This is a genomic window from Streptomyces lasiicapitis (genome assembly GCF_014646335.1).
Lineage (GTDB): Bacteria > Actinomycetota > Actinomycetes > Streptomycetales > Streptomycetaceae > Streptomyces > Streptomyces lasiicapitis.
This window is the reverse complement of record NZ_BMNG01000002.1, coordinates 632,333-690,003: the sequence shown is the minus strand read 5'-3', so window position 1 is coordinate 690,003 and position 57,671 is coordinate 632,333. Positions and strand designations below refer to the sequence as shown.

Annotated in this window: 5 protein-coding genes (2 of these 5 running past the window's edge); all 5 read right to left on the bottom strand. The window is 73.6% G+C overall.

Going from position 1 to position 57,671, the window contains the following annotated elements; all coding sequences use genetic code 11:
* Positions 1-10,212 carry the 5' portion of a type I polyketide synthase gene (locus IEY91_RS05890; RefSeq protein WP_189173115.1) on the bottom strand. 5,964 nt of this gene lie to the left of the window's left edge, so the window shows 10,212 of its 16,176 coding nt (coding positions 1-10,212); its start codon is at positions 10,210-10,212; its stop codon lies beyond the left edge, outside the window.
* A gap of 106 nt (positions 10,213-10,318) precedes the next feature.
* Positions 10,319-20,686 carry a type I polyketide synthase gene (locus tag IEY91_RS42475; protein ID WP_189173114.1) on the bottom strand — a complete coding sequence of 3,456 codons (10,368 nt, stop codon included), beginning with the start codon at positions 20,684-20,686 and terminating at the stop codon, positions 10,319-10,321.
* Positions 20,687-36,388: a type I polyketide synthase gene (locus IEY91_RS41610; RefSeq protein WP_229696728.1), complete on the bottom strand. Its 15,702-nt coding sequence runs from the start codon at positions 36,386-36,388 to the stop codon at positions 20,687-20,689.
* Between the two features lie 291 nt (positions 36,389-36,679).
* Positions 36,680-51,229: a type I polyketide synthase gene (locus tag IEY91_RS05845; protein WP_373287895.1), complete on the bottom strand. Its 14,550-nt coding sequence runs from the start codon at positions 51,227-51,229 to the stop codon at positions 36,680-36,682.
* An 88-nt stretch (positions 51,230-51,317) separates the two neighbouring features.
* Positions 51,318-57,671 carry the 3' portion of a type I polyketide synthase gene (locus IEY91_RS05840; RefSeq protein ID WP_506005009.1) on the bottom strand. Its footprint extends 4,914 nt past the window's final position, so the window shows 6,354 of its 11,268 coding nt (coding positions 4,915-11,268); the start codon falls outside the window, past its right edge — the gene reads right to left on this strand; its stop codon occupies positions 51,318-51,320.

The following is a 57,671-nucleotide window of genomic DNA, read 5'->3' as shown; positions in this document are numbered from 1 at the left end:
GGTGACCTGGGCGCCCAACTCCTCGAGTTCGGCGCGGAGTTCGGCGGCGCCCGGGGCGTCCGGGCCGCGACGGCTCGTCAGGACGAGGTGCTCGGCGCCCTCGCGGGCCAGCCAGCGCGCCAGGTGGGGGCCGAGGGCGCCGGTGCCGCCGGTGATCAGGACGGTGCCGCGGGGAGTCCACGGGGTGTTGGGGGTCTTCCCCTTCGCGGGGGCGGCGGGGGTGCCGGACTCCGCCCGGACGAGGCGGCGTACGAAGACTCCGGAGCCGCGCACGGCGAGCTGGTCCTCGTCGCCGACGCCCGCGAGGATCCCGGCGAACCGGGCCGCGGCACGGCTGTCGGGGGTCTGCGGCAGGTCGATGAGGCCGCCCCAGCGCTCGGGGTGCTCGAGGGCCACGACGCGGCCGAGGCCCCAGGTCTGCGCCTGGGCGGGGCTCTGCACCTGGTCGTTGCGTCCGGTGGAGACGGCTCCGGTGGAGACGGCCCACAGCCGTGCCGCGATGCCGGTGTCGCCGAGGGCCTGTACGAGGGCGACGGTGCCCGCGAGGCCTGCCGGGAGGACCGGGTGTGCGGGGTGCGGCTGCTCGGCGAGGGCCAGCAGGGAGACTACTCCGGCGATCCGCTCGCCCTCGCCAGAGGCGTCGGAGGCGTTGGGGGCGTACGCACCCAGACGTTCAGCCAGGGCCTCGCGCGTCAACTCCGCGCTGCTGACGCGGACTTCGGCGAAGGTCGCCCCGGCCTGCGTCAGCGCGTCCGTGACACCCGCCACCCACGCGTGGGCGGCTGCCTCCTCGGGAACGACGACGAGCCAACGCCCCGCCAGAACCGGCCCCGGAAGAGCACCGCTCGCCAGCGGCTTCCAGGTGACCCGGTAACGCCAACTGTCAAGGGTCGACCGCTCACGCCGCTGCCGCCGCCACGACGAAAGGACGGGCAGCACGGCACCCAGTTCGGCGGCCGCGGAACCGTCCGCCACCTCCAGCTCGGCCGCCAGACCCTCCAGGTCCTCGCGCTCCACGGCCTCCCAGAACCGGGCCTCCACCTCGTCCACCGCGAGCGCGGGCTCCGCACCCGGCGCGCCCGCCTCCTGCTCCGGCGAGACAAGCCAGTAGTGCCGGCGCTGGAAGGCGTACGTGGGCAGGTCGACGGTGGCGCGGGCGCCGGGGAAGAGCGCCTGCCAGTCCAGCTCGGCACCGTGCGTGTGGGCCTCGGCGAAGGACGCGGCGAGACGGCTCGGGCCGCCCTCGTCGCGGCGCAGGGAGCCAAGGGCCACGGCCGCGCCCTCGCGGCCCGCGGCCTCGATGGTGGCCTGCACCGGGACGGTGAGCACCGGGTGAGGGCTCATCTCCAGGAACAGCCCGTGCCCCTCGGCGAGCAGCCCGCGCGTGGCGTGCTCGAACAGGACCGTCTGGCGCAGGTTGCGGTACCAATACCCGGCGTCCATCGGGGTGTTGGCGTCCAGCCAGGCGCCGGTGAGGGTCGAGTACAGCGGGATCTCGGCGTTCTGCGGGGCGACTCCGGCCAACGCCTCCGCTATCTGCTCCTCGATCTGCTCCACGTACAGGGAGTGCGAGGCGTAGTCGACGGGGATGGTGCGGGCGCGGATGTCGTTCGCGACGCACTGCGCGACAAGTTCCGCCAGGGCCTCGGCCTCGCCGGACACCACCACCTGGGCGGGACCGTTGACGGCCGCCACCGAGACGCGCTCACCCCACGCCGTGATCAGCTCCCGGACCTCCTGCTCCGGCAGCGGCACGGACACCATGCCGCCCTTGCCGGACAGCTCCCTAATGGCGAGGCTCCGCAGAGCGACGACACGGGCCGCGTCCCGCAGGGACAGCGCCCCCGCCACGCACGCCGCCGCGATCTCACCCTGACTGTGACCCACCACAGCGGCGGGCTTCACACCCGCCGCCTGCCACGTGGCGGCCAGCGACACCATCACGGCGAACAGAACCGGCTGGACCACGTCGACGCGGTCGAACCGCTCGCCGTTGAGCTCCTCCAGCAGATCCCAGTCCACGAACTCGCCGAGCGCGTCCGCGCACTCCCGCATCCGCTCCGCGAACACTGGGCTGGAGTCGAGGAGTTCACGAGCCATGCCCGCCCACTGCGAACCCTGCCCCGGGAACACGAACACCGGGCGGACCGAGCCGCCATGGGTGTGACCCGTGACGACGTTCTGCGCGCTCGCGTCGTCCCGCGCCAGCGAGTCGAGCCCGGCGAGCAGCTCGTCGCGGTCGCGGCCGAGTACGACGCCCCGGTGCTCGAACCGCGACCGCGCCGCAGTCAACGACCAGGCCACATCGGCCAGTTCGACGTCGGCGTGCGCGACGAGGTGTGCGCGCAGGCGTGCGGCCTGGTCGCGCAGCGCGTCCTCGTTCTTCGCCGAGAGCGCCAGCGGGACGACGCCCGCGAGCACCGGCGACGGCACGTCATCGCCCGCGTCGGCGCCCGGCTCCTCGGCCGACAGGCCCTGCTCCAGGATCACGTGCGCGTTCGTCCCGCTCACACCGAACGACGACACACCCGCGCGACGCGGCACGCCACCGTCCCGCTCGGGCCAGGTCCGGGACTCCGCGAGGAGTTCCACGGTGCCCGCCGACCAGTCGACCTCGGGGGTCGGCGCGTCCATGTTCAGCGTGCGCGGCAGCACGCCGTGGCGCATCGCCATGACCATCTTGATGACACCGGCGACACCGGCGGCGGCCTGGGTGTGGCCGATGTTGGACTTCACCGAGCCGAGCAGCAGCGGCCGGTCGGCCGGGCGCTGCTTGCCGTACGTGGCGATGAGGGCCTGGGCCTCGATCGGGTCGCCGAGGGGGGTGCCCGTGCCGTGCGCCTCGACCGCGTCCACGTCCGTGGGCGTGAGGCGGGCGTTGGCGAGGGCCTGGGTGATGACGCGCTGCTGGGAGGGCCCGTTGGGCGCGGTCAGGCCGTTGCTGGCGCCGTCCTGGTTGATCGCGGAGCCGCGTACGACGGCGAGGACCTGGTGGCCGTTGCGGCGGGCGTCGGAGAGCCGCTCAAGGACGAGCATGCCGACGCCCTCGCCCCAGCTCGTGCCGTCGGCGGCGGCCGCGAAGGGCTTGCAGCGGCCGTCGGGGGCGAGGCCGCGCTGGCGGCTGAACTCCAGGAAGGTGCCCGCCGTGGGCATCACGGTCACACCGCCCGCGAGCGCCATCGTGCACTCGCCGTTGCGCAGGGCCTGCGCGGCCAGGTGCAGGGCGACAAGGGACGACGAGCACGCCGTGTCGACGGTGACCGCCGGGCCTTCGAGGCCGAGGGAGTACGAGATGCGGCCCGAGGCGATGGCGCCGGAGCTGCCGGTGCCGAGGTAGCCCCCGAGGCCCTCGGGGACGCTGCTGAGCTGGGAGCCGTACTCGTGGTAGATGAGGCCGGCGAAGACTCCGGTGGGGCTGCCGTGCAGCGTCGCCGGGTCGATCCCGGCGCGCTCGAACGCCTCCCAGGAGGTCTCCAGGAGGAGCCGCTGCTGCGGGTCCATGGCGAGCGCCTCGCGCGGCGAGATGCCGAAGAACGCTGCGTCGAACTCGCCCGCGTCGTGCAGGAAGCCGCCTTCGCGGGCGTAGCTCGTGCCGACGCGGTCGGGGTCGGGGTCGTAGAGGGACGCGGTGTCCCAGCCCCGGCCCTCCGGGAACTCGGTGATGGCCTCTTCGCCGTCGGTGAGCAGCCGCCACAGGTCCTCGGGCGTGTGGACGCCGCCGGGGAAGCGGCAGCTCATCGCGACGATGGCGATGGGCTCGTCCTGGGCGGCGGCCGCGACGACCTGAGGCCTGTTCCCGGCCGCCGTGTCCGGCAGGTCGCCGAGGATCTCGGTGCCCAGGTAGTGGGCGAGGGCCTTCGGCGTGGGGTAGTCGAAGACGAGCCCGGCGGGCAGCCGGGTCTCGGTGGCGGCGTTGAGGCGGTTGCGGAGTTCGACAGAGGTGAGGGAGTCGAAGCCCAGCTCCTTGAACGCCTTCGTGGGGGCCACGTCCTCGCCGGAGGCGTAGCCGAGCACGGCGGCGACCTGGGCGCGGACGAGGTCGAGGAGGGCGCGTTCGCGGTGCTCGGGGGCCAGGGCGGCCAACTGGCCGGCGAAGGAGGTTCCGGCCGCGGCGGGGCCCGATTCGACGACGCGACGGGTGCGTACGCCGCCCCGTATGAGGCCGCGGAAGAGCGGCGGTACGTCGGCGCCGAACTGCTTGCGCAGGGTTTCGGTGTTGAGCTTCATCGGCACGAGGGCGCCGTCGGGCTGGGCGAGGGAGACATCCAGGAGAGCCAGGCCCTCGTCGGCAGACAGAGCCGCCACTCCAGCACGGTTCATGCGGTCGATGTCGCCCTCGTCCAGGGCTCCGGCCATGCCACCCTGGTCCGCCCACAGGCCCCACGCGAGAGAGGTCGCGGACAGGCCCTGGGCGCGGCGGTACTGCGCCAACGCGTCCAGGAAGGCATTCGCTGCCGCGTAGTTGGCCTGGCCCGCACTGCCAAGCACACCGGCCGCGGAGGAGAACAGCACGAACGCCGACAGGTCCAGGTCGGCCGTCAACGCGTGCAGGTTCACCGCCGCGTCCACCTTCGGCCGCAGCACCGTGTCCAGACGCTCGGGCGTCAGCGCGGTGACCACGCCGTCATCGACCACACCTGCGACATGTACGACAGCCGTGAGGTCCGCGCGTACGTCGTCCACAAGCGCGGCCAGCGCGTCACGGTCGGCCACATCGCAGGCGGCGATGGTGACGTTCGCGCCCAACTCCTCCAGTTCCGCACGGACTTCACCCGCACCCGGAGTGTCCTCACCCCGACGCGAGACCAGCAGCAGGTCCCGTACACCGTGCCGGTCGGCCAGGTGCCGGGCAACAACCCGCCCCAGCCCACCCAGCGCACCCGTCACCAGGACAGTCCCCTGCCCGTCGAAGCGCGGCGGCAGCGTCAGCACCACCTTGCCCACATGACGGGCCTGGCTCAGATACCGGAACGCCTCCGGAGCCCGCCGCACATCCCACGCCTTCACCGGCAACGGCTCCAGCACACCCTGATCGAACAGGGACAACACCTCCGCCAGCATGTCGCGGACGCGGTCGGGCGACAGTTCGGCGAGGTCGAAGCTCCGGTAGTCCACGCCCTCGTGGGCGTCGGCCACGGCTGCGGGGTCGCGGAGGTCGGTCTTGCCCATCTCCACGAAGCGCCCGCCACGCGGCAGCAGCCGCAGTGACGCGTCCACGAACTCCCGTGCCAGGGAGTTCAGTACGACGTCGACGCCCCGCCCCTCGCTGGCAGCCAGCACAGACGCCTCGAAGTCCAGGGTCCGGGACGACGCGATGCGCGAGTCCTCAATCCCCAACTCCCGCAGCACACCCCACTTCCCGGCGCTCGCGGTCCCGTACACCTCCGCACCGAAATGCCGCGCCAACTGCACCGCGGCCATGCCCACACCACCAGCGGCGGCATGCACGAGAATCGACTCGCCCGCCTCCAGACCAGCCAGATCCCGCAGCGCGTAGTACGCCGTCAGGAACACCGTCGGCACGGCGGCGGCCTGCGCGAACGACCAGCCCTCCGGCATCCGCGCCACCATCCGCGCGTCCGCCACCGCCAGCGGTCCGAAGCCGCCGTCGATGAGGCCCAGTACGCGGTCGCCGACGGCGAGGTCCGTCACTCCGGGCCCGACCTCGATCACGACACCGGCACCCTCGGTGCCCATCTGGGCCTCGCCGGGGTACATGCCCAACGCGATCAGCGCGTCGCGGAAGTTGACACCGGCGGCGCGCACGGAGACGCGTACCTCGCCGTCGGCGAGCGGCCTGCCGCCGAACGCCTCGGCGTCCTCGGCCACGGGCAGGAGCGCCAGATTCTCCAGCGTGCCCCGGCCGGTGACCCCCAACTGCCAGGAACCGTCCGACGACGGGACATCGAGCACCCCGCCACTCACACCAGCACCGGCAATCGCACTGGCACCAGCACTGGCCCTGGCGCGCATGAGTCGCGGCGCCCACACCACGTCCCCGCGCACCGCCACCTGCGGCTCGTCGAGGCCGAGCGCCCCGGGCAGCAGGGCGAGTGCCTGCTCACCACCGTCGACGTCGACCAGGACGAGACGGCCCGGGTTCTCCGACTGCGCCGACCGCACCAGACCCCACACCGGCGCGTCCACCAGACCCGCGGCCGACACGACATCACCGGAGCCCACGCCCACGGCACCGGACGTCACCACCACCAGACGGGAGGTCTCACCGGCCTCGAAGGCCAGCCACTCCCCCACGATGCCCAAGGTGTCGTACAGAGAGGCACGCACCGACCCGGCCGTGTCCCCGTCACGTGCCTCACCGACGCACGTCACGAACACGGACTCCGGCAGGGCAGCCCCGCCGTCGACCGCCGCGGCCAGCTCAGCCACATCGGCGTACGCCGCGACCGTCGCACCGGCGCTCTCCAGCGCCGCGCGCAGCCCCAACTCGTCCGTACCCAGGACGGCACAGGCACCGGCCGACACGGGGGCGGGCGCGGACACCACGCTCCAGTCCACGCGGAACAGCGAGTCGTCGTCGGACGCGGCGACGTCCAGTTCACCGGCGGCGAGAGCGCGCAGGATGAGGGAATCCACCGTGGCGACCGGCTCGCCGGAGGTGTCGGCGATGCTGAGGGACACCGCGCCGGATGCGGCGGGCGTCAGGCGGACGCGCAGTTCGGACGCGCCGGTCGCGTACAGCGACACACCGCTCCAGGAGAACGGCAACCGTGCCCCGGTCTCGTCCCCGTCCTGGCCGATGGCGGTCAGGGCGATGCCGTGGAGGCTCGCGTCGAGGAGCGCGGGGTGCAGGCCGTACTCCGCGGCGTCACCGTGCTGGTCGTCCGGCAGCGCGACCTCCGCGAAGACCTCGTCGCCGCGGCGCCAGGCCGCGCGTACTCCCTGGAAGGCCGGGCCGTAGCCGAGTCCCGCGGCGGCGAAGCCCGCGTAGAGCTCCTCGGTCTCCACGGCGACGGCGCCGGTGGGCGGCCACTGGGCGAAGTCGGCGTCGGCGCCCGTCGGCCGCGCGGGGCCGGAGGACGCGTCGGCGGTGGCGAGGGCTCCGGACGCGTGGCGGAGCCACGGCTCGTCGGGGACGTCGTTCTGGCGCCGCGAGTGCAGGGTGAAGGTGCGCCGTCCGGTGTCGTCCGGCTCCTCCACCCACAACTGGAGCTGTACGCCGGTGCCGTCGTCGGGCAGTACCAGCGGGGCTTCCAGGATCAGCTCTTCGAGCAGGTCGCAGCCGACCTCGTCACCGGCGCGCACGGCCAGCTCGACGAAGGCCGTGCCGGGCAGCAGCGTCCTGCCCGCGACCACGTGGTCGGCGAGCCAGGGGTGGGCGTCGACCGACAGCAGGCCGGCGAACAGGCGCGCGTCGCTCCCGGCGACCTGGACGGCCGCGCCGAGCAGCGGGTGGTCGGCGGCGGCGAGCCCGGCCGAGGTGACATCACCGGTCAGGGCGGGGGCGTGCAGCCAGTAGCTCTGGTGCTGGAAGGCGTACGTGGGGAGGTCGACACGCGCGCGGGACTCGATCGGGGCGTACAGCGGCTCCCAGTCGACCTCTGCCCCGCGCACATGGAGCTGGGCGAGGGCGGTCAGGAAGGTGTCCGCTTCCGGGCGGTCCTTGCGTGCGGCGGCTATGAGGCCCGCTTGGGCGGTGGGGTCGGTGAGCGTGTCGTGGGCCATCGCCGTGAGTACGGAGTCGGGGCCCAGCTCAAGCAGCGTCGACACACCGAAGCCGGTGAGGGCGCCGAGGCCGTCGTGGAAGCGGACCGCCTCGCGGATGTGGCGGACCCAGTACTCGGGGTCCTTGAGCTGGGCCGACTCGGCCAGTTCACCGGTGACGTTCGAGACCACCGGCAGCTTCGGTTCCTGGTACGTCAGGCCGCGGGCGACCTCGCGGAACTCGTCCAGGATGGGGTCCATCAGCGGTGAGTGGAACGCGTGCGAGACCTTCAGCCAGCGCACCTTGCGGCCCTCGCCGCGGAGCTTCTCCTCCAGGCCGGCCAGGATCGCGCGATCACCGGAAAGCACCACCTGCGAGGGCCCGTTGACCGCGGCCAGGCCGACCCGGTCCGTCACACCCTCCAGCAGCGGCAGCACATCACCTTCCGCTGCCTGGACGGCGAGCATCGCCCCGCCCTCGGGCAGCGACTGCATCAACCGCCCGCGCGCGGCCACCAGTTGAGCCGCGTCCTCCAACGACCACAGCCCGGCCACGTACGCAGCCGTCAGCTCACCGATCGAGTGCCCGCCCACGATCTCCGGCCGTACCCCGAAGGACTCGGCCAGGCGGTACAGGGCCACCTCCACCGCGAACAGCGCGGGCTGCGCGTACCCCGTCTGCTCCAACAGCCCGGCGTCCGTGCCGAACATGACGTCCTTGAGGGGCTGGTCGAGGAGCCCGTCGAGGTGCGCGCACACCTCGTCCAGCGCGGCCGCGAACACGGGGAAGGCCTCGTACAACTCCCGCCCCATGCCGATGCGCTGGCTGCCCTGCCCGGTGAAGACGGCGCCGAGGCGGCCCTCAGCCACCGCGCCCGCGACGGCTCCGGGTCCGTCCGACGCCAGCGCCTCCAGGCCGGTCAGGAAGTCTTCCCGGTCCCGGCCGAAGACGACCGCGCGGTGCTCGTGCAGGGCGCGGGCCGACAGCAGGGTCCAGCCCGTGTCGACGGGGTCGAGGCCGTCGCGTCCGGCCACGTGCTCCCGCAGCTTCCCGGCCTGCGCACGCAGCGCATCGGCGCTGCGGGCCGACACCAACCATGGAAGCGCGCTGGATAGAACGCTCGTTTTAGCGGAGACAGTAGGTTCAGGGTCCGCCACCGGAACCTGCTCCACGATCACATGGGCGTTCGTGCCGCTGACGCCGAACGACGACACACCCGCGCGACGCGGCGTGCCCTCCTCGCGCTCGGACCACGCGCGCGCCTCGGTCAGCAGTTCCACGGCGCCGACGGACCAGTCGACGTGCGTGCTCGGCTCGTCGACGTGCAGTGTCTGCGGCAGGACGCCTTCGCGCATCGCCATGACCATCTTCATGACGCCCGCGACACCGGCCGCGGCCTGCGTGTGGCCGAGGTTGGACTTGATGGAACCCAGCCACAGCGGCCGGTCCTCGGGGCGGTCCTGGCCGTAGGTGGCGATGAGGGCCTGTGCCTCGATGGGGTCGCCGAGGGTGGTGCCGGTGCCGTGGCCCTCCACGGCGTCGATCTGCTCGGGGGCCAGGTGGGCGTTGGCGAGGGCCTGGAGGATGACGCGCTGTTGGGAGGGGCCGTTGGGGGCGGTCAGGCCGTTGCTGGCGCCGTCCTGGTTGACGGCCGAGCCGCGTACGACCGCGAGGACCTCGTGGCCGTTGCGGCGCGCGTCCGACAGGCGCTCCAGGAGCAGCAGGCCCGCGCCCTCGCCCCAGCCGGTGCCGTCGGCCGCGTCCGCGTACGGCTTGCAGCGGCCGTCGGAGGCGAGGCCGCGCTGCTTGCTGAAGTCGACGAAGGTGCCCGGCGTGAACATCACGGTCACGCCGCCCGCGAGCGCGAGCGAGCACTCGCCCTGGCGCAGTGCCTGCACGGCCAGGTGCAGGGCGACCAGCGAGGAGGAGCAGGCCGTGTCGATGGTGACGGCGGGGCCTTCGAGGCCGAAGGTGTAGGCGACGCGGCCGGAGACGATGCTGCTGGAGGCGCCGGTGCCGAGGTAGCCCTCGACGTCCTCCGGCACCGAGTGCAGCCGGGAGGCGTAGTCGTGGTACATGACGCCCGCGAAGACGCCGGTGGCGCTGCCGCGCAGCGAGGCCGGGTCGATGCCCGCGCGCTCGAACAGCTCCCAGGAGGTCTCCAGGAGCAGCCGCTGCTGCGGGTCGGTGGCCAGCGCCTCGCGGGGCGAGATGCCGAAGAAGGGGGCGTCGAACCGGTCGGCCTCGTGCAGGAATCCGCCCACGCGGGCGTACGCGGTGTCGTCGGCGCCGGGGTCCGGGTCGGCGAGCGCGTCCGCGTCCCAGCCGCGGTCGGTGGGGAACGGGGTGAGGGCGTCGGTGCCGTCGGCGACGAGCCGCCACAGCTCCTCCGGGGTGCGGACGCCGCCGGGGTAGCGGCAGCTCATCGACACGATGGCGATGGGCTCCTGGTCGCGCTCCTCCACCTCGCGCAGACGGCGACGAGCTTGACGCAAGTCGGATGTCGTCCGCTTGAGGTAGTCCCGAAGCTTCTCCTCGTTCGACATCTGTCGTCAGCTCCTCGTGGTGTTGATAAAGGCCGCGCTGGTGGCGCTGGTCGTGCGGTTCACTTCGGGTACTCCGGGCACTTCGGGCAGTTCGGCGAGCGTCACGTCAGTCGAGTCCGAGTTCGTCGTCGAGCGCGTTGAAGAGGTCCTCGTCCGAGACCGAGTCCAGGTCCAGGTCGTCGTCGTCCGCCGGGCCGGCGCCGACCGCTCCCTGGCCCTGCGGTGCGCTCCAGCGCGACAGCAGGGTCTGGAGCCGGATGGTGATCTTCGAGTGGGCGATGCTGTCGGTCTCCATCGCCAGCAACGACGACTCCAGGCGGTCGAGTTCGTCGAGCGCCGAGAACCCGTCTCCGCCCGGTCCGTCACCCAGGGGCAGGGCCGTGGCCAGATGTGCGGCGAGGGCGGCCGGGTTCGGGTAGTCGAAGATCAGGGTGGCGGGCAGCCGCAGACCGGTGGCGCCGTTCACGGCGTTGCGCAGTTCGACGGCGGTGAGCGAGTCGAAGCCGAGCTCCCTGAAGGCACGGTGGGCCTCCACGGCCGCCGCCGACTCGTAGCCGAGTACGGCCGCCACATGGGTGCAGACCAGTTCGGTGAGCACCTTGTCGCGCTCCGCCGCGTCGAGGCCCGCGAGCTGTGTGAGCAGGGCCGCCTCGGACGACACCGCGGATGCCGCCGTGGCAGCACCGGCGGCGGACCGCCGCAGCGGTGTGCGCACCAGGCCGCGCAGCAGCGCCGGGACCGCCTCGGCGTCCGTGCCCCCGGCGCCCGCGCCGGCCCGCAGGGTCGCCGTGTCCAGGTGTACGGGGACGAGGGCCGCGGGCGCGTCGGGCGCCGTCAGGTGCGCGGCGGTGACCGCGGCGTCCAGGAGGGCCAGGCCCTCCTCCGTGGACAGGGCCGCGACGCCACCGCGCGCCATGCGGTCGAGGTCGGCACCGCCGAGGGCGCCAGTCATGTCGCTGTCCTGCGCGGCCCACAGGCCCCAGGCCAGCGAGGTCGCCGGGAGACCCTGGGTGCGACGGTGCACGGCGAGTGCGTCCAAGTAGGCATTAGCCGCCGCGTAGTTCGCCTGGCCCGCGCCACCGAAGACTCCGGAGGCCGAGGAGAACAGGACGAACGCGGACAGGTCCAGGCCGGCGGTCAGCTCGTGCAGGTTCAGTGCCGCGTCCACCTTCGGACGCAGCACCGTCGCCAAACGCTCGGGGGTGAGGGACGTGACCACACCGTCGTCCAGAACACCCGCCACATGCACCACGGCGGACAGCTCCGCGCCCTTCTCGTCGAGGAGCCCGGCCAGCGCCTCACGGTCGGCCACATCGCACGCGGCGACGGTGGCCTTGGTGCCCACCTGTGCGAGTTCTGCCTGCAGTTCGGCCGCACCGTCGGCCTCAAGGCCACGGCGCGACACCAGCAGCAGATCCCGTACGCCATGCCGCTCGGCCAGATGCCGGACCACCACGCGGCCCAGACCGCCGAACGCGCCCGTCACCAGCACCGTGCCCGAGCCCCACGGCACCTCGGGCTCGCTCTCCGCAGCGGCGGCAGCCACTCGCGACAGACGCGGCACCCACACCGCCCCGTCCCGCAGCGCCACCTCGGGCTCACCCGACGCCAGCGCCCGAGCGAACTCCGACTCGGCGAGCGGGCCTTCGCCTGCTTCGGCATCCACCAGCACGAACCGGCCCGGGTGCTCCGTCCGCGCCGACCGCACCAGACCCCACACCGCCGCGCCCAGTGGATCGGCCGCCGCGGCCCCGGTCGCCACCGCGCCCCGCGTCACCACGGCAAGCCGCGCGTCCGCGAACCGCTCGTCGGCCAGCCAGCCCTGCGCCACGGCGAGCGTCTCGGCAAGCGCCGCGTGAACGGATTCGGGGCGGGCCAGGCCTGCGACGTCGTAAGCCTGCGCGCGTTCGGCCGACCACACGACCGTCGCCGGAGCCTCCTCCCCCGCCTCGACAGCCGCACCCAGCGCCGCGAGATCCGCGAACGTCCGCGCCCCCGGCACCGGCCCGGCATCCCCGAGCACCGCCAACGGCACCTGCTCGGCGGCCGTGTGTGAAGGGGACTGCCGCCGCCACTCGACGTGGAACATCGAGTCGCCGAGGCCGCCGCTCCTGAGCTGCTCCACCTCGACGGGCCGGAAGACCAGCGAGTCCACGGTGGCCACGGGTTCGCCGAGACCGTCCGCGACGGTGAGCGACACGGCGTCGTTGCCCGCCGGGGCAAGGCGGACCCGCAGGGCGGAGGCGCCGGTCGCGTGCAGCGAGACACCGCTCCAGGCGAACGGCAGCCGCGCGCCGTCGGCCGCGCCGCCCTCGGCCGCCGCGTCGCCACGGAGTACGCCGAGGCCGAGCACGTGCAGGGCCGCGTCGAGGAGCGCGGGGTGCAGCCGGAACGACTCCGCGTTCTCGTGCTGCTCCTCGGGCAGGGCGACCTCGGCGAACACCTCGTCGCCACGCCGCCAGGCGCCGCGCAGCCCCTGGAACGCCTCGCCGTACGCGAAGCCCAGCTCCGTCAAGTGCCGGTACAGGCCCTCGACATCGACCTCGGCGGCGGCGCGCGGCGGCCATTCGGCGAGCCGGAAGTCCGCCGCCGACGCCGCGTCGGAGAGCACACCGCTCGCGTGGGCGGTCCAGCCTCCGTCGCCCGCGTGGTCGCCTCGCTCCCCGCGCTCTTCGCGGGAGTGCAGGGCGAGGCTCCGCCGCCCGTCCTCGTCCGCCGCTCCGACGCTGAGCTGCAGTTGTACGCCGCCGCGCTCGGGCAGCACCAGCGGGGCGGCCAGCGTCAGTTCCTCAAGCACTCCGCAGCCGACCTCGTCACCGGCCCGTATCGCCAGCTCCACGAACGCCGTGCCCGGCAGCAGCACCCGCCCCGCCACCGCGTGATCCGCAAGCCACGGATGCGTCGCCACCGACAGACGGCCCGTGAACAGGTACCCGTCCGCGTCCGCCAGCGGCACGGCCGCCCCCAGCAAGGGGTGTTCGGCGGAGGCGAGCCCCGTGGCCGACATGTCGCCGACCGCACCGGCCGCGCCGGACGCCGCACGGGGCCAGTAGCGGCTCCGCTGGAAGGCGTACGTGGGCAGGTCGACGCGGCGGCGCGCCTCGGCCGGGGCGTACAGCGGCGCCCAGTCGACCTCGACGCCGCGCACGTGGGCGTGGGCGAGGGCGGTCAGGAACGTGTCGGGCTCGGAGCGGTCCTTGCGCAGGGCCGCGATGAGGCCCGCCTGTGCGGCCGGGTCGGTGACGGTGTCGTGGGTCATCGCCGTCAGGACGGAGTCTGGGCCCAGCTCAAGGAGCGTCGACACACCCTGGGTGGTGAGCGTGGTCAGACCGTCGTGGAAGCGCACGGCCTCCCGCACATGCCGCACCCAGTAGTCGGGGTCCTTCAACTCGTCGGCGGTGGCGAGCTTCCCGGTGAGGTTCGAGACGACCGGCAGCACCGGCTCCCCGTACGTCAGGCTCTCCGCCACACGCCGGAAGTCGTCGAGCACCGGGTCCATCAACGGCGAGTGGAAGGCGTGGGACACCTTCAGCCAGCGGACCTTGCGTCCCTGGCCGCGAAGGATCTCCTCCAGGCCCTCCAGGACTGCGCGGTCGCCGGAGAGGACCACCTGCGCGGGGCCGTTCACCGCCGCCACACCGGCACGGTCCTCCATGCCCACCAGCAGCGGGAGGACGTCGGCCTCCGCCGCCTGGACGGCCAGCATCGCGCCACCCTCGGGCAACGCCTGCATCAACTGCCCGCGCGCGGCTACCAGTTGGGCCGCATCCTCCAAGGACCACACCCCGGCCACGTACGCAGCCGTCAGCTCACCGATCGAATGACCGCCGACGATCTCGGGACGCACGCCGAAGGACTCGGCAAGGCGATACAGCGCGACCTCCACCGCGAACAGCGCGGGCTGCGCGTACCCCGTCTGCTCCAACACGCCGGCGTCCGTACCGAACATCACGTCCTTGAGCGGACGATCCAGCAATCCGTCCAGGTGAGCGCAGACCTCGTCCAGCGCGTCCGCGAACACGGGGAACGTCTCGTACAACTCACGGCCCATACCGAGCCGTTGACTCCCCTGACCGGTGAAGACCACCCCGAGACGTCCCTCGACCACCGACCCCGACACCACACCCGAACCACTACCGGAAGCCAAGGCCTCCAACCCGGACAGGAACTGTCCTTGTCCCCGGCCCAGGACCACGGCACGGTGGTCGAGCGGTGAGCGGCCCGACAGCAGCGACCAGCCGACGTTCACCGGGTCGGTGTCGGTGTGCGTCACCAGGTGCTCGCGCAGGCGGTCGGCCTGTGCGCGCAGGGCTTCCGCGCTCCGGCCCGACACCAACCATGGCATCGCGCTGGATAGAACGTCCGTTTTAGCTTTCTGAGCAGGTTCCGGCACCGGAGCCTGCTCGACGATCACGTGGGCGTTCGTGCCGCTGACGCCGAACGACGACACGCCAGCGCGACGCGGGCGCGTGGCCTCGGGCCAGTCGCGTGCCTCCGCGAGGAGTTCGACGGCGCCGGCGGACCAGTCGACGTGCGTGCTCGGCTCGTCCACGTGCAGGGACCGCGGCAGGACACCCTCCCGCATGGCCATCACCATCTTGATGACGCCCGCGACGCCGGCGGCGGACTGCGTGTGACCGATGTTGGACTTGATGGAGCCCAGCCACAGAGGGCGGTCCTCGGACCGTTCCTGTCCGTACGTGGCGAGCAGCGCCTGCGCCTCGATGGGGTCACCGAGCGTGGTGCCCGTGCCGTGCGCCTCGACCGCGTCGACGTCACCGGCCGTCAGGCCCGCGCTCGCCAACGCGGCGCGGATCACGCGCTGTTGGGACGGACCGTTCGGGGCGGTGAGGCCGTTGCTCGCGCCGTCCTGGTTGACCGCGGAGCCGCTGACGACCGCGAGGACCTCGTGGCCGTTGCGGCGCGCGTCCGACAACCGCTCCAGGAGGAGCAGGCCGACGCCCTCGCCCCAGCCGGTGCCGTCGGCGGCCTCCGCGAACGGCTTGCAGCGGCCGTCGGCGGCGAGGCCGCGCTGGCGGCTGAATTCGAGGAAGGCCGCGGGGCTGACCATCACGGTCACACCGCCCGCGAGGGCCATGTCGCACTCGCCCTGGCGCAGCGCCTGCGCGGCCAGGTGCAGGGCCACGAGGGACGACGAGCAGGCCGTGTCGACGGTCACCGCCGGACCTTCGAGGCCGAAGCTGTACGAGAGGCGGCCGGAGATGACGCTGGTGGCGTCGCCGGTCATGAGGTAGCCCTCGACGCCTTCCGGCGCGTGCGCCAGGCCCGCAGCCCAGCCCTGGGAGCATGCTCCGACGAAGACGCCGGTGCTGCTGCCGTGCAGGCTCGACGGCGCGATGCCCGCGCGTTCGAAGAGTTCCCAGGAGGTCTCCAGGAGGAGCCGCTGCTGCGGGTCCATGGCGAGGGCCTCGCGCGGCGAGATGCCGAACAGGGCGGCGTCGAACTCGGAGACGTCGTAGAGGAATCCGCCCTGCGCGGCGAAGCTCGTGTCGTCGTCGGCGGAGCCGGTGTCGGGGCCCCAGCCGCGGTCGTCGGGGAAGCCGGAGATGGCGTCGGTGCCGTCGGCGACGAGGCGCCACAGGGCGTCGGGGCTGGTGGCGCCGCCGGGGTAGCGGCAGCTCATGGACACGATGACGATCGGGTCGTCGGCCTCGGCGCCCGCCGTCCGTCCGGCCGGGACCAAGGCCGCGCCCGGCGTCGCCGTCGGCTTCTCGTCGCCGACCAGCTGCGCCCGCAGGTAGCTGGCGAGGGCGGCCGAGGTCGGGTAGTCGAAGACGAGGGTGGTGGGCAGCTTCAGGCCGGTCGCGGCGGCGAGCCGGTTGCGCACCTCGACCGCCGTGAGCGAGTCGAAGCCCAGCTCGCGGAAGGCACGCCCGGGTTCGACGGCCTCCGCACCCGCGTAGCCGAGCACCGAGGCCGCCTGGCCGCGCACCAGGTCGAGCAGCAGCCGCTCCTGCTCCCGCTCGGCCAGGCCCGCGAGGCGCCCGGCCCACTCCGAGCCCGTACCGGAGCCGCGCACGTCCGAGTCGGCCGTCGCCTCCGGCTCCGCGAGCGCGCGCCGCACCTCCGGCAGGTCACCCATGAAGGGGCTCGGCCGCACCGACGTGAAGGAGGGTGCGAACCGCTCCCAGTCCACGTTGGCGACGGCCAGGAACGTCTCGTCGTACGCGACCGCCTGCGCCAGCGCCGCCACCGCCCGCTCCGGCGCCATCGCCGTCACGCCACGGCGCCGCAGGTGCTCCTCGGCCTCCTCGGCCGCCGCCATGCCGCTGCCGCCCCAGGCGCCCCAGGCGACCGAGGTCGCGGTCAGGCCGCGAGCCCTGCGCCGCTGCGCGAGGGCGTCGAGGTAGGCGTTGGCAGCCGCGTACGCGCCCTGGCCGCCGCCACCCCACACACCGGAGTTGGACGAGAAGAGGACGAACGCGTCGAGGTCCTCGTTGGCCACCAGCTCGTCGAGGTGCGCGGCGCCCGCCGTCTTCGCGCCGAACACCTCCGCGATGTCGGCCGCGGTCATGTCCGCGACCGTGTGCGCCGGGCTCACACCGGCGGCGTGGAAGACGGAGCGGATCCGGTGCCCGTCGGCGGCCAGTTCCCGCAGGAGCCCCGTGACCGCCTCACGGTCGGCGACGTCGCACGCCGCGACGGTGACCTCGGCGCCCAACTCCTCCAGTTCTGCCTTCAGTTCACCGGCGCCGGGCGCATCGAGGCCGCGACGGCTGGTGAGGACGAGGTGCTCGGCGCCCTCGCGGGCCAGCCAGCGCGCCACGTGCCCGCCGATGGCGCCCGTGCCGCCGGTGACCAGCGCGGTTCCGCGCGGCGTCCACTTCGGCTCGGCGCCGTTGCCGGCCGCAGCCACCGGGGCGTGCGCGAACCGGCGTACGAAGACACCCGTGTCCCGTACCGCGAGCTGGTCCTCGTCGCCGACGCCGGTCAGGATCGCGGCGAGGCGGGCGCCCGTACGGGTGTCGTACGACGCGGGCAGGTCGATGAGACCGCCCCAGCGGTCCGGGTGCTCCAGGGCCACGACCCGGCCCAGACCCCACACCTGCGCCTGGAACGCGGACTCCAGCGCGTCACTGCGGCCCGTCGACACCGCGCCGGAGGTCACCGCCCACAGCCGCGCGCCGATCCCGGCATCCCCCAAGGCCTGCACCAGCGCGACGGTGCCGGTCAGACCGGCGGGCACGCCGTCATGCTCCGCGTGCGCCGACTCCTCCAAGCCGAGCAGCGAGACGACACCGGCGAGTCCCGAGTCGGCGACGAGGGCGCGCAGTCGCACGGCCAGTGTCTCGCGCGTCAACTCCGCTACAGGCAGGCTCAGTTCGACGATCTCCGCACCGGCCTGCGTCAGCGCTTCGACGGCACCCGTGGCCCACGCGTGGTCCCCGGCGCTCTCCGGCGCCACGACCAGCCAGCGGCCCGACAGGGCGGGAGTCGGGAGGCCGCCCGCGAGCGGCTTCCAGGTGACCCGGTAGCGCCAGCCGTCGAGCGTCGAGCGCTCGCGCCGCTGCCGTCGCCACGACGCGAGTCCCGGAAGTACCGCGCCCAGCGAACTCTCGTCCACGTCGACGAGCGTGGACGTCAACTGCTCCAGGTCCTCGCGCTCCACGGCCTCCCAGAAGCGCGCCTCGACCTCGTCCACGGTCCGCGCGGCATCGCCGCCGTCCGTGTCGTCGTCGGGGGCGACCATCCAGTAGTGGTCGCGCTGGAAGGCGTACGTGGGGAGGTCGACGGGGGTGCGGGCGCCGGGGAAGAGGGCGTTCCAGTCGAGTTCGGCGCCGTGGGCGTGGGCTTCGGCCAGCGAGGCGGCCAGGCGGTCGGCGCCACCTTCGTCGCGGCGGAGGGAGCCGAGGGTGGCGGCCGGGGTGGCGGTCGCGTCGATCGTCGCCTGGACCGGGACAGTGAGGACCGGGTGCGGGCTCATCTCCAGGAACAGGCCGTGCCCTTCGGCCAGGAGGCCGCGCGTGGCGTGCTCGAAGAGGACCGTCTGGCGCAGGTTGCGGTACCAATAGCCCGCGTCCATGGGCGTGTTGGCGTCCAGCCAGGCGCCGGTGAGGGTCGAGTACAGCGGGATGTCGGCGTTGCGCGGGGTGACCCCGGACAGCGCCTCGCCGATCCGCTGCTCGATCTGCTCCACGTACGAAGAGTGCGAGGCGTAGTCGACCGGGATGGTCCGGGCGCGGATGTCCCGGGCGACGCACTGGGCGACCAGGTCTTCCAGCGCCTCGGGCTCGCCGGAGACCACCACCTGGGCGGGGCCGTTGACGGCGGCGAGCTCGATGCGGCCGTCCCATGCGGTGATCAGCTCGCGTACGTCCTGCTCGGGCAGCGGAACGGACACCATCCCGCCCTTGCCCGACAGCTCACGGATGGCCTGGCTCCGCAGGGCCACGACGCGAGCGGCGTCGCGCAGGGTCAGGGCCCCGGCCACGCACGCGGCGGCGATCTCGCCCTGGCTGTGCCCGACCACGGCCGCGGGCTCGACACCCGCCGCGCGCCACGCCGCCGCCAGCGACACCATGACCGCGAAGAGGACGGGCTGGACAACGTCCACCTCGTCGAACCGGTCGCCGCTCAACTCCTGGAGCAGGTCCCAGTCCACGTACTCGGACAGGGCGTCCGCGCACTCGCGCATGCGGTCCGCGAACACCGGCGACTCGGCGAGCAGTTCACGAGCCATCCCGGCCCACTGCGAACCCTGTCCCGGGAACACGAACACCGGGCGCGCCGTGCCGCCCTGCGCCCGCCCCGTGACGACGTGCCGGGCGGTCGCGTCCCCCTGAGCCAACTGTTCAAGGCCTGCGAGGAGTTCGTCCCGGTCCCGGCCGAGGACGGCGCCCCGATGCTCGAACCGCGACCGCGATGCCGCCAACGACCAGGCCAGGTCGCCCAGTTCGAGGTCGGTGTGCGTCAGGACGTGGTTCCGCAGCCGGTCCGCCTGGGCCCGCAGGGCCTCCGGCGTGCGGCCCGAGAGGACCACGGGCACCACACCCGGCACGACGGACGACGACTGCGACGGCGTGGCGGTCTCGTCCGGGGTGCCGGAGACCGGCGTGTCACCCGCCGTCGCCTGTTCCACGATCACGTGGGCGTTCGTCCCGCTCACGCCGAACGACGACACACCCGCGCGACGCGGCGCGCCACCGTCCCGCTCGGCCCACTCCCGGGCCTCCGTCAGCAGCTCGACAGACCCCGCCGACCAGTCCACCTGAGGCGTCGGCTCGTCGACGTGCAGGGTCTTCGGCAGGACACCGGCCCGCATCGCCATGACCATCTTGATGACACCGGCGACACCGGCGGCGGCCTGCGTGTGCCCGATGTTCGACTTCAACGAGCCCAGCCACAGGGGCTGTTCGCCGGTGTGCTCCTTGCCGTACGTGGCGATGACGGCCTGCGCCTCGATGGGGTCGCCGAGCGTGGTGCCCGTGCCGTGCGCCTCGACCGCGTCGACGTCGCCCGGCTTCAGGCCCGCGCTGGCCAGCGCGTCCCGGATGACGCGCTGCTGGGAGGGGCCGTTCGGTGCGGTGAGACCGCTGCTCGCGCCGTCCTGGTTGACGGCGGAGCCTCGTACGACCGCGAGGATCTTGTGGCCGTTGCGGCGGGCGTCCGAAAGGCGCTCAAGGAGCAGCAGGCCGGCGCCCTCGCCCCAGCCCGTGCCGTCGGCGGACGCGGCGAAGGACTTGCAGCGGCCGTCCGTGGACAGGCCGCGCTGGCGGCTGAAGTCGATGAAGGTGCCCGCCGTGGGCATCACGGTCACGCCGCCCGCGAGCGCGAGCGAGCACTCGCCCTGACGGAGGGCCTGCGCGGCCAGGTGCAGGGCGACGAGCGACGACGAGCAGGCGGTGTCGACGGTGACGGCGGGGCCTTCGAGGCCGAGGGTGTAGGCGACGCGGCCGGAGACGACGGAGCCCGCGTTGCCGGTGCCGATGTAGCCCTCGACGCCTTCGGGCAGGGCGTGCAGGCGGGTCGCGTAGTCGTAGTACATGACGCCCGCGAAGACGCCGGTGCGGCTGCGGCGCAGCGACACCGGGTCGATGCCCGCGCGCTCGATGGCCTCCCACGCGGTCTCCAGGAGGAGGCGCTGCTGCGGGTCCATGGCGAGGGCCTCGCGCGGGGAGACGCCGAAGAAGGAGGCGTCGAACCGGGGGGCGTCGTAGAGGAAGCCGCCCTCGGCGGTGGTGCTGGTGCCCTGGTTGTCGGGGTCCGGGTCGAACAGTTCGTCGGTGTCCCAGCCGCGGTCGGTGGGGAACGCGGAGATCGCGTCCACGCCCTCGTCGACGAGCCGCCACAGGTCTTCCGGCGTGTTCACGCCGCCCGGGTAGCGGCAGCTCATGCCGACGATCGCGACGGGCTCCTGCCGGGCGTCCTCCAGTTCGCGCACCCGGCGGCGGGCGTCGCGCAGATCGGCCGTCGCCCGCTTCAGGTAATCGAGGTACTTCTCCTCGTCCGCCATTTACAGCGCCTCCTCGAAGCGGTCGGGGCGGTCCGTGTCCGACCCTGTGTCTGAGCTGTGTCCGGGTGTTTCCGATGGGGTCTGGAGCTCGCTGTCGAGCAGGTCGAAGAGTTCGTCGGCGGTGGCGCCTTCGAGCTCCTCGCGCTCCCGGTCGGGATCCGTCGCCGTGGCCGCGTCGCGCGCGGTGGTGCGGGTGGTGTCCCAGGCGGTGAGCAGGGAGCGCAGGCGGCCGGCGACGCGGTCGCGCTCGCCGCCGTCGACGCCGTCGGTGCCGTTGCCCACGGCCTTCAGGATGCTTTCCAGGCGGTCGAGCTCGGTGTCCAGGTCACCGGGGTCGACCGGACCGCCGCCCGGGGGTGCGGCGGCGGTCGTGGGGATCTCCTCCGACAGGTGCTCGGCGAGTGCCGCCGGGTTCGGGTAGTCGAAGATCAGTGTGGTGGGCAGCCTCAGCTCGGTCTCCGCGGTGAGGCGGTTGCGCAGCTCGACGGCCGTGAGGGAGTCGAAGCCGAGCTCCAGGAAACCCCGGCTCAGCTCGACGGCGTTCGGCGACGCGTAGCCGAGCACGTCCGCCACGTGGGTGCGGACGAGATCGAGCAGCATCCGGTCGCGCTCGGCGCCCGTGCGGCCAGCGAGCCGCTGGGCCAGCGACTCGGTGGGTGCGGCCGGGGTGTCCGTACCGCTCCGCGCGCGCCGGACCGCGGGCCGCACGAGGCCGCCGAGCAGGGCAGGCAGCGACTCCGGCGGCTGGTTGCGCAGCGCCGCGGTGTCGATGCGGATCGGTACGAGGACGGGGTGCTCGCTCGCCGGGGCGAGGTCGAGCAGGGACAGCGCCCGGTCGGTGTCGAGGGCGAGGACGCCGCCGCGTGCCATGCGCTGGAGGTCGGCGTCGGCGAGGGCGCCGGTCATGTCGCTGTCCTGCGCGGCCCACAGGCCCCAGGCCAGCGAGGTCGCCGGGAGACCCTGAGCACGACGGTGTACGGCAAGTGCGTCCAAGTACGCGTTCGCCGCCGCGTAGTTCGCCTGACCCGGACCACCGAAGACACCGGAGGCAGAGGAGAACAGGACGAACGCGGACAGGTCCAGGCCGGCGGTCAGCTCATGCAGGTTCAGCGCCGCGTCCACCTTCGGACGCAGGACCGTCGCCAGACGCTGCGGATTCAACGACGTGACCACACCGTCATCCAGAACACCCGCCACATGCACCACGGCGGACAGCTCCGCGCCCTTCTCGTCGAGGAGCCCGGCCAGCGCCTCACGGTCGGCCACATCGCACGCGGCGACGGTCACCTTGGCACCCAACTCGGCGAGTTCCTCGCGCAGTTCGGCCGCCCCGGACGCCTCCGGACCGCGACGTGAGACCAGCAGCAGGTCACGTACACCGTGACGCTCGGCCAAGTGCCGCACCACGACGCGCCCCAGACCACCGAACGCACCCGTCACCAGCACGGAGCCCTCGCCCCACGGAGCGGCTTCGTCGGCGGCCTCGGTCGCGGTCGTGGCATTGGCCGCGGCTCGGGACAGGCGCGGCACGAACAGCGAACCGCCCCGCACCGCCACCTCGGGCTCACCCGACGCCAGCACGGCGCCGAGCACCGCCCCGTCGCTCTCCACATCGACGTCTTCGTCTACGTCTCCGTCTACGAGGACGAAGCGCCCCGGGTGCTCGGAGCGGGCCGACCGCACCAGACCCCACACCGCCGCGCCCACCGGATCGACGTCCACCTCACCGGCGGCCGCAGCACCCCGCGTCACCACCACCAGCGGCAGCGACTCGAACCGCGCATCGGCCAGCCAGTCCTGCACCACGCCGAGCGCCTCGGTCAGACGCGCCGACACAGCCTCCGGGCTCGCCGCGCCGTCAGCACCACCGCACCGCCACACCACGGCGGCCGGAAGCTCCGCGCTCTCGCCCCGCGTCTCGTACGACGCCAACGCCACCGCACCACCGGAGGTCGGCGACTGCTGCCTCCATTCGACGTGGAAGAGGGAGTCCGTATGCGGGTTGGCGCCGCTCATCTGCTCGATGAGCTCCTTCGACATGGGCCGGAAGACGAGTGCTTCCACCGAGGCCACCGGCGCGCCGGTGGTGTCCGCGACCTCAAGCGATACGCCGTCCGTCCCGCTGGGCGTCAGCCGGACACGGACGGTGGCGGCACCCGCGGCGTGCAGGGTGACTCCGGTCCAGGTGAAGGGCAGTCCGCCTGCGGCGGGCGGAGTGTCCGCCGCCGCCTCGGTTCGCGCACCGGCGGCGCGGGCGTGCAGGGCGGCGTCGAGGATCGCCGGGTGCAGGCCGAAGGCTCCGGCCCGCGTGTTGTCGTCGTCGGGCAGGGCGACTTCGGCGAACACCTCGTCGCCGCGCCGCCAGGCACCGCGCAGGCCCTGGAACACCGGGCCGTAGGCGAAGCCCGCGGAGGCCAGATCGTCGTAGAGCCCGTCGACCGTCAGCGGTTCCGCGTCGCGCGGCGGCCAGGACGTCAGGTCGCCGGACGCCGTCGAGGCGGCGGCCGCGTCCGACTGGGACTCAGTCAGGGTTCCGGTGGCGTTCTTGGTCCAGGCGTCGGCCGAGAGGCTCTCGGCCCCTGCGCCCGGCTCGGGGCGCGAGTGCAGGCTGATGGGCCTGCGTCCGGACGCGTCGGGTGCCTCGACGCGCAACTGGACCTGGATGCTTCCGTGTTCGGGCAGGACCAGCGGTGTGCCGAGCGTCAGCTCGTCGAGCGTGCCGCAGCCGATCTGGCCGCCCGCGTGCACGGCCAGTTCCACGAAGGCGGTCCCCGGAAGCAGGACCCGTCCGGCCACGGCGTGGTCGGCGAGCCACGGGTGCGTGGCGAGGGACAGGCGCCCGGTGAACAGGTACCCGTCCGTGTCCGCCAGCGGCATCCCGGCGCCAAGCAGCGGGTGCCCCGCGGGGGCGAGGCCCGCGGATTCGACGTCGGCGGTGTCGGCGGTCTGCCGGAGCCAGAATCCCTGGTGCTGGAAGGCGTACGTGGGCAGGTCCACGCGGCGGCGCGTCTCGACGGGCGCGTGCAGCGGGGTGAAGTCGACCTCGACGCCGCGCACATGGGCCTTGGCGAGGGCGGTCAGGAAGCTGTCCGCTTCCGGTCGGTCCTTGCGGAGCGCGCCGATCAGGCCCGCCTGCGCGGCCGGGTCGGTGAGGGTGTCGTGCGCCATCGCCGTGAGTACGGAGTCGGGGCCGAGCTCAAGAAGCGTCGTCGCGCCGAAGCCGGTCAGGGCGCCGAGGCCGTCGTGGAAACGGACCGCCTCGCGGACGTGGCGGACCCAGTACTCCGGGTCCTTGAGCTGGGCCGACTCGGCGAGCTCACCAGTGACGTTGGAGACCACCGCCAGGGCCGTGTCCTGGTACGTCAAGCTCTCCGCGACCTTGCGGAAGTCGTCCAGGACCGGGTCCATGAGCGGCGAGTGGAAGGCGTGGGACACCTTCAGCCAGCGCACCTTGCGGCCCTCGCCCCGGAGGGTCTCCTCCAGGCCTTCCAGGACTGCGCGGTCGCCGGAGAGGACCACCTGCGAGGGGCCGTTCACCGCCGCCACACCGGCACGGTCCTCCATGCCCACCAGCAGCGGCAGCACGTCGGCCTCCGCCGCCTGCACGGCCAGCATCGCGCCGCCTTCGGGCAGCGACTGCATCAACTGCCCGCGTGCGGCGATCAGTTGGGCCGCGTCCTCCAAGGACCACAACCCGGCTACGTACGCAGCTGTCAGCTCGCCGATCGAATGACCGCCGACGATCTCGGGACGTACGCCGAAGGATTCGGCAAGGCGATACAGCGCGACCTCCACCGCGAACAGCGCGGGCTGCGCGTACCCCGTCTGCTCCAGCAACCCGGCGTCCGTGCCGAACATGACCTCCTTCAGAGGCCGGTCAAGCAACCCGTCCAGGTGCGCGCACACCTCATCCAGCGCATCCGCGAACACCGGGAAGGCCTCGTACAACTCACGGCCCATACCGAGCCGCTGGCTGCCCTGGCCGGTGAAGACAACACCGAGGCGCCCCTCGGCCACCGACCCCGACACCACACCCGAACCGCCTGCGACGACGGCCTCAAGCCCGGCCAGGAACTCCTCCCGCTCCCGGCCGAACACCACAGCCCGGTGCTCGTGCACGGCACGGCCCGACAACAACGACCAGCCCACGTCCACGGGCTCAAGCTCAGCGCGCCCGCTCACGTGCTCGCGCAACCGCCCGGCCTGCGCCCGCAGTGCGTCCGCGCTCCGGCCCGACACCAACCATGGTGTCGCAGTAGATAGAACGCTCGTTTTAGCAGCGACAGTAGGTGCCGCCACCGACGCCTGCTCCACGATCACATGGGCGTTCGTGCCGCTCACGCCGAACGACGACACACCGGCACGTCGCGGCGCCCCCGCCTCCCGCTCCGCCCACTCGCGGGCCTCGGTCAGCAGCTCAACACCGCCTGCCGTCCAGTCGACATGGGTGCTCGGCCGGTCCACGTGCAAGGTCTGCGGCAGGACTCCGGCCCGCATGGCCATGACCATCTTGATGACACCGGCGACACCGGCGGCGGACTGGGTGTGCCCGATGTTCGACTTCACCGATCCCAGCCACAGGGGCCGGTCGGCCGCCCGCTCCTCGCCGTACGTGGCGAGGAGGGCCTGGGCCTCGATGGGGTCGCCGAGCGTGGTGCCCGTGCCGTGCGCCTCCACGGCGTCGACGTCACCGGTCGTGAGGCGGGCGTTGGCGAGGGCGGCGCGGATGACGCGCTGCTGGGACGGGCCGTTGGGGGCGGTGAGGCCGTTGCTGGCGCCGTCCTGGTTGACGGCGGAGCCTCGTACGACGGCCAGGATTTCGTGGCCGTTGCGGCGGGCGTCCGACTGTCGTTCGAGGAGGAGCAGGCCGACGCCCTCGCCCCAGCCGGTGCCGTCGGCGGCCTCGGCGAACGCCTTGCAGCGGCCGTCGGCGGCGAGGCCGCGCTGGCGGCTGAACTCGATGAAGGCGCCGGGGTTGGACATGACCGTGACGCCGCCCGCGAGGGCCAGTGAGCACTCGCCGTTGCGCAGGGCCTGCGCGGCCAGGTGCAGGGCGACAAGGGACGACGAGCACGCCGTGTCGACGGTCACCGCCGGGCCTTCGAGGCCGAAGGAGTAGGCGAGGCGGCCGGAGATGACGCTGGTCGCGCCGCCCGCGAGCAGATAGCCCTCGACGCCTTCGGGGGCCTGCCGCATCCCGGAGCCGTAGCCCTGGGACGACGCGCCGACGAACACTCCGGCCTGGCTGCCGTGGAGCGTCGCCGGGTTGATGCCGGCACGCTCGAAGAGTTCCCAGGAGGTCTCCAGGAGGAGGCGCTGCTGAGGGTCCATGGCGAGGGCTTCGCGGGGTGAGATGCCGAAGAAGACGGGGTCGAACTGGTCGGCGTCGTAGAGGAATCCGCCCTGGCGGGCGTAGCTGGTGCCGCGCTGTTCGGGGTCGGCGTCGTAGAGGGCTTCGAGGTCCCAGCCACGGCCGCCGGGGAAGTCGGACATCGCGTCCTCGCCCTCGGCGAGCAGCCGCCACAGGGCGTCGGGGCTGGTGACGCCGCCGGGGTAGCGGCAGCTCATGGACACGATGACGATCGGGTCGTCGGCGGCGTCCGCCGATCCGGCCGCCGCCACGGCTCCGCCCGCGGCGAGAGGCCCGGCCGCCGCCCCCTCGTCCCCGGTCAACTGCGCCCGCAGGTAGCTGGCGAGGACGGCCGAGGTCGGGTAGTCGAAGACGAGGGTGGTGGGCAGCTTCAGGCCGGTCGTGGTGGCCAGTCGGTTGCGTACCTCGACCGCGGTGAGCGAGTCGAAGCCCAGCTCGCGGAAGGCCCGGCCGGGTTCGATCGCTTCCGCGCCGGCGTAGCCGAGGACGGCGGCCGCCTGGCCGCGCACCAGGTCCAGCAGCAGCCGCTCCTGCTCCGCCTGCGACAGACCGGCGAGCCGCTCTGCCCACTCGGAGCCGGGAGCACCCGTCTTCGCCGCCGCACCCTGCGCCGACTCGGGCTCGGCGAGCGCGCGCCGCACCGCGGGCAGGTCCCCGATGAGCGGGCTCGGCCGCAGCGAGGTGAAGGAGGGCGCGAAGCGCTCCCAGTCCACGTCCGCGACGGCAAGGAACGTCTCGTCGTACGCCACCGCCTGCGCCAGCGCCGCCACCGCCCGCTCCGGCGCCATCGCCGCCAGGCCGCGGCGTCGGAGCTGCTCCGCGTCCTCGTCGCCCGCCATGCCGCCGCCGGCCCACAGGCCCCACGCGACGCAGGTGGCGGTCAGACCGCGGGCCCTGCGCCGCTGCGCGAGGGCGTCGAGGTAGGCGTTGGCAGCCGCGTACGCGCCCTGGCCGCCGCCGCCCCACACACCGGAGTTGGAGGAGAAGAGGACGAACGCGTCCAGGTCCTCGTCGGTCACCAGCTCGTCGAGGTGCGCGGCGCCCGCCGTCTTCGCGCCGAACACCTCCGCGATGTCGGCCGCGGTCATCCCGTCCAGCGGCTGCGTCTGCCCGACGCCCGCGGCGTGGAAGACGGAGCGCAGGGTACGTCCGTCGGCAGCGAGTGCTTCGAGGAGTCGCGTGACGGCGTCCCGGTCGGCGATGTCGCAGGCCGCGACCGTGACTTCGGCGCCCAACTCCTCCAGTTCCGCCTTCAGTTCGGCGGCGTCCGGTGCGTCGAGGCCGCGACGGCTGGTCAGTACGAGGTGCTCGGCACCCTCGCGGGCCAGCCAGCGCGCCACGTGCCCGCCGATGGCGCCCGTGCCGCCGGTGACCAGTGCCGTGCCGCGCGGCGTCCACGGCTTCGCGGACTCGACGGGCTCGGCGGGTACCAGGCGGCGTACGAGGACACCGGAGCCGCGCACGGCGAGCTGGTCCTCGTCCTCGACTCCCGCGAGGGCGGCTGTGAAGCGCGAGCCCGCTCGGGTGTCGTACGACGCGGGCAGGTCGATGAGACCGCCCCACCGGTCCGGGTGCTCCAGCGCCATGACCCGGCCCAGACCCCACACCTGGGCCTGGAAGGGAGATTCCAGAGCGTCACTGCGCCCGGTCGACACCGCGCCGGAGGTCAGCGCCCACAGCCGCGCACCGATCCCGGCGTCGCCGAGGGCCTGCACCAGGGCCACGGTGCCCGTCAGGCCGACGGGCACGCCGTCGTGCTCCTCGTGCGCGGACTCCTCGAAAGCGAGCAGGGAGACGACGCCGGTGAGTCCCGCGTCGAGGTCGAGGGCGCGCAGTCGCCCGGCCAGGTCGGAACGCTTCAACTCATCGACACCGACGCGGAGTTCGACGACCTCGGCACCGGCCTGCGCCAGCGCCTCGCTCGCACCTGCCGCCCACTGGTGTTCCCCAGCGCTCTCCGGGAGTACGACCAGCCAGCGCCCGGAAAGCCCGGACGTGGGCAGGGTGCCGCTCGGCAGCGGCTTCCAGGTGACCCGGTAACGCCAACTGTCGAGGGTCGACCGCTCACGCCGCTGCCGCCGCCACGACGAAAGGACGGGCAGCACGGCACCCAGTTCGGCGGACGCGGAATCGTCGGCCACCTCCAGCTCAGCGGTCAGGCCCTCCAGGTCCTCGCGCTCCACGGCCTCCCAGAACCGCGCCTCGACCTCGTCCACCGCACCGGGTGCCGTGTCGGGCGAGGCGGAGTGGTCGGGCCAGTAGTGCTGGCGCTGGAAGGCGTAGGTGGGGAGGTCGAGGGTGGTGCGGGTGCCGGGGAAGAGGGCCTTCCAGTCCAGCTCCACACCGTGTGTGTGCGCCTCGGCCATCGACGTGAGCAGGCGCTCGGCGCCGCCTTCGTCGCGGCGGAGGGAGCCGAGGGTGACCGCCTGGCTGTCGGTGGCGTCGATCGTCGCCTGCACCGGGACCGTCAGGACCGGGTGCGGGCTCATCTCCAGGAACAGGCCGTGGCCCTCGGCGAGGAGCCCACGGGTGGCGTGCTCAAAGAGGACCGTCTGACGCAGATTGCGGTACCAATAGCCAGCGTCCATCGGGGTGTTGGAGTCCAGCCACTCCCCCGTGAGCGTCGAGAAGAGCGGGACCTCGGCGGCCTGCGGGGACACCGAGGCCAGCGCCTCGGCGATCTCGTCCTCGATCTGCTCCACGTAGAAGGAGTGCGAGGCGTAGTCGACGGGGATGGTGCGGGCGCGGATGTCGCGGGCCACGCACTGCGCGACCAGTTCCTCCAAGGCCTCGGCCTCGCCGGAGACCACGATTTGGGCGGGTCCGTTGACGGCCGCTACCGAGACACGCTCGCCCCACGCGGTGATCAGCTCACGTACGTCCTGCTCGGGCAGCGGCACGGAGACCATGCCGCCCTTGCCCGACAACTCCCGGATCGTCAGGCTCCGCAGGGCGACCACACGAGCGGCGTCCCGCAGGGACAGCGCCCCGGCCACGCACGCGGCGGCGATCTCGCCCTGACTGTGACCCACCACGGCCGCAGGCTTCACTCCCGCCGCCTGCCACACCGCAGCCAGCGACACCATCACCGCGAACAGCACAGGCTGGACGACGTCCACCTCGTCGAACCGGTCCCCGCTCAGTTCCTCAAGCAGGTCCCAGTCCACGAACTCCGCGAGCGCGTCCCCGCACTCCCGCATCCGCTCGGCGAACACCGGGCTGGAGTCGAGGAGTTCACGAGCCATCCCCGCCCACTGCGAACCCTGCCCCGGGAACACGAACACCGGGCGGACCGAGCCACCCCGCGCCCGACCCGAGACCACGTTCTGCGCGCTCGCGTCATCCCTCGCCAGCGACTCAAGCCCGGCCAGCAGCTCACCACGACCCGCGCCGAGCACCACACCCCGGTGCTCGAACCGCGACCGCGAAGCCGCCAACGACCAAGCCAGATCGCCGAGTTCGAGGTCTGCACGCGCGGCCAGCAGATGCTCCCGCAACCGCGCCGCCTGCCCGCGCAGCGCCTCCGGCGTCTTCGCCGACAGAGCCAGCGGCACCACACCCGCCACCACCGACGACGGCGGAGCCTCTCCGCCCTCGGTCTCACCGAGAACGGGCGCCTGCTCCACGATCACATGGGCGTTCGTCCCACTCACGCCGAACGACGACACACCCGCGCGACGCGGTGCCCCGCCGTCCCGCTCAGCCCACTCCCGGGCCTCGGTCAGCAGCTCAACAGCTCCCGCCGACCAGTCCACCTGAGGCGTCGGCTCGTCGACATGCAGGGTCTTCGGCAGGACACCGGCCCGCATCGCCATGACCATCTTGATCACACCGGCGACACCGGCGGCGGCCTGCGTGTGCCCGATGTTCGACTTCAACGAACCCAGCCACAGCGGCCGGTCGGCCGCCCGCTCCTTGCCGTACGTGGCAAGGACTGCCTGCGCCTCGATCGGGTCGCCGAGGGTCGTACCCGTGCCGTGCGCCTCCACGGCGTCCACGTCACCGGCGGACAGCCCGGCACTGGCGAGGGCAGCGCGGATGACGCGCTGCTGGGAGGGCCCGTTGGGGGCGGTGAGGCCGTTGCTCGCGCCGTCCTGGTTGACCGCCGAGCCGCGTACGACCGCGAGGACCTGGTGCCCCTTGCGGCGGGCGTCCGAAAGACGCTCAAGGAGCAGCAGGCCGACGCCCTCGCCCCAGCCCGTGCCGTCCGCGGCGGCCGCGAAGGACTTGCAGCGGCCGTCCGCCGCGAGGCCGCGCTGGCGGCTGAACTCGATGAACGTGCCGGGCGTCGACATGACGGCGACGCCGCCCGCGAGAGCCATGTCGCACTCGCCGTTGCGCAGCGCCTGCGCGGCGAGGTGCAGGGCGACGAGCGACGACGAGCAGGCCGTGTCGACGGTGACCGCAGGGCCTTCGAGGCCGAAGGAGTACGAGATGCGGCCGGAGGCGACGCTCGCGGCGCTGCCGTTGCCGACGTACCCCTCCAGGTCGTCGAGGCCGCCGGGGGCGCTCAGGAGGTGGGTGGCGTAGTCGTTGTACATGACGCCGACGAAGACGCCGGTGGAGCTGCCGCGTGCCGCGGCCGGGTCGATGCCCGCGCGCTCGAAGGCCTCCCAGGTGGTCTCCAGGAGGAGGCGCTGCTGGGGGTCGATGGACAGGCCTTCGCGCGGGGAGATGCCGAAGAAGGCCGGGTCGAAGTCGGCGGCGTCGTAGAGGAAGCCGCCTTCGCGCGTGTAGAAGGAGCCGGGGCTGTCCGGGTCGGGGTCGTAGAGGGAGTCGATGTCCCAGCCGCGGTCGCCGGGCAGGTCGCCGATGGCGTCGACGCCGTCGGCGGTGAGGCTCCACAGGTCCTCGGGGTTGCTGACGCCGCCGGGGTAGCGGCAGCTCATCGACACGATGACGATCGGGTCGTCGTCCACGGGGGCGGCGGCTGTCGTGACCCGCCCGGCGCCCCGTGTCGCGGCGTTCGTGCCCAGGACCTCTTCGAGGATGTGGCGGGCGAGGACGGTGGCGGCGGGGTAGTCGAAGGCGAGGGTGGCGGGCAGGCGCAGGCCGGTCGCCGAGGTGAGCCTGTTGCGCAGTTCGACGGCGGTGAGCGAGTCGAAGCCGATCTCGCGGAAGGCGCGGTCGGGTGCGATGGCGTCGGCCGACGGGTAGCCGAGGACGGCGGCGGCGTGGCCGCGTACGAGTGTGAGGACTTCCTCTTCGCGGTCCGTCTCGGGCAGCGCGGCGAGGCGCTGGGCGAGGGCGGAGCCCTCCTGCCGGTCGGCGGCGGCCGCGGTGCGGCGCCGGGGTGCGCGGACCAGGGTGCGCAGGAGCGGCGGGACGCCGTCGGAGGCGGCGCGGGCGCGCAGGCCCGCGAGGTCGAGGCGGACCGGCACCAGCAGCGGGTGGCCGGCGGTGTGGGCGGCGTCGAAGAGGTCCAGGCCCTCGTCGGTGGTGAGCGCGGCGGCTCCGGCGCGTGCCCTGCGGTCCAGTTCGTCGGTGCCCAGGTGGGCGGTGAGCTCGCTGGCCTCGGCCCACAGGCCCCAGGCGAGCGAGGTCGCGGGGAGGCCCTGGGCGCGGCGGTGCTGGGCGAGCGCGTCGAGGAAGGCGTTGGCGGCCGCGTAGTTGGCCTGGCCGGGGGTGCCGAAGACACCGGCCGCGGAGGAGAACAGCACGAAGGCGGACAGGTTCAGGCCCGCCGTCAGCTCGTGCAGGTGGAGCGCCGCGTCGGCCTTGGGGCGCAGGACGGTGTCCAGGCGCTCGGGCGTCAGCGCGGTGACGACTCCGTCGTCGAGGGCACCGGCGACGTGCACGACGGCCGACAGTTCGGCGCCGACCTCGTCCAGGAGGGCGGCCAGCGCGGTGCGGTCGGCGGTGTCGCAGGCGGCGAGGCGCACGCGGGCGCCGGAGGCCTCCAGGTCCGTACGGAGTGCGGCGGCACCGGGGGCGTCGTCGCCGCGACGGGATACGAGGAGCAGGTCCCGTACGCCGTGCCGTGCCGCGAGGTGGCGGGCCACGAGGCCGCCCAGGGTGCCGGTGCCTCCGGTGACGAGGACGGTGCCTTCGCCCCAGGAGGCGGCGTCGGTGTCCGACGTCGGGAGGTGCGGTACGCGGGTCAGGCGCGGGGCGCGCAGGGCGCCGTCGCGGAGCGCCAGCTCGGGCTCGTCGGTCGCGAGTGCGGCGGCGACCAGTTCCTCGGTCGCGCCGGTGGCGGGGTCCAGGTCGAGGAGGACGAAGCGGCCCGGGTGCTCGGACTGCGCCGAGCGCACCAGGCCCCACACGGCGGCGGCCACGGGGTCGGGGGCGGTGTCGGCTGCGACGGCGCCGCGGGTCGCCACGACGAGCCGGGACGACTCGAACCGCTCGTCGGCGAGCCAGCCCCGCACGGTCTCCAGGGTGCGCTCCAACAGGGGCCGGACTGCGGCGAGTTCGACCGGGCGGGCCGTCCCAGCGGACGTCAGCAGCGGCAGGAGCAGCGTCGCGGGCGGCTCGGCGCCGCCGTCGAGCGCGGCGGTCAGGGATGCCAGGTCCGCGTAGGTCTGTCGTACGAAGGGGAGTGCGCCGGACGCGTCAGGGGCGTCGTCGCCGAGGAGAGCCACAAAGGCGGGCGCGGCCTCGGTCGCCGGGGCGTCGACGGGCGTCCACTCGACCTGGAAGAGCGCGTCGCGCCGCGGCGTACCGGTCAGCTGCTCCTCGGACAGGGCGCGCAGCGCCAGCGAGCCGACGGAGACGACGGGCTGCCCGGTGGCGTCGGCGGCGAGCAGGCTGACGGTGTCGGTACCGGCGGAGGTGACGCGTACGCGGAGCGTGGTGGCGCCGGTGGCGTGCAAGGTGACGTCGGTCCAGGCGAAGGGCAGGTGCGCGCGGTCCGTGCGGGTGATGAAGTCGCCGAGGCCGATGGCGTGCAGGGCGGCGTCGAAGAGCGCCGGGTGCAGCCCGAAGGACTCCGTGTCGGCGTGCGCGTCCTGCGGCAGGTCGATCTCCGCGTACACGTCGCCGCCCTGCCGCCAGGCGGCGCGCAGGCCCTGGAAGAGGGGGCCGTAGCCGTGCCCGTTGGCCGTCAGGCGCTCGTACAGGTCGGAGACGTCGACGCGCTCGGCACCGGCGGGCGGCCACGCCGACAGGTCGGCGGCGTCGGCTGAGTCGGTGGGATGCTCCGAGGGCGCGGCGGGCAGCAGGCTGCCGGTGAAGTGCCGTGTCCAGGGGGTGTCGTCGGTGTCGTCCTGCGGGCGTGCGAACAGGCCGAGTTCGCGGCGCCCGGCGTCGTCCGGTCCGCCCACCGAGATCTGGAGCTGGACGGCACCCTGCTCGGGGATGACGAGGGGGGCTTCCAGGGTCAGTTCTTCGAGGTGGCCGCAGCCGACCTCGTCGCCCGCGCGCAGGGCGAGTTCGACGTACGCCGTGCCGGGCAGCAGGATCGCGCCGTCGACCGCGTGGTCGGCGAGCCAGGGGTGGGTCTGCGTCGACAGCCGCCCCGTGAAGAGGTAGCCGTCGGCGTCCGCGAGGGCCACGGCGGCCCCCAGGAGCGGGTGACCGGCGGCACGCAGCCCCGCGAACACGACGTCACCGGCGCCGGCGGGGACGGCCTTCGGCCAGTGGCGCTCGCGCTGGAAGGCGTACGTGGGGAGGTCTACGGGGGTGCGGGCGCCGGGGAAGAGGGCGTTCCAGTCGAGTTCGGCGCCGTGGGCGTGGGCTTCGGCCAGCGAGGCGGCCAGGCGGTCGGCGCCGCCTTCGTCGCGGCGGAGGGAGCCGAGGGTGGCGGCCTGGCTGTCGGTGGCGTCGACGGTGGCCTGGACCGGGACCGTCAGGACGGGGTGCGGGCTCATTTCCAGGAACAGGCCGTGGCCCTCGGCGAGCAGACCGCGGGTGGCGTGCTCGAAGAGGACCGTCTGGCGCAGGTTGCGGTACCAATAGCCCGCGTCCATGGGGGTGTCGGCGTCGAGCCAGGCACCCGTCAGGGTCGAGTACAGCGGCACCTCGGCGGCCTGCGGGACAACCCCGTCCAACGCCTCAGCGATCTGCTGCTCGATGTCCTCCACGTACGAGGAATGCGACGCGTAGTCGACGGGGATCGTCCGCGCGCGGATGTCCTGGTCGACGCACTGCGCGACCAGTTCCTCCAGCGCCTCGGGCTCACCCGAAACCACCACCTGGGCAGGCCCGTTGACGGCCGCCAGCTCAATGCGACCGTCCCAGGCGGAAATCAGCTCCCGCACCTGGTCCTCGGGCAGCGGAACGGACACCATCCCGCCCTTGCCCGAGAGCTCACGGATCGCCAGGCTCCGCAGCGCCACCACACGAGCCGCGTCCCGCAGAGTCAGCACACCCGCGACGCAAGCGGCCGCGATCTCACCCTGGCTGTGACCCACCACAGCAGCGGGCTTCACGCCTCCCGCCTGCCACACCGCCGCCAGCGACACCATCACCGCGAACAACACCGGCTGGACCACGTCGACGCGGTCGAACCGCTCGCCGTTCAGCTCCTCCAGCAGATCCCAGTCCACGAACTCGGCCAGCGCGTCCCCGCACTCCCGCATCCGTTCCGCGAACACCGGGGAGTCTTCGAGCAGTTCACGAGCCATCCCGGCCCACTGCGACCCCTGCCCCGGGAACACGAACACCGGCCGACCGGCGCCGACCCGCGCCCGCCCGGTGACCACACCACCGGCCGCGTCATCGTCCTCGGACAACCGCTCAAGTCCAGCGAGCAGTTCCTCACGATCCCGCCCGACGACCACACCCCGGTGCTCGAACCGCGCCCGCGATACCGCCAACGACCAGGCCACGTCCCCGGCGCCCCACGACGCGTCGGCCAGCAGCCGCTCCCGCAGCCGCGTCGCCTGTGCCCGCAGCGCCTCCGGCGTCTTGCCGGACAGAGCCAGCGGGACCACACCCGCGACGACCGCCGCCGGGCCCTCGCCATCGGGGGCGACGGCAGGCTCCTCGGCCGACGGCCCCTGCTCCACGATGACGTGGGCGTTCGTGCCGCTGACGCCGAAGGAGGAGATACCGGCGCGACGCGGGGCACCACCGTCCCGCTCGGCCCAGTCCCGGGCCTCGGTCAGGAGCTCGACGGCGCCCGCCGACCAGTTCACCTCGGGCGAGGGTTCGTCCACGTGCAGCGTCTGAGGCAGTACGCCGTGCCGCATGGCGAGGACCATCTTCATCAGGCCCGCGACTCCGGCCGCGGCCTGGGTGTGGCCGATGTTGGACTTGATGGAGCCGAGCCAGAGGGGCTCGCCGCTCTCCGGCCGCTCCTGGCCGTACGTGGCGAGCAGGGCCTGCGCCTCGATGGGGTCGCCGAGCGTGGTGCCCGTGCCGTGGGCCTCGACCGCGTCGACATCGGCGGCCGTGAGGCGGGCGTTGGCGAGTGCCTGCATGATGACGCGCTGCTGGGAGGGGCCGTTGGGGGCGGTGAGGCCGTTGCTGGCGCCGTCCTGGTTGATCGCGGAGCCGCGTACGACCGCGAGGACGGGGCGTCCGGCGCGGCGCGCGTCCGAGAGGCGCTCGACGAGGAGCATGCCGACACCCTCGCCCCAGCCGGTGCCGTCCGCGGCGGCCGCGAAGGCCTTGCAGCGGCCGTCGGCGGCGAGGCCCTGCTGGCGGCTGAACTCGGTGAAGACTCCGGGGGTCGAGATGACGGTGACGCCCGCGACGAGGGCCATGCCGCACTCGCCCTGGCGCAGCGCCTGCACGGCGAGGTGCAGGGCGACAAGGGACGACGAGCAGGCCGTGTCGACGGTGAGGGCGGGGCCTTCGAGGCCGAGGGTGTAGGCGATGCGGCCGGATTCGACGGCGGCGGCGTTGCCCGTGCTCACATAGCCCTCGACGTCCTCCTCGGCTTCGAAGAGGAGCGGGGCGTAGTCCTGTCCGTTGGTGCCGACGAACACGCCGGTGCGGCTGCCGCGTACCGTCGCCGGGTCGATTCCGGCGCGCTCGAACGCCTCCCACGCGGTTTCCAGGAGAAGCCGCTGCTGCGGGTCCATGGCGAGGGCTTCGCGCGGGGATATGCCGAAGAAAGGCGCGTCGAATTCGGCGACGCCGTCGAGGAACCCGCCGTGGGCGGTGGAACTCGTTCCCTGCTTACCGGAGCCATCCGGGTCGTAGAGCGAGTCCAGGTCCCAGTTCCGGTCGGTGGGGAGTCCCGAAATGGCGTCCCGGCCTTCGGAGAGCAGCCTCCAGAGGTCTTCGGGGCCGCTGACGCCGCCGGGGAAGCGGCAGCTCATCGCTGTGATCGCGATGGGCTCCTGAGCAGCGGCCTCGATGTCCTTCAGACGTTGCTGCGTCTGATGCAGGTCCGCCGAAACCCACTTGAGATAGTCGCGCAGCGTCTCTTCATTCGCCATCAAATGTCACCTGTTCAGGACGTGTGCCGCACCTGCCGGCATACAACGGACCTGTCCGCAGCCGTTTTCTCGATGACGCTATGGGGGCCCTATACGACCAACAACCCCTACCCTCCCCCTACTCGCCCCTACGGGATTGCCTCGAATTGAGGCCGGGGGCGAGTGATCGACAAAGGGGGTGGATAGGGGCTGCCGGTTCAATTAATTACCCTTGACAGGTGCTCCTTGTCCATTCATTGGCCGTATTGGTTACGTGGCTTTGGCTACACGGCGACGGTTTCCTGACCGACGTCAGCCGCGGCCGAGTTGCTTCTTGATGAAGGCGAGCATCTCGTCGTCGCTGGCGGCCGCGAGTTGCTCGCCGACGTCGCCTCCGTCGCCGGTGGTGTCGGTCCCGCCGCCCGGCTGTCCCCCGCCGCTCTTCCAGCGGTCGAGGGCTGCTTGGAGGCGTACGGCCACCTTGGTGCGGGTGATCTCGTCGGCCGCGCCGGCCGAGCCGGCCGCCGCGAGGCTGCCTTCGAGCCGGTCGAGGTCGCCGAGGAGCAGCGTGGCCGGGTCGGCGGCGTCGGGGGCGAGTTCGGTGCGCAGGCAGTCGGCGAGCGCCGTGGGGGTCGGGTGGTCGAAGACCACGGTGGCGGGCAGGACGAGGCCGGTGAGGGCGTTGACGCGGTTGCGCAGTTCGACGGCGGTGAGGGAGTCGAAGCCCAGCTCGCGGAAGGCGCGGGTGGGTTCGACGGCCGCTGCGCCGCTGTAGCCGAGGACGGCGGCGACCTGCTCGCAGACGAGGTCGAGCAGCAGCCGTTCCTGTTCGGCGCGTTGCAGCGACGCGAGCTTCGCCACCAGTTCCGGCCCCTGCCCGGCGGCCGGTCCGCCGGTGCCGCCGTCGGCCGGCGCGGCGGCCGAAAGCCGCTCCACCTCAGGGAGTTCGGCGTACAGCCTGCTCGGCCGCACCGCGGTGAAGGCGGGCGCGTACTGCTGCCAGTCGACGTCGGCCACCAGGACGGCGGTGCGGTCCTGGGTGAGGAGCCGCTTGAGGGCGGCGATGGCGCGGTCCGGCTCCAGGGGCGGGATCGCGCCGCCGCGCAGCCGCTCGGCGGCCACGCCCTCGGCGGCCATGCCGCTGCCCGCCCACGGGCCCCAGGCCACGGAGGTGGCGGTCAGGCCGCGGGCCCGGCGCGCGTGCGCGAGCCCGTCGAGGAAGGCGTTGGCGGCGGCGTAACTGCCCTGCCCCGCACCTCCCGCGACCCCGGCGAACGACGAGAACAGCACGAACGCCGACAGGTCCAGACCGGCCGTCAGCTCGTCCAGGTGGCGCGCGGATTCCGCCTTGGCGCGGAACACGGTGGCGAGCCTCTCGGGCGTCATCGCGTCGAGCACGCCGTCGTCCAGGACTCCGGCGGCGTGGAACACGGCGGTCAGCGGCGCGTCGCCGCCGCCGCCGTTGCCACCCTCGCCGCCGTCCCCGTCGCCGATCTCGTCCAGGAGGCGCGCCAGCGCCTCGCGGTCGGCCGCGTCGCAGGCCGCGACGGTGACTCGTACGCCCAACTCCTCCAGCTCGGTACGGAGTTCGAGGGCGCCGGGTGCGTCGGGGCCGCTCCTGCTCGTCAGTACGAGATGGTCGGCGCCCTCGTGCGCGAGCCACCGCGCGACATGCCGGCCGAGCGCGCCCGTGCCACCGGTCACGAGGACCGTGCCGCGCGGCGTCCACTCCCCGACCGTGTCGCCGTCGAGCGGGGCCGCCGCCCGTACGACGCGGCGTCCGAACGCTCCGCACCCGCGCACCGCCACCTGGTCCTCCCCGGCCCACGCGCCGCCGAGGACACGGCCGAGCCGGGTCACCGCCGCCGTGTCGGCCGCGTCGGGCAGGTCGACGAGGCCGCCCCAGCGCTCCGGGTACTCCAGCGCGGCGACCCGGCCGAGCCCCCACAGCGCCGCCCGCCCGGGGGCGGTGTGCGCGTCGGCGTGGCCGACGGCGACGGCGTCGCGGGTGGCGCACCACAGGGGCGCGTCGACGCCCGCGTCGCCCAGTGCCTGGATCAGGGCCAGCGTGAGCGCGACCTCCGTCGGTACGGCACCGCTGTCGTGCGGTGCGCCGCCGTCGGCTGTGGCCAGGAGCGACAACACACCGCTGAACACGGCCGCGCCGCCCGGCTCCCCGACCGCCGTGCGCAGGGCCGCGCCGAGCGCGTCCCGGCCGGTGGCGTCCGCGGGCACTCCCACCGTCACCGCACGCGCGCCGTGCTCGGCCAGCAGCGCGGTGACGGCCGCACTCCACGACGTGTCCGCATGCCCTTCCGGTACGACGACGAGCCAGTCGCCCGTCAGCTTCCCTGCCGCCGCCTCGGCAAGCGGCGTCCAGGACTCGCGGTAGCTCCACCTGTCGAGCGTGGAGGTCTCGCGCCGCTGCTTGCGCCAGGCCGTCAGCGCGGGCAGCACCTCGGTGAGGGGCGCGTCGTCCGGCACGTGCAGGGTCTTGGCCAGCTCGGCCAGGTCCTCGCTCTCCACCGTCTCCCAGAACCGCGACTCCACCTCGTCGGCGGTCACGGCTCCGTCCACGGCCGTCGTGTCCACCGCCGCCTCCAGCCAGTAGTGCCGGTGCTGGAAGGCGTACGTGGGCAACTCGACGCGGCGGCGCGCCTCGGCCGGGGCGTACAGCGGCGCCCAGTCGACCTCGACGCCGCGCACGTACGCCGTGGCAAGGGCGGTCAGGAACGTGTCGGCCTCGGGGCGGTCCTTGCGCAGGGCGGCGATCAGGCCCGCCTGCGCGGCCGGGTCGACGACGGTGTCGTGGGCCATCGCGGTCAGGACCGCGTCGGGGCCGAGTTCGACGACCGTGGACACGCCCTGTGCGGTGAGCGTGGTCAGACCGTCGTGGAAGCGGACGGCCTCGCGGATGTGCCGGACCCAGTAGCCGGGGTCCTTCAACTCGTCGGCGGTGGCGAGCTTCCCGGTCAGGTTGGACACGACGGACAGCGCCGCGTCCTGATACGTCAGCCCCTCGGCCACACGCCGGAAGTCATCGAGCACCGGGTCCATGAGGGGCGAGTGGAAGGCATGGGACACCTTCAGCCAGCGCACCTTGCGGCCCTGGCCGCGAAGGATCTCCTCCAGGCCCTCCAGAACCGCACGGTCACCGGAGAGCACGACCTGGGCGGGACCATTCACGGCCGCCAGGCCGACACGGTCCGACACCTCATCGAGCAGCGGCAGGACGTCACTCTCGGCCGCCTGCACGGCGAGCATCGCGCCGCCCTCGGGCAGTGCCTGCATCAACCGGCCACGCGCGGCCACCAGTTGGGCCGCGTCCTCCAAGGACCACACTCCGGCTACGTACGCAGCCGTCAGCTCGCCGATGGAATGCCCGCCGACAATCTCGGGGCGCACCCCGAACGACTCGGCCAGGCGGAACAGGGCCACCTCGACGGCGAACAGCGCGGGCTGCGCGTACCCCGTCTGCTCCAACAGCCCCGCATCCGTACCGAACATGACCTCCTTGAGCGGTCGGTCAAGCAACCCGTCCAGGTGCGCGCAGACCTCGTCCAGCGCGTCCGCGAACACCGGGAAGGCCTCGTACAACTCCCGGCCCATACCGAGCCGCTGGCTCCCCTGCCCGGTGAAGACCACCCCGAGGCGGCCCTCGACAACGGACCCCGACACGACACCCGAGCCGTCACCGGAGGCCAAGGCCTCCAACCCGGACAGGAACTGTCCTGGTCCCCGGCCCCACACCACAGCCCGGTGTTCGAGGGGTGAGCGGCCCGTGTCGAGCGACCAGCCCAGGTCGGTGAGTGCGGTGCGGTCCGCCGCGAGGGCGGGGTCGGCGAGGAGACGTTCGCGCAGGCGGCCGGCCTGGGCGCGGAGGGCGTCCGCGTCGCGGGCCGAGACCGGCCACGGCACGGCGACGTCGGCCGTGGCTGCCGGGTCGGGCCGCTGGGGCTCGGCTTCGGCGGGCTTGGCGCGTCGCCGGGGGGCCTGCTCCACGACGACGTGGGCGTTCGTGCCGCTGACGCCGAACGACGAGACTCCGGCGCGGCGCGGCGCGCCGTCACGGTCGGGCCAGTCGCGGGCCCGGTCGAGCAGTTCGACGGTTCCGGCGGACCAGTCCACGTGGGAGCTGGGCCGGTCGACGTGCAGGGTCTGCGGCAGGACGCCGTGGCGCATCGCCATGACCATCTTGATGACGCCCGCGACACCGGCGGCGGCCTGGGTGTGGCCGATGTTGGACTTCACCGAGCCGAGGAGCAGCGGCCGGTCCGCGGGCCGGTCCTGTCCGTAGGTGGCGATGAGGGCCTGCGCCTCGATGGGGTCGCCGAGGCTGGTGCCGGTGCCGTGGCCCTCCACCGCGTCGATCTGCTCGGGGGCGAGGCGGGCGTTGGCGAGGGCCTGGCTGATCACGCGCTGCTGGGACGGGCCGTTGGGGGCGGTCAGGCCGTTGCTGGCGCCGTCCTGGTTGACCGCCGAGCCGCGTACGACCGCGAGGACCTCGTGGCCGTTGCGGCGCGCGTCCGACAGGCGCTCCAGGAGCAGCAGGCCCGCGCCCTCGCCCCAGCCGGTGCCGTCGGCCGCGTCCGCGTACGGCTTGCAGCGGCCGTCGGAGGCGAGGCCGCCCTGGCGGCTGAACTCGTCGAAGGCACCGGCCGTCGCCATGACGGTGACGCCACCGGCGAGGGCGAGGTCGCACTCGCCCTGCCGCAGGGCCTGCGCCGCGAGGTGCAGGGCGACGAGGGACGACGAGCAGGCCGTGTCGACGGTCACCGCCGGGCCTTCGAGGCCGAAGGAGTAGGCGAGGCGGCCGGAAATGACACTGCCGGACGTGCCCGTCATGAGGTGTCCCTCGACGCCCTCGGGGACGCTGTCGAGCCCGGTCGCGTACCCCTGGAAGCCCGATCCGACGAACACGCCGGTCGGCGTGCCGCGCAGGGACTTGGGGGCGACGCCGATGCGTTCGAACAGTTCCCAGGTGGTCTCCAGGAGGATCCGCTGCTGCGGGTCCATGGCCAGGGCCTCGCGGGGCGAGATGCCGAAGAGTCCGGCGTCGAACTCCGAGGCGTCGTAGACGAAGCCGCCCTCGGGCTTGTAGCGCGCGGCGCCGTCGAGCTGCCAGCCGCGGTCGGCGGGGAAGACGGAGATGGCGTCGGTGCCGTCGACGAGCAGTTGCCACAGCCCCTCGGGGGTGCTTGCGCCGCCGGGGAAGCGGCAGCTCATCGACACGATGGCGATGGGGTCGTCGGCCACGTCGGAGGGCTCCGCCGCGCGGGCGGGGGCCGCCGTCGCGGCGACCGCGCCGCCGGACAGTTCCGCCAGCAAGTGGCGGGCGAGGACCTCGGGCGACGGGTGGTCGAAGACGACCGTCGCGGACAGGGAGACCTCGGTGGCGGCGGTGAGGCGGTTGCGGAGTTCGACGGCGGTGAGGGAGTCGAAGCCCAACTCGCGGAAGGCGCGGGTGGGTTCGACGGCGTCGGCTCCGGCGTAGCCGAGTGCGGCGGCCGCCTCGGTCCGTACGAGGTCGAGGACCAGGCGCTGCCGCTCGGCCTCCGGGAGCCCGGTGAGCCGGGAGGCCCACTCCGAGACGGGCTCGCCGCCGCCCGCAGGGGTGACCGTTGACTGCCGTCGCTGGGGACGCAGTTCGGGCAGGCCGCCGAGGAAGGCGCTGGACCGTGCGGCCGTGAAGGTGGGCGCGAAGCGCTCCCAGTCCACGTCCGCGACCGTCAGGCACGTCTCGTCGTACGCGAGTGCCTGCGCGAGCGCGCCGACGGCCAGGTCGGGCCCGAGCAGCGCGACACCGCGGCGGCGCAGGTGCTCCTCGGCCTCGGCGGTGGCGGCCATGCCGCTGCCGCCCCAGGCGCCCCAGGCGACCGAGGTGGCCGCCTGACCGCGGGCGCGGCGGCGCTCGGCGATGGCGTCGAGGAAGGCGTTGGCCGCGGCGTATCCGGCCTGGCCGCCGCTGCCCCAGACGGCGGCGATGGAGGAGAACAGCACGAAGGCGTCGAGTTCGGCGTCGCCCAGGAGCTCGTCGAGGTGGGCCGCGCCCGCCGCCTTGGCGTCCAGCGCTTCGGCGAGGTCCGCCGGCGCCGTGTCGGCGAGGGCGAGCGCGGGGCTCACGCCGGCGGCGTGGAAGACGGAGCGGAGGGTGTGCCCGTCGGCGGCCAGCTCGTCGAGGAGTGCGGCGACGGCTGTGCGGTCGGCGATGTCGCAGGCCGCGACCGTGGCCTCGGCTCCCAACTCCTCCAGTTCCGACATGAGTTCAGCGGCGCCCGGCGCGTCGAGGCCGCGGCGGCTGGTGAGGACGAGGTGCTCGGCACCCTCGCGCGCCAGCCAGCGCGCGACGTGTGCGCCGAGGGCGCCTGTGCCGCCGGTGATCAGAGCGGTGCCGCGTGGCGTCCACGCGTGGGGCCGGCGGGTGTCCAGTGGTGCGTGGGTGAGGCGGCGTACGAAGAGTCCGGAGCCGCGTACGGCCACCTGGTCCTCGAAGCCGGTGCCTGCGCCTGCGCCTGCGCCTGCGCCACGGTCTGCCTGGCCGTCGGCTTCGGCATCGGCGTTGGCCGGGATGCCCGCCAAGGCTGTGGCGAGTCGGGCCGCCGTACGGCTGTCGGGGGTCTGCGGCAGGTCGATGAGGCCGCCCCAGCGCTCGGGGTGTTCCAGGGCCACGACGCGTCCCAGGCCCCACAGTTGGGCTTGGGCGGGGCTTGCGAGGCGGTCGCTGCGGCCGGTGGAGACAGCTCCGGTGGAGACGGCCCAGAGGCGGGCGCCGATCTCGGCGTCGCCGAGGGCCTGCACGAGGGCGACGGTGGCCGCGAGGCCGGTGGGGAGCACGGGGTGTGCGGGGTGCGGGTGCTCGACGAGGGCGAGCAGGGAGACCACGCCTGCGATCTGCTCGTCCTCGCCGGAGCCGTCGGAGGCGTACGCACCCAAGCGTTCAGCCAGAGCCTCGCGGTTCGACTCCGCGCTGCTGACGCGGAGTTCGGCGAAGGTCGCCCCGGCCTGCGTCAGCGCGTCCGTGACACCCGCCACCCACACATGGGCGGCCGCCTCCTCGGGAACGACAACGAGCCAACGCCCGGCCAGAACCGGCCCCGGAAGAGCACCGCTCGCCAGCGGCTTCCAGGTGACCCGATAACGCCAACTGTCAAGCGTCGACCGCTCACGCCGCTGCCGCCGCCACGACGACAGCGCGGGCAGCACAGCACCCAGTTCGGCGGACGCGGAACCGTCCGCCACCTCCAGCTCGGCCGCCAGACCCTCCAGGTCCTCGCGCTCCACGGCCTCCCAGAACCGCACCTCCACCTCGTCCTGCGCGGGTGCCGATGCGCTGCCTGCCGTACGCCCGTCCACGAGCCAGAAGTGCTCGCGCTGGAAGGCGTACGTGGGCAGGTCGACGGTGGCGCGGGCGCCGGGGAAGAGGGCCTTCCAGTCCAGCTCGGCGCCGTACACATGGGCTTCGGCGACGGCCTCCATGAGGCGGTGCGCACCGCCTTCGTCCCGGCGCAGGGAGCCGAGCGCGACCGCCGGGGCGCCCGTGGCGTCGATGGCGGCCCGGACCGGCGCCGTGAGCACGGGGTGCGGGCTCATTTCCACGAACAGCCCGTGGCCCTCGGCGATCAGTCCGTCGACGGCCTGCCCGAAGAGGACGGGCTGCCGCAGGTTCCGGTACCAGTACGCCGCGTCCATGGGGGTGCCCGGCTGCAGCCACTCCCCCGTCACCGTGGAGAACACCGGGACATCGGCAGGGCGCGCCACCACGGGGGCGAGCACCTGGGTCAAGTGGGCTTCCACTACCTCCACTTGGGCGCCATGCGCGGCGTGGTCCACACCGAGCGGGGCGGCTTGGACGTCCTGGGCGGCGCACGCGGCGACCAGTTCCTCCAGTGCCTCGGCCTCGCCGGACACCACGACCTGGGCGGGGCCGTCGACGGCCGCGACCGCGATCCGGTCGCCCCACGCGGCGATCAGCTCCCGCGTCTCCTGTTCCGACAGCGGTACGGACACCATGGCGCCCTTGCCCGACAGTTCACGGACTGCCTGGCTCCGCAGGGCCACCACGCGTGCCGCGTCCGCGAGCGACAGCGCGCCCGCCACGTACGCGGCCGCGATCTCGCCCGGACCGTGGCCCACCACGGCGGCGGGCTCGACACCCGCGGCCCGCCACACCGCGGCAAGCGACACCAGTACCGCGAACAGGACGGGCTCGACCACGTCCACCTCGTCGAACCGCTCCCCGCTCAACTCCTCAAGCAGGTCCCAGTCCACGAAGTCGGACAGCGCGTCCGCGCACTCCCGCATCCGCTCCGCGAACAACGGGGAATCGTCGAGGAGTTCACGCGCCATACCGGCCCACTGCGCACCCTGCGCCCCCGGGAACACGAACACCGGGCGGACCGTGCCACCGCCGCCCCGTGCCGCCTGTCCCGTGACGACGTTCCGCGCGGGTGAGCCGTCCCGCGCGAGGCGCTCAAGCCCGGCGAGCAGTTCCTCGCGGTCCCGGCCGAGTACGACACCTCGGTGCTCGAACCGCGAGCGCGCCACCGCCAACGACCAGCCGACGTCACCCACACCCACCTCGGCATGCGCCAGGAGGTGTTCACGAAGCCGGGCGGCCTGCTCCCGCAGGGCTTCCGGGGTCTTCGCCGACAGGGCCAGCGGCGCCACGCGCGTCGGCGACTCACCGCCGGCGGAAGCCTCGTCCGGCCGCGTCGACTCGTCCGCCGACACCGGCTCCACAGCCGCATGCGGTGCCTGCTCCACGATCACGTGTGCGTTCGTACCGCTCACGCCGAACGCCGAGACGCCCGCGCGCCGAGGCAAGCCGCCGCGCTCCGGCCAGTCCCGCGCCCCCGTGAGCAGCTCGACCGCGCCCGCCGACCAGTCCACCTCGGACGACGGGGCGTCCACGTGCAGCGTCCGGGGCAGCACGCCGTGCCGCATCGCCATGACCATCTTCATGACACCGGCGACACCGGCGGCGGCCTGTGTGTGCCCGATGTTGGACTTGATGGAGCCGAGCCACAGGGGCTCGTCGGCCGACCGCTCCTTGCCGTACGTGGCGAGGAGGGCCTGCGCCTCGATGGGGTCACCCAGCGTCGTACCGGTGCCGTGCGCCTCGACGGCGTCGACGTCACCGGCCGCCAGTCCCGCGTTCGCCAGCGCCGCCCGGATCACCCGCCGCTGCGAGGGACCGTTCGGCGCGGTCAGACCATTGCTCGCACCGTCCTGGTTCACCGCGGAACCCCGTACGACCGCAAGCACCCGATGACCGAGCCGCCGAGCATCCGAGAGCCGCTCGACCAGCAGCATGCCGACGCCCTCGCCCCAGCCCGTGCCGTCCGCCGCCTCCGCGAACGCCTTGCACCGGCCATCGACAGCGAGCCCGCGCTGACGGCTGAACTCCACGAACGTGGCGGGGGTCGACATCACCGAGACACCGCCCGCGAGCGCCATCGTGCACTCGCCGCGGCGCAGCGCCTGACCTGCCAGATGCAGGGCGACGAGCGACGACGAGCAGGCCGTGTCGACCGTCACCGCCGGGCCTTCGAGACCGAACGTGTAGGAGATGCGGCCGGAGGCGACGCTCGCGGCGTTGCCGATGCCGAGGTAGCCCTCGACCTCGTCGGGGACGTGGTCGACTCCGGCGGTGTAGTCCTGGCCGTTGGTGCCCGCGAACACGCCGATCTGGCTGCCGCCCAGCAAGGCCGGGTCGATCCCGGCGCGCTCGAACGCCTCCCAGGAGGTTTCGAGCAGGAGCCGCTGCTGCGGGTCCATGGCGAGGGCCTCGCGCGGGTTGATGCCGAAGAACTTGGCGTCGAAGCGTCCGGCGTCGTAGAGGAATCCGCCTTCGCGGACGTAGGAGGTGCCGGTCTGTCCGGCGTCGGAGTGGAAGAGGCCCTCGGTGTCCCAGCCGCGGTCGTCGGGGAATCCGGCGATCGCGTCGACGCCGTCGGCCACCAGGCGCCACAGGTCCTCGGGGCTGCGTACGCCGCCGGGGAAGCGGCAGCTCATGCCGATGATGGCGAGGGGTTCGTCGTCGGCCGCGGGGGCCGCCGTGGTGGCGGGCAGCGCGGTCGCGGTCTCGTCCCCGAAGAGTTCGGTGTGCAGGTGAGCGGCCAGCGTGGTCGCCGTGGGGTGGTCGAAGACCAGGGTGGTGGGCAGTTTGAGGCCGGTGGCCGCGCCGATGAGGTTGCGCAGTTCGACCGCCGTGAGCGAGTCGAAGCCCAGCTCGCGGAAGGCGCGGGTGACGTGTACGTCGTCGGGGCTCGGATAGCCGAGGACGTCGGCCGCCTGGGCGCGCACCAGGTCCAGGAGGGCGGCCTCGCGGTCCGCCGGGGCCAGGGCTGCGAGCCGGTCGGCGAGCGCGTTCGCGGGGACGCCTGCCGTTGGGCCCGCGGTGTCCGTGACGTCCGTGAGGGCCGCGTGCGCCTCCGCCACGTCCGCGAAGAGGCGGCTGGGGCGGGCGGCGGTGAAGCCGGGCGCGTACTGGGCCCAGTCGATGTCCACGACGACGGGCAGCGCCTGATCGTGGCCGAGGGCCCGGTGCAGGGCGTTGATCGCGAGGTCCGGGTCCATCGGCGGCATCACGCCGTGCCGCAGCCGCTCGGCCGCCGCGCCCTCGGCGGCCATGCCGGTGCCGTCCCACGGGCCCCAGGCGACGGACGTCGCCGCGTGCCCGGCGGCCCGCCGGGACTCGGCGAGCGCGTCCAGGGCCGCGTTGGCGGCGGCGTAGCCTCCCTGGCCCGCGCCGCCCGCGACGCCCGCGAAGGAGGAGAAGAGGACGAACGCCGACAGGTCCGCGTCGCGGGTCAGTTCGTCCAGGTGCCGGGCCGACTCCACCTTCGCGCGGAACACGGTGGCAAGCCGGTCCCCGGTGAGGCCGTCGAGCACGCCGTCGTCCAGGACTCCGGCCGTGTGGAACACGCCCGTCAGCGGTACATCGGCGGGTATCTCGGCGAGCAGCCGGGCGAGCGCGTCCCGGTCGGAGACGTCGCAGGCCGCGACCGTCACCCGTACACCCAACTCCTCCAGTTCGGTGCGGAGTTCGGGGGCGCCGGGGGCGTCCGGGCCGCGTCGGCTCGTCAGGACGAGGTGCTCGGCGCCCTCGCGTGCCAGCCAGCGCGCGACGTGTGCGCCGAGGGCGCCCGTGCCGCCGGTGACCAGGACCGTGCCGCGCGACGACCACTCCTGGCCCCGCTCGTCGCCGAGGGGAGCGCGCACCAACCGGCGTACGAAGACGCCCGACGCGCGCACCGCCACCTGGTCCTCGCCCTCGGGGTTCCCGAGGATCCGGGCGAGGCTCGTGGCGGCGGCCGTGTCGGCGGTTTCGGGGAGGTCGACGAGGCCGCCCCAGGTCTGCGGGTATTCCAGGGCAGCGACGCGGCCGAGGCCCCAGACGCTCGCCTGGGCGGGGTCGGCAGCCGTCTCGGAGGGGGTCGTCGTCACCGCGCCGTGGGTCGCCGCCCAGACGGTGGCGGTGCTGTTCGCGTCACCGAGCGCCTGGAGCAGAACTGCCGTGCGCAGAGCGGGTGTTGCGAGGTCCTGAGGCTCGCCCGCCGGCGCCGGGAGCGACAGGACGCCGTCCCACGCCGCCGCCTCGTGCTGACGCAGCAGTTCGGCGAGTGCCGGGCGGTCGGTCGCGGTGGCCTTCGGGACGCGTACGACGGTGACGCGGGCGCCGCCCGCGGTGAGGGCGCGTTCGGCGGTGGCGCTCCACGCGAGGTCGGCGGGCTCGTCGGGGACGAGCACGGCCCAGGTGCCCGTGAGGGCGGGGTCGCCACCAGGGGGCAGCGGGTTCCACGTGACGCGGTAATTCCAGGCGTCCAGGGTGGACGTGGCGCGCTGCCTGCGCCGCCAGGCCGTCAGGGCGGGCAGGACCGAGGTGAGCGGGGCGTCGTCGGGCACGTCCAGGGCGCCGGTGAGTTCCGCGAGGTCCTCGTGCTCGACGGCCTCCCAGAAGCGGGCCTCGGCGCCGTCGGCGGGGGCCGGGCCCGTGGTGGCGTGGCCGGGGGCGGTCGGCGGGTTCGTGTCCAGCCAGTAGCGCTGGTGCTGGAAGGCGTACGTGGGCAGCGCCACGCGGCGGCGCGCTCCCGTGGGGGCGTACAGCGGGGTCCAGTCGACGGTGGCGCCGCGCACGTGCAGGCGGGCCAGGGCGGCGCGGAAGGTGTCGGGCTCGGGCCGGTCGCGGCGCAGCGCGGCGACGAGGCCGGACTGGGCCTCGGGGCCGGTGAGGGTGTCGTGCGCCATCGCGGTGAGGACGGCGTCGGGGCCCAGTTCGAGGAACGTCGTGACGCCGAAGTCGGCGAGGGCGACCAGGCCGTCGTGGAAGCGGACGGCCTCGCGGACGTGCCGCACCCAGTACTCGGGGTCCTTCAGCTCGGCAGCCGTGGCGAGGCGTCCGGTCACGTTCGACACCAGCGGCAGCGCCGGGTCGTGGTACGTGAGGCCCTGCGCGACCTGGCGGAACTCGTCGAGCATCGGCGCCATCAGCGGCGAGTGGAAGGCGTGGCTGACCTTGAGCCAGCGGGTCTTGCGGCCCTCGGCGCGCAGCTGTCCCGCCAGGTCCTCCAGGACGCCGCGGTCGCCGGAGAGCACGACCTGCGTGGGGCCGTTGACGGCGGCGAGGCCCACCCACTCGGCGACCTCCTCCACCAGCGGCGTCACCTCGGCCTCGGACGCCTGGACGGCGAGCATGGCGCCGCCGCGGGGCAGCGCCTGCATCAACCGGCCGCGCGCGCCCACCAGTCGGGCCGCGTCCTCCAGGGACCACAGGCCCGCGACGTGCGCGGCGGCCAGCTCGCCCACCGAGTGGCCGCCGAGGATCTCGGGGCGGACCCCGAAGGTCTCCGCGAGCCGGAAGAGGGCCACCTCGACGGCGAACAGCGCGGGCTGCGCGTACCCCGTCCGCTCAAGGAGTTCGGCGTCCGTGCCGAACATGACGTCCTTCAGGGGGCGGTCGAGGAGCGAGTCCAGGTGGCCGCACACCTCGTCGAGGGCCGCGGCGAAGGCGGGGAACGTCTCGTACAGCTCCCGTCCCATGCCGACGCGCTGGCTGCCCTGGCCGGTGAAGAGGACACCGAGGCGGCCCTCGGTCACCGTGCCGGTCACGGTTCCCGGGGCGGGCGTTTCGGCGGCCAGGGATTCCAGGCCCTGAAGGAGCTGATGGCGGTCCTCTCCGAGGAGCACCGCGCGGTGTTCGAAGGCCGAGCGGCCGGTGGCGAGGGTCCAGCCCAAGTCGGCTCGTCCGGCGTCGTCGGCGGCCAGGTCGGGGTCGGCGAGCAGGTGCTCGCGCAGCCGGGCGGCCTGGGCGCGCAGCGCCTTGGGGGTGCGGCCGGAGACGGGCCAGGGGGCGGGGCCGAGGGCGGGGCGCACGCCGACACCTGCCGCCACCTCCGCGTCACCGGCGGCCACTTCGGGACCGGCGTTCCCGGCCGAACCTTCCGAGTCGGGAGCGTCCTGCGCCTCCGCCGCGTCGGTGGGTGCCTGCTCGACGATGACGTGCGCGTTGGTGCCGCTGACGCCGAACGACGAGACGCCCGCGCGGCGCGGCCCCTCCTCGCGCTCCGGCCACTGCCGGGGCTCGGTGAGCAGCTCGACGGCGCCGGCCGACCAGTCGACGTGGGACGTCGGCCGGTCCACGTGCAGGGTGCCGGGCAGCAGCCCGTGGCGCATCGCCATGACCATCTTGATGACACCGGCGGCGCCCGCGGCGGCCTGGGTGTGCCCCAGGTTGGACTTCACGGAGCCGAGCCACAGCGGCCGGGTGCGCGGCCGTCCTTGTCCGTACGTGGCAAGCAGCGCCTGAGCCTCGATGGGGTCGCCGAGCGTGGTGCCCGTACCGTGCGCCTCGACGGCGTCTACGTCACCGGCCGTCAGACCCGCGTTCGCCAACGCCGCGCGGATGACGCGCTGCTGGGCGGGCCCGTTGGGGGCGGTGAGGCCGTTGCTCGCGCCGTCCTGGTTGACGGCGGAGCCGCTGACGACCGCGAGGACCTCGTGCCCGTTGCGGCGCGCGTCCGACAACCGCTCAAGGAGGAGCAGACCGACACCCTCGCCCCAGCCCGTGCCGTCCGCCGCCTCCGCGAACGCCTTGCAGCGGCCGTCGGCGGCCATGCCGCGCTGGCGGCTGAACTCCACGAAGGCGGTGGGCGTGGACATGAGGGACACGCCGCCCGCGAGCGCGAGTCCGCACTCGCCCTGACGCAGGGCCTGCGCGGCCAGGTGCAGGGCGACCAGGGACGACGAGCAGGCCGTGTCGATGGTGACGGCCGGGCCTTCCAGGCCCAGGCTGTAGGAGAGGCGGCCGGAGACGACGGCCGCGGTGTTGCCGGTGCCCGAGTAGCCCTCGGTGCTGTCGGCGGCGTCGGCGACGACGGCCGTGTAGTCCTGGCCGTTGGTGCCGGTGAACACGCCGGTGCGGCTGCCGCGCAGGCTCAACGGGTCGATGCCTGCCCGCTCGACGGCCTCCCACGCGGTCTCCAGGAGGAGGCGCTGCTGCGGGTCCATGGCGCGTGCCTCACGCGGCGAGATCCCGAAGAAGCCCGCGTCGAACTCGTCGGCCGCGTACACGAACCCGCCCTCGCGGGCGTAGGTGGTGCCCTGGTGGTCGGGGTCGGGGTGGTAGAGCCCGGCCGTGTCCCAGCCGCGGTTCGGCGGGAACGCGGACACGGTGTCCACGCCGTCGCGCACAAGGCGCCACAGTTCCTCGGGGGTGCTCGCGCCGCCGGGGAAGCGGCAGCTCATCGCGATGATCGCGACCGGCTCCGCATCCTTGGACTCAAGTTCGCGCACCCGCCGACGCGTCGTGTGCAGATCCGCCGTCACCTGCTTGAGAAGCCGGCGGATTTTGTCGTCGTTCACCATCTGGCCTAGCTCCTAGAGACAAGTCGGTTCGGAGAGTGCGGGTGCGGGGCACTGAGGGTCCCCACACCACGGCGGGTGCGGCACGTCATGAAATTCCGAACTCTTTACTGATGAAGTCGAACATCTCGTCGTCCGTGGCGGACTCCAGCTCACCGGCGACCTCGGCGTCCTCCCGGTCGTCCTGACCGGGGGTGCAGCGGTCGAGCAGGACCCGCAGCCGTTCGGCGATGGTGGCCAGCTCGTCGTCCGAGGGCGCGCTCTCGGCGAAGCCCGCCTCCAGGGTGGCGAGCTGGGAAAGGAGTGCCCCGGGCTCGGTCCCGTCGGTGCCCAGTTCGGCCTTGAGGTGGGCGGCGAGCGCGGCGGGCGTGGGGTGGTCGAAGACGAGGGTGGTCGGCAGGGGAAGTCCGGTGGCCGCGCCGAGCGCGTTGCGCAGCTCGACGGCCGTGAGCGAGTCGAAGCCCAACTCCCGGAACGCGCGGCCGGGTTCGACCTGCTCCGGCCCTCGGTAGCCGAGGACGTCCGCCGCGTGCGTACGGACCAGGTCCTCCAGGAACCGGTCCCGCTCGGGCCCGGACAGCTCCGCGAGCCGCCGCGCGAGATCGGGCCCCACGGCCTCGCCGCCGCCGTCCGTACGCGCCGTACGGTCCCGCAGCGCGCGGGCCTCGGTCAGGTCACCGAAGAGCGGGTCGGAGGCGACCCCCGGACCGCCCGCCAGGTACTGCTCCCAGTCGACGTCGGCGATCACCGCCGTGGGCTGCTCGTGCCCGAGGGCGCGGCGCAGCGCGGCGAGGGCGGGCCGGGGCTCCATGGGCGGCATCGCGCCGCCCCGCAGCCGCTCGGCGGCCACCCCGTCGGCGGCCATCCCGCCACCGGCCCACGCGCCCCAGGCGACGGAGGTCGCCGTGCGGCCCTGGGCCCTGCGGTGCTCGGCGAGCGCGTCGAGGCAGGCGTTGGCGGCGGCGTAACTCCCTTGCCCGGCGCCGCCGGAGAGCCCGGCGAAGGACGAGAAGAGCACGAACGCCGACAGGTCCGCGTCGCGTGTCAGCTCGTCCAGATGCCGGGCCGACTCCACCTTCGCGCGGAACACGGTGGCGAGCCGCTCGGCGTTCATCCCGTCGAGCACCCCGTCGTCCAGGACGCCGGCCGTGTGGAACACCGCCGTCAGCGGCGCGTCCTCGGGAATCGCGTCAAGGACCCCGGCGAGCGCGTCACGGTCGGCCGCGTCGCAGGCGGTGAGAGTCACCTCGGCGCCCAACTCCTCCAGTTCCGCACGGAGTTCGTCGGCACCCGGCGCGTCAGGACCGCGCCTGCTCGTCAGTACGAGATGACGCGCGCCGTGGGCCGCGAGCCAGCGCGCGACGTGGCCGCCGACGGCTCCGGTGCCGCCGGTGATGAGCGCGGTGCCGTGCGGCGTCCACGCGTCCGCGCCGTCGGCGGCGCCGCTCGATGTGTCCCGCACCAGTCGGCGCGCGAACACCCCGGATCCGCGTACGGCCAGCTTGTCCTCATCGGCCCACGCCCCGCCGAGCACCCCGGCGAGCCCGTCGAGGGCCCGCCCGTCCGGCGTCCCGGGCAGGTCGACCAGACCGCCCCACAGCGCCGGGTACTCCACGGCCACCACACGCCCGAGGCCCCACAGCGCGGCCTGCCCGTACCGGGGTGCCGGGTCGGCGCCCCCCACGGTCACCGCGGACTGCCCGGCAAGCCAGAGCGGGGCGCCCAGGTCGGCGGCATGCAGGGCCTGCACCAGGGTCACGGTCGCGGCCAGGCCGCGGCTGACCCCGCCGCGTACGGCATGCGCCTCCTCGTCGACGGCCAACAGCGAGAGCACACCGGCCGGTTCACCGCCCGCGGCCGCCACCTCCTTGCGCAGCCGCTCGGCGAACTCCTCACGGTCGATCCCCGCCGCGTCCACGACGACGGTCCGCACCTCGGCCCCGCGCCCGCCGAGCACCTCCTCGACGGCGTCCGTCCAGCCGGCGTCCGCACCCCGGTCGGGCACCACGAGCAGCCACGTCCCGTCGAGGCGAGCGGCGGTCGGCGCCTGGCCGAGCGGCTTCCACGAGACGCGGTAGCGCAGAGCGTCCACCTCGGCGGACTCGCGCCACTGCCGCCGCCACGTCGAAAGGACCGGCAGCACCTCGCCCAGCGCCCCACCACCGTCCCCGGCACCCAGCTCGGCGCTCAGCGACTCCAGGTCCTCCCGCTCCACGGCCTCCCAGAAGCGGGCCTCCACCTCGTCGACGGCGATACCGCCGGTGAGTGCGGTGGCCGCCGGGGCCGACTCCAGCCAGTAGCGGTCGCGCTGGAAGGCGTACGTGGGGAGGTCGACGCGACGTCGGGACGCGACGGGGGCGTACAGCGGCTTCCAGTCGACCTCGGCCCCGCGTACGTGGAGCTGGGCGAGGGCGGTCAGGAAGGTGTCCGCTTCCGGACGGTCCTTGCGTACGGCGGCTATGAGGCCCGCCTGCGCGGTCGGGTCGGTGAGCGTGTCGTGCGCCATCGCGGTCAGGACGGCGTCGGGGCCCAGCTCAAGCAGCGTCGTGACGCCGAAGTCGGCCAGTGCGCCGAGCCCGTCATGGAAACGGACCGCCTCGCGGACATGACGCACCCAGTACTCCGGGTCCTGAAGCTGCACGGGCTCCGCCAGTTCACCGGTGACGTTGGAGACCACCGGCAGCTTCGGGTCCTGGTACGTCAGGCCGCGGGCGACCTCGCGGAACTCGTCCAGGATGGGGTCCATCAGCGGCGAGTGGAACGCGTGCGAGACCTTCAGCCACCGCACCTTGCGCCCCTGCCCGCGCAGGGACTCCTCCAGACCCTCCAGAATCGCGCGATCACCGGAAAGCACCACCTGCGAGGGCCCGTTGACAGCGGCCAGGCCGACCCGGTCCGCCACACCCTCCAACAGCGGAAGAACATCGCTCTCCGCCGCCTGGACTGCCAGCATCGCGCCGCCCTCGGGCAGCGCCTGCATCAACCGACCGCGCGCAGCGACCAGTTGAGCCGCGTCCTCCAACGACCACAGCCCGGCCACGTACGCAGCCGTCAGCTCACCGATCGAGTGGCCGCCCACAACCTCCGGGCTCACCCCGAAGGACTCGGCAAGGCGGTACAGCGCGACCTCCACCGCGAACAGCGCGGGCTGCGCGTACCCCGTCTGCTCCAACAGCCCCGCATCCGCCCCGAACATCACGTCCTTGAGCGGACGATCCAGCAACCCGTCCAGGTGCGCGCACACCTCGTCCAGCGCGTCCGCGAACACAGGGAAGGCCTCGTACAACTCGCGGCCCATACCGAGCCGCTGGCTCCCCTGCCCGGTGAAGACCACCCCGAGGCGGCCCTCGACCACCGACCCGGACACCACGCCCGAACCACTGCCGGAAGCCAACGCCTCCAACCCGGACAGGAACTGTCCTCGTCCTTGGCCGATGACGACCGCCCGATGGTCGAGCGCGGCCCGCCCGGACAGCAGGGACCAGCCCGCGTCGACGCAGTCGAGCGTGTCGCGCGCGGCGACGTGCTCGACGAGCCGCCCGGCCTGCGCGCGCAGCGCATCGGCGCTGCGCGCCGACACCAACCATGGAAGCACGCTGGATAGAACGCTCGTTTTAGCGGAGACAGTAGGTTCAGGGTCCGCCACCAGAACCTGCTCCACGATCACATGCGCGTTCGTGCCGCTCACACCGAACGACGACACACCCGCACGACGCGGCACGCCACCGTCCCGCTCGGTCCACTCCCGGGCCTCGGTGAGCAACTCGACGGCCCCGGCGGACCAGTCGACGTGGGTGCTCGGCTCGTCCACGTGCAGGGATCGCGGCAGGACACCCTCCCGCATGGCCATCACCATCTTGATGACGCCCGCGACGCCCGAAGCGGCCTGGGTGTGGCCGATGTTGGACTTGATGGAGCCCAGCCACAGAGGGCGGTCCTCGGACCGTTCCTGTCCGTACGTGGCGAGCAGCGCCTGCGCTTCGATGGGGTCACCGAGCGTGGTGCCCGTGCCGTGCGCCTCGACCGCGTCGACGTCACCGGCCGTCAGGCCCGCGTTCGCCAACGCCGCGCGGATCACGCGCTGCTGGGACGGACCGTTCGGAGCCGTGAGGCCATTGCTCGCACCGTCCTGGTTGACGGCCGAGCCCCGCATGACCGCGAGGACTTCGTGGCCGTTGCGGCGCGCGTCCGACAGGCGCTCAAGGAGGAGCAGGCCTACGCCTTCGCCCCAGCCCGTGCCGTCGGCGGCCTCCGCGAAGGGCTTGCAGCGGCCGTCGGCGGCCAGGCCCTGCTGCTTGCTGAACTCGTCGAAGGCGGTGGGCGTCGACATGACGGTCACGCCACCGGCGAGGGCCATGTCGCACTCACCCTGCCGCAGGGCTTGCGCGGCCAGGTGCAGGGCCACGAGGGACGACGAGCAGGCCGTGTCGACGGTCACCGCCGGGCCCTCCAGGCCGAACGCGTACGACAGGCGGCCGGAGACCACCGCGCCGGCGTTGCCGGTGAGCAGGTAGCCCTCGACGCCCTCCGGCAGTTCCTGGACGCCTTCGCCGTAGCCCTGGTGGCCGGAGCCGATGAAGACGCCGGTCTGGTGGCCGCGTACGGAGGTGGGCGCGATGCCCGCGCGTTCGAAGAGTTCCCAGGAGGTCTCCAGGAGGAGGCGCTGCTGGGGGTCGATGGACAGGGCCTCGCGGGGCGAGATGCCGAAGAAGGCGGCGTCGAACTCGGCGGCGTCGTAGAGGAATCCGCCCTCCGCCTTGTAGGCCGCCGCACCGGTGCCCTCCCAGCCGCGGTCGGCGGGGAAGCCGGAGATGGCGTCGGTGCCGTCGGCGACAAGGCGCCACAGGGCGTCGGGGCTGCTGGCGCCACCGGGGTAGCGGCAGCTCATCGACACGATGACGATCGGGTCGTCGGCCGTCGCGGACGCGGCTGACCGTGTGCCCGTGGTGGTGCCGGGCGCGTCGCCGAGTGCCTCGCGGCGCAGGTGGGCGGCGAGGGTCCGGGAGTCGGGGTAGTCGAAGACGAGGGTGGTGGGCAGCTTGAGGCCGGTCGCGGCGGCGAGCCGGTTGCGTACCTCGACCGCCGTGAGCGAGTCGAAGCCCAGGTCACGGAAGGCGCGCCCGGGTTCGACGGCTTCCGTGCCCGTGTGGCCGAGGACGGCGGCGGCCTGTGCGCGTACCAGGTCGAGGGCCGACCGCTCCTGTTCGGCCGCCGACAGGGCGGCGAGCCGCTCGGCCCACTCGGAGCCCGTCACCGGACTCTTCGTGCCGGAGGCGACAACGGTCTCCGGTCCGGCGAGCGCGCGCCGTACCCCGGGCAGGTCCCCGATGAAGGGGCTCGGCCGCACCGAGGTGAAGGCGGGCGCGAACCGCTCCCAGTCGATGTCGGCGACAGCCAGGAACGTCTCGTCGTACGCCACTGCCTCGGCAAGCGCGGCAATCGCGCGCTCAGGTGCCATCGCCGTGACGCCGAGGCGGCGCAGGGCTTCCTCGGCCTCCGCTCCAGCCATGCCGCTGCCGCCGCCCCACAGCCCCCACGCGACGGAGGTCGCGGTGAGACCGCGTGCCCGGCGCTGCTCGGCGAGGGCGTCGAGGTGGGCGTTGGCGGCAGCGTACGCGCCCTGGCTGCCGCTGCCCCACACGCCCGCGTTGGACGAGAACAGCACGAACGCGTCGAGCGAGCCGGTGTCCAGGAGTGCGTCGAGGTGTGCGGCGCCCGCGACCTTCGCCTCCAGGACGTCGGCGATGTCGGCGGCCGTCATCTCGTGCAGGGGCTGTTCCTGGCCGGCGCCCGCCGCGTGGAAGACGGAGCGCAGGGTGCGGCCCTGGGCCGCCAGTCCGTCGAGGAGGCCGGTGACGGCGTCCCAGTCGGACACGTCGCAGGCCGCGATGGTGACTTCGGCGCCCAACTCCTCCAGTTCCGCCTGGAGTTCGGCGGCGCCGGGAGCATCGAGGCCGCGGCGGCTGGTGAGGACCAGGTGCTCGGCGCCCTCACGGGCAAGCCAGCGCGCCACATGCCCGCCGATGGCACCCGTGCCTCCGGTGACCAGTGCCGTGCCGCGCGGCGTCCACTCCGGCTCCGCGCCCTTGCCCTTGCCCGCGTCCACCGGGGCGGGCGCGAACCGGCGTACGAAGACTCCTGTGTCCCGGACCGCGAGCTGGTCCTCGTCCCCGGCGCCGGCCAGGACGGCGGCGAACCGTGAGGCAGCCCGCGCGTCGTACGTCTGGGGCAGGTCGATCAGGCCGCCCCACCGGTCCGGGTGCTCCAGGGCCACGACCCGGCCAAGGCCCCAAATCTGCGCCTGCACGGGGTTCGTGTCCCGGTCGCCGCGCCCGGTGGCTACGGCTCCGCCGGTCAGCGCCCACAGCCGGGCACCGATCCCGGCGTCACCGAGGGCCTGCACGAGGGCGACGGTGCCCGCGAGACCCGCCGACACGGCCTC

What these genes read in the sequence shown, in the direction of transcription:
- IEY91_RS41610 (WP_229696728.1), bottom strand. Translation starts at nt 36,388, where the DNA reads ATGGCGAATGAAGAGACGCTGCGCGACTATCTCAAGTGGGTTTCGGCG.
- IEY91_RS42475 (WP_189173114.1), bottom strand. Translation starts at nt 20,686, where the DNA reads ATGGCGGACGAGGAGAAGTACCTCGATTACCTGAAGCGGGCGACGGCC.